Genomic DNA, 57,671 nt, shown 5'->3' with positions numbered 1-57,671 from the left:
CCGATGCAGCGGTGACCGACATCGCTGTGGATGTGATAGGCGAAGTCGAGCGGCGTAGAGCCGGCGGGCAGATCGACCACATCCCCCTTGGGCGTGAAGACATACACCCGGTCATCCAGCACCTGGCTACGCACCTCGTCGATCATCTCACCGCTGTCGGCCATCTCCTCCTGCCAAGCCAGCAACTTACGCAGCCAGGCGATGCGGTTCTCGTAACCGGCGCGTCCCCCCGCCTGCGGCCCCTCCTTGTACTTCCAGTGCGCCGCCACCCCCAGTTCGGCATCCTCATGCATCTGACGGGTGCGGATCTGGATCTCGAGGGTCTTGCCGTGCGGGCCCAGCACGACCGTGTGGATCGACTGGTAGCCGTTAGGCTTAGGATTCGCTACGTAGTCGTCGAACTCGCTGGGCAGATGGCGATAGTGAGTGTGTACTATCCCCAGTGCCGCGTAGCAGTCTTGTAGCCGTTCGACCACCACGCGCACCGCGCGTACATCGAACAGCTCGTCGAAGGCCAACGACTTCTTCTGCATCTTGCGCCAGATGCTGTAGATATGTTTGGGACGGCCATAGATCTCCGCCTTGATGCCCTCTTTCGCCATCGCCTTGCGCAGATCATGCACGAAGTCGTCGATAAACTGTTCGCGATCGATGCGCCGCTCGTGCAGCAGCTTGGCGATGCGCTTGTACTCCTCCGGGTGCAGATAGCGGAAGCAATAATCCTCCAGCTCCCACTTCAGCTGGCCGATGCCTAAGCGGTTGGCGAGCGGCGCATAGATGTTGAAGCTCTCCTTGGCCGCCAGCACGCGTTCCTCTTCCGGCGCATCCTTCACCTCGCGCAGGTGGGCGATGCGCTCCGCCAACTTGATCACCACGCAGCGGAAATCTTCCACGATGGCCAGCAGCATACGGCGGATGCTATCCACCTGCTCCGACCCGGCCGCCCCGCTCTGGGTCGCCTTCAACTCGCGGATGGCGTCCATCTCCATCACCCCACGCACCAGATCAGCGATGGCACCACCAAAGTCGTCGCGCACCTGCTGATCGTCGATTACGGCGCCATCCACCAGCGGGAACAGCAGCGCGGCGCGCAGACTGTCGTTATCCATGCTCAGGGTCGAGAGGATTTCGACCATCTCGACGCCGCGCCAGAGCAACAGCGGCGCCGACGCATTACCGGCGGTTTTCTCCTGACAATAGCGCCAGGTGGCGGTGAGACGCTCACACGACTCGGGGCTGGCTATATTTAAGCTTGCCACCCACTGCTCAGGGACAAATTCACCAGCCGTATTCAAATGAGCGCTTCTTACCGCGACCATGGTACTCTCCCTCTGACTGCTTAACCGCTAATCCACTGTCTATGGCGCCGTAGACTCAAACAGCGCCATCGACTCCAAATGCCCCGTATGGGGAAACATATCCAACAGGCACAATCGTGTCAGCTGATAACCGCCCTGTAACAACACCCGGCTATCCCGCGCCAGTGTGGCCGGGTTACAGGAGACATAGACCACCCGACGCGGTGCCAAATGGACGATATGCTGCATCACCCCGGGAGCGCCGGCACGAGCCGGATCGAGCAGGACTTTATCAAACCCCTGCGCCGCCCAAGGCTGACACGTCACGTCCTCTTCCAGATTCTGATGGAAGAATTCTACATTACTCAGCCCGTTGTGACGTGCATTATTCTGCGCTCGGGCCACCAGCTCGGGGACCCCTTCGACGCCCACGACCCACTGTGCCTGGCGGGCCAACGGTAGCGTAAAGTTCCCCATGCCGCAGAACAGATCCAACACACGCTCGTCGGCACGCGCATCGAGCCAATCGAGGGCGCGGGCGACCATCTGCTGGTTGACCTGGCCGTTAACCTGGATAAAGTCCTGCGGATCGAAGGCGAGGCGGACATCGGCCACCTGATAATAGGGGGCCTCGCCGAACAGGCGCCGCGGCGCCCCTTGGCCGTCGCTCAGATAGAGCGCCAAGCCATGTTGACGCGCGAACGCCTCCAGTGCCGCCTGATCGGCGGAGTGCAACGGGTCGAGATGGCGTAATACCATCAGCGGCCCGTTGTCGGCCAGCACCAACTCCAGATGGCCCAGACGACGGCGAGCGCGTAGCGCCGATAAGCAATCCCCCAGCGGCAGCAACAACGCCTCCAACGGTGGCGCCAATACCGGACAGGCGCGCAACGCCACCAGATCGTTCGAGGCCGCCTGGCGAAAGCCCAAAATCACCCGCTGACGCTTGGCGTCGAATTGCAGGCCGAAGCGGGCGCGCCGCCGATAACCATAAGCTTCGCCGGCGATCAGCGCCGACGGCGTGATGGTGACGCCCGTCTCACGCGCCATCAGACGCTGTAACATCTGCGACTTACTCTGCTGCTGCAACGCGATTGACGCATGTTGCTGCTGGCACCCGCCACATACGCCAGCGTGTGGACAACGCGGCGCCACCCGCTCGGGACTCTGGCTGAGCAGACGCTTAACGCGCCCACGGGCAAACTGGCGTTTATCCTCCGTCAGGATCACCTCGGCCTGTTCGCCGGGCAACAGGCCGCTGATAAACAGCGTCTTACCGTGATCGCGTGCCACCCCTTGGCCGAAGGCATCCAGATCGTTGGCGGTCACAATCAGGGTTTTCCGGGTCGCAGTACGGCGCCCCGGTGTGTAAAATTGAGCCATGTCGATTGCTTATCTGTGCGGTGGGTTAAGCTTAGGCTTAACCGAGTCTGTGTTTACCGCCAATTCTCCCACATCGGAACGCCATGACCAAATATAGCCTGCGGGCGCGCATGATGATCCTGACGCTGGCCCCGACGCTCCTGATCGGATTACTGCTCAGCACCTTCTTCGTGGTGCACCGCTATAACGAACTCCAGGATCAACTGGTCGATGCCGGCGCCAGCATCATCGAACCGCTGGCCGTCGCCAGCGAATATGGCATGACCTCGCGTAATCGTGAGGCGGTGCGTCAATTAATCGGCCTGCTACATCGCCGCCACTCCGACATCGTGCGCGCCATCGCCGTCTTCGATGGCCAGAACCAGCTGTTCGTCACCTCGAACTACCACCATAACTATGCCCCGCTACAGCTACCGGAGAACAGCCCGCCACCGACGGATCTGATGCTCAGCAAGCAGGGTGACGCGCTGATCCTGCGCACGCCGATCATCTCGGAGAATAGTCAGGCGCAGACGCCCAACGGTGCCGACTCGCTGGGTTACATCGCCATCGAGCTGGATCTGCGCTCGGTGCGATTACAGCAGTATAAAGAGGTGTTCGTCGCCACCCTGCTGTTGCTGATCAGCATGTGCATCGCCCTATTATTCTCCTACCGGCTGATGCGCGACGTCACCGGCCCGATCCGTAACATGGTCAACACCGTCGACCGCATCCGGCGCGGCCAACTCGACAGCCGCGTCGAGGGCCATATGCTGGGCGAGCTGGACATGCTGAAGAACGGAATTAACTCGATGGCCATGTCGCTCACCGCCTATCACGAGGAGATGCAGCAGAATATCGACCAGGCCACCTCGGATCTGCGCGAGACCCTCGAACAGATGGAGATCCAGAACGTCGAGCTAGATCTGGCCAAGAAGCGCGCCCAGGAGGCGGCGCGCATCAAGTCCGAGTTCTTGGCTAACATGTCTCATGAGCTGCGCACCCCGCTCAATGGGGTGATCGGCTTCACTCGCCAGGTGTTGAAGACGCCGCTGAGTGCCACCCAGATAGACTACCTGCATACCATTGAACGCTCGGCAAACAACCTGCTCAGTATCATCAACGACGTGTTGGATTTCTCCAAGCTGGAGGCGGGCAAGCTGGTGCTGGAGCATATTCCCTTCATGCTGCGCGAGACCATCGACGAGGTGGCGACCTTGTTGGCGCCTAGCGCCCACGATAAGGGGTTAGAGCTGACACTGAACGTGCGTAACGACGTCCCGGAGCACGTACTGGGTGACCCGATGCGCCTACAGCAAGTACTCACCAACTTGTTAGGCAATGCGATCAAGTTTACCGAGAAGGGCAACATCGACATCCGCATCGAACAGCGTAGCCTGAACACACAAGCCGTGGAGCTGGAGGTGCAGGTGCATGATACCGGCATCGGGATCTCCGAACGCCAACAGTCGCAGCTGTTCCAAGCCTTCCGCCAGGCGGACGCCAGCATCACCCGCCGTCACGGCGGCACCGGGCTGGGGCTGGTGATCACCCAGAAACTGATCAACGAGATGGGCGGCGATATCGCCTTCCACAGCCAGCCGCACAAGGGGTCGACCTTCTGGTTCCACATCCGTCTGGAGTTGAACCACAACGCGCCCCCGGCCTCACTGCCGTTGGAGCGGCTCGACGGCCAGACGCTGCTGTATATCGAGAGCAACCCCGTCGCCGCACAGTGTACCCTCGACATGCTGAAGGTCACCCCGCTGGAGGTCACCTACTGCCCGCAGTTTGCCCAGGTGATCCCGGACAGTCACTACGACATCCTGCTGTTCGGCCTGCCGGTACAGACCTCCCTCACGTCGGAGCACATGCAGGAGAAACTGAGCCGGGCGCTGCGTCTGGCCGATCGGGTGATCCTGGCCCTGCCCAGCCATACGCTGCACGACAGCGACACCCTGAAGGCGCGCGGCATCCGCCGCTGTCTGTTCAAGCCGCTCGCCAGCAGCCGCCTGTTACCCGCTCTGCTGGACAACGCCCTACCACCCCGCGCGCCGCAGGTGATCTCCCCATCGGGGGATCGTCTGCCCTTAACGGTGATGGCGGTGGATGACAACCCGGCCAACCTGAAGCTGATCGGCGCGCTACTCGGCGAACAAGTGCAACACACGCTCCTCTGCCACAGCGGCGAAGAGGCGCTGGCCGCCGCGCGCGATCGCCCGTTAGACATCATCCTGATGGATATCCAGATGCCGGAGATGGATGGGATTCGCACCACCGAACGCCTACGCCAACAGCCGATCCACGCCCATACGCCGATCATCGCCGTCACCGCACACGCGCTGAATGGTGAGCGTGAGCGTTTACTTCGCGCCGGGATGGATGATTATCTGGCGAAACCGATCGACGAGAATCGCCTGCGCCAACTGCTCACCCGCTACAGCGCCGGGGGAAGCACCAACACGGCGAGCGCGGCGTCGACGGCGGCGGCGGCCAGCGATCACTCCTTCGACTGGGCCTTGGCGCTGCGTCAGGCGGCGAACAAGGCCGATCTGGCGCGTGACATGCTACAGATGCTCATCGAGTTTCTGCCGCAAGTTCGCCAGCGCATCGAGCGCCAACTGGCCGGGGAGGCCGAGGAGACGGCGGGGGAATTGTGCGCGCTGATCCACAAGCTGCACGGAAGCAGTAGTTACAGTGGGGTACCGCGTCTACGGCGGCTGTGCCACTACCTGGAGCAGCAGCTCCGCGACGGCACGCCGGCCAGCGATCTGGAGCCGGAATGGTTGGAGTTGTTGGACGAGATCGATAATGTCATCCGCAGCGCCCAGCCCTATCTGAAGGCGACGCCGCCGCAGGCCTCAGCCGACAGCGGCGCGGCCCACGGGCCCAGCGAGACGACGCCTTAACGCCACCCGCACGGCCAGCAGGCGGCGTATGGTCTGGCGGAGGAGGATTACTCCCCCTCCGCAATCACCGTGGCACAGGCGTAGCGGCGCTCGTCGGCCAGCGAGACATGCAGCGTGCGGATCCCCAGCTCGGCGGCCAGTTCGGCGGCCCGGCCATGGAGTACCAGCCCCGGCTTGCCTAACGCATCATTGACCACTTCGAACTGGGCGAAGGCCAGCCCCTGGCGAATGCCAGTGCCCAGCGCCTTAGCCGCCGCCTCTTTGACGGCGAAGCGCTTAGCCAGATAGCGAACACGCTGAGCATGCGCCTGGTACTGCTGCCACTCCGCCGGCGCCAGGATGCGCCGCGCCAGTTGGTCGCCGCTGCGCTCCACCACCGCCGCGATACGAGCGATCTCGACGATATCGGTACCCAGCCCCCGTAGCGCCATCAGCGACGCGCCTCCAGCAGCAGCTGTTTCATGTCACGCACCGCCGTACTCAACCCATCGATCACCGCGCGACCGATGATGCTGTGGCCGATATTCAGCTCATGCATCTCCGGCAGGGCGGCGACCGCCTGGGCGTTGTGGTAAGTCAGGCCGTGACCGGCGTTGACCTTCAGCCCACGCCCGGCGGCGAAACGTGCCGCGACGGCGATCCGCGCCAACTCCGCCGCCTGAACCAACGCATTCTCGGCATCGGCATAGGCGCCGGTGTGGATCTCGATGTAGGGCGCGCCGACGGCGACCGCGGCCTCGATCTGGCGCTCATCGGGGTCGATAAACAGCGAAACCTGGATCCCCGCCGCACTCAGGCGCGCCACCGCCGCCGCCATCTTGTCGCGTTGACCGGCGACGTCCAGCCCCCCTTCGGTGGTCACCTCTTGGCGCTTCTCTGGCACCAGGCAACAGAAGTGCGGGCGCAGCTCACAGGCGATGTCGAGCATCTCATCGGTCACCGCCATCTCCAGGTTCATACGCGTCTGGATGGTCTGCCGCAGCAGGCGCACGTCGCGGTCGGTGATATGACGACGATCCTCACGTAGGTGAACGGTGATACCGTCGGCGCCGGCCTGCTCGGCGACGAAGGCCGCCTGTAGCGGATCGGGGTAGAGAGTCCCGCGCGCATTACGCAGTGTGGCGATGTGATCGATGTTAACGCCCAGCAGAATATCGGCCATGACAGCTCCTCAAGGATGATCGGTCGGGATAACCCGGTTATCAGACACCATATTACCCAGCCGTCGCGCGCAGACAAGCGGCGACCAGCCATCTGACTAGTCTACCCTCAGCGCAGCCACAACGAGTGGGACAGCCATGAGGCAAACAGGGGGACAGTGCGCTCGGCTCAGGCCGAGGAGGTCGCCGAGGGGCGACGCGGGACGAACTGGCGAAACAGCTCGCGACTCTTGAGCGGCTTACCGCCCAGATAGGGTTTCAATGCCATGCGGGTAAAGCGTTTGGCGGCGCGCAGGGTGGCGACATCGGGGAATTCACGACTGGCCAGCGCCTTGAGATCGCGCCCGGTAAAACTGTGCTGATCCACCACCAGGCTAGCGATAAAGCCCTTCTCTTCACGGTAGCGGTAGGTCATACCATCCGCCACCGGCTCGCCGCTGCCGGCGCAGTGCAGGAAGTCGATGCCGTAGCCCAACTGAGCCAACAGCGCCAACTCGAAACGCCGCAACACCGGCTCCGGCGAACCGCTGTGCCCGGCCAGTTGTTGGATGCAATGCAGGTAATCGAAGAACAGCGCGCTGTAGCAGGTCTCCTGCTCCAGCACTCGGGCCAAGAGCTCGTTGACATACAGCCCGCTGTAGAGGGTGATGCCACTCAGCGGCAGCGCCAGCGAAACCGCCTCGGCGCTGCGCAGGGTCTTCACCTCCCCCTTACCGCCCCAGCGGATCAGCAAGGGGGTGAAGGGTTGCAAGGCACCCTTCAGTTGAGAACGACGGCTCCGCGCGCCTTTCGCCAGCAGCCGCACCCGCCCCTGCCCCTCGGTGAAGGTGTCCAGCAGCAAGCTGGTTTCACTGTAGGGCCGCGCGTGCAGCACGAAGGCGCGTTGCCAGCCGTCCATCATCTGACTTACAGATCGTCGACGTAACCCAGGCTACGCAGCGCACGTTCGTCGTCCGCCCAGCCGGATTTCACCTTCACCCACAGCTCAAGATGCACCTTGGCGTCGAACATCGCCTCCATATCCTGGCGCGCTTCGATACCGATGGTCTTAATCTTGCTGCCTTTGTTACCGATCACCATCTTCTTCTGGCCATCGCGTTCCACCAGGATCAGGCCGTGAATATCGTAGCCGCCGCGCTCGTTAGGGGCGAAGCGTTCGATCTCCACGGTAACCGAATAGGGCAACTCCTCACCGAGGAAACGCATCAGCTTCTCGCGGATGATCTCCGAGGCCATGAAGCGCTGGGAACGGTCGGTGATGTACTCCTCGGGGAAGTGGTGTTCCGCCTGCGGCAGGCGCTGACGCACGATGCGCGCGATGGTATCCACATTGGTGCCCTTCTCCGCCGAGATCGGCACCACGTCCAAGAAGTTCATCTGCTGGCTGAGGAACTGAATGTGCGGCAACAACGCGGTCTTGTCGACCACGTTATCCACCTTGTTGATCGCCAGGATCACCGGACACTTCAGATCGCGCAGCTTGTTGACGACCATCTCGTCGTCCGGCGTCCAATGGGTGCCTTCAACCACGAAGATCACCAACTCGACATCGCCGATGGAGCTGCTGGCCGCACGGTTCATCAGGCGGTTGATCGCCCGCTTCTCCTCGATGTGCAGCCCCGGGGTATCCACATAGATAGCCTGGTAGGGGCCTTCCGTATGGATGCCCATGATGCGGTGACGGGTGGTCTGCGGCTTACGTGAGGTGATGGAGACTTTCTGCCCCAACAACTGGTTCAACAGCGTTGACTTACCGACATTGGGACGGCCAACGATGGCGATAAAGCCGCAGTAGTTTTTTTCTTCGCTCATTCAAGCTCCAACTGTTTTAACGCCTGCTCGGCGGCGGCCTGCTCGGCCTTACGTCGGCTCGAGCCGACGCCGACTACCGGCGCGGACAGCCCGCTGACCTGGCAGTGAATAGTAAATTCCTGATCATGCGCCTCGCCGCGCACCTGCACCACCAGGTAGGAAGGCAGTGGCAGATGACGCCCCTGCAAGAACTCCTGTAAGCGCGTCTTGGGATCTTTCTGCTTGTCCCCCGGGCTGATCTCCTCCAAACGGGAGTGATACCAGGCGAGGATCAGGCGTTCAATGGTCTGAATGTCGCTGTCGAGGAAGATGCCGCCGATCAGCGCCTCAACCGTATCCGCCAGGATCGACTCGCGGCGAAAACCGCCACTCTTCAGCTCGCCCGGCCCCAGGCGCAGACACTCGCCCAGATCGAACTCGCGCGCCATCTCCGCCAAGGTATTGCCGCGTACCAGCGTGGCACGCATGCGGCTCATGTCGCCCTCATCCACGCGCGGGAAGCGGTGATACAGGGCATTGGCGATGACGAAGCTCAGAATCGAGTCGCCCAAAAACTCAAGCCGTTCATTATGTTTGCTGCTGGCACTGCGATGAGTCAGCGCCTGCATCAGCAGATCCTGTTGTCTAAAAGTGTAGCCCAGCTTGCGTTGCAGCCGGTTAATTACGATGGGGTTCATGAGATACCAATAAATTCAGAATGCGTCAAAAACCGCAGCATACGGAACAGGCCTGCCTTGCCATTAGCCAATCCAAAGCTGTTTCGTTTGCAGTGGCCCCCACTAGAGGGGGCCAAACATGTCACGCGGAATATTCTACAACGACTGGAGGGAGAATGCTGCGTAAATAGGGGGGTTATTTAATGAATTCCCCCGATCCGCTCCAGGCGTACGCCGGTCGGCCACTGGCCTTCCTGCTTCTTGAAGCTCATCCAGATGGCAGTCGCCTTACCGACCAGGTTCTTCTCCGGCACAAAACCCCAATAGCGGCTGTCCGCGCTGTTGTCGCGGTTATCCCCCATCATGAAGTAGTGACCGGCCGGGACCACCCAGGTCCCCAGCGGTTGACCCGGCTGACGGTAGTAGCGCGAAACCATGTCCTGAGCCTGCGGCACCGTCAGGATGCTATGGGTCACCGTGCCCAGCGTCTCCTGACGCTGATCCATGCGATAACCGTTCGGCACGCTCTCGTCGATCGGATACTGGTGGAAGCCGCTGCTCGGCTCATTGCTACTCATCTGGTTAAAGGTCTGCACCCACTCGCTTGGACGCGACGGGCTATAGGTGATCGGCAGCAGGCGATCACAGCGCTCGCCCTGCTGGCAAGCGGGGTAGACCGTCAACTCCTTGCTATAGGGATCATACACCACCTTGTCGCCCGGCAGACCGATGGCGCGCTTGATATAATCCAGACGCGGATCGAGCGGATACTTAAACACCACGATGTCGCCGCGCTTGGGATGGCCGGTCGGGATCAGCGTCGTTTGCGTCACCGGATCCTTCAGGCCATAGGCGAATTTCTCCACCAGAATAAAGTCACCGATCAACAGGGTCGGCATCATCGATCCCGAAGGGATCTGGAACGGCTCATAGACAAAGGAACGGATCACCAATACCAGGGCCAACACCGGGAATACCGAGACACAGGTCTCGATCCAACCGGGTGCCTTGGTCGCCAGACGGGCATTTTCTACATCCAGCCCCTGTTCGGTCTGGCTATTGATCGCCGCCAGTTTGGCACGCCGCGCCGGCGCCAGTTTGAAACGGTCGATACACCACACGATACCGGTTACCAGTGTGGCGATAACCAGGATCAAGGCAAACATATTTGCCATGTCCATCACTCCTTACACTCAATACCTAACATGACTCAAGCAGGCAGAAACACAACGGGCGCGGAATCGACCGCGCCCGTCTGCATCGCTGTTAATCCTTGCCGACGTGCAGAATGGCCAGGAACGCTTCTTGCGGCAGCTCGACGTTGCCGATCTGCTTCATGCGTTTCTTACCTTCTTTCTGTTTCTGCAGCAATTTCTTCTTACGGCTGACGTCACCGCCGTAGCACTTCGCCAAGACGTTCTTACGCAGTTGCTTCACGGTCGAACGGGCGATGATCTGGGTACCGATCGCCGCCTGGATGGCGATGTCGAACTGCTGACGCGGGATCAGCTCTTTCATCTTCTCCACCAACTCACGACCACGCGTGTGCGAGTTCGCCCGGTGGGTGATCAGCGCCAGAGCATCCACCCGCTCACTATTCACCATCACATCGACACGCACCATGTCCGAGGCTTGGAAGCGCTTGAAGCTATAATCCAGCGAGGCATAGCCACGCGAGGTGGACTTCAGACGGTCGAAGAAGTCCAACACCACTTCGGCCATCGGGATGTCATAGGTCAGCGCCACCTGATTACCGTGGTAGACCATGTTGGTCTGCACGCCACGCTTCTCGACGCACAGGGTGATCACGTTGCCCAGAAACTCCTGCGGCAACAGCATGTGACACTCGGCGATCGGTTCGCGCAACTCTTGGATGTTGTTCACCGCCGGCAGCTTCGAGGGGCTATCGACGTAGATCACCTCATTGCGGGTGGTCACCACCTCATACACAACCGTCGGCGCGGTGGTGATCAGATCCAGATCGTACTCACGCTCCAGACGCTCCTGGATGATCTCCATGTGCAGCAGGCCGAGGAAGCCGCAGCGGAAGCCGAAGCCCAGCGCCGTCGAGGTTTCAGGCTCATAGAACAGCGAGGCATCGTTCAGGCTCAGCTTGCCCAACGCATCACGGAACGCATCATAGTCGTCGGAGCTTACCGGGAACAGACCGGCATATACCTGCGGTTTCACCTTCTTGAAGCCCGGCAACGCCGCGTCGGCGGGGTTACGCGCCAGGGTCAGGGTATCGCCCACCGGCGCACCGTGAATGTCCTTGATGGCGCACACCAACCAACCAACCTCGCCGCAATTCAGCACGTCGCGGTCAACCTGTTTCGGGGTGAAGATCCCCAGACGGTCGGCGTTATAGGTCTGCCCGGTGGTCATCACCTTGATCTTATCGCCCTTGCGCAGGCTACCGTTCTTGATACGGATCAGCGACACCACGCCCAGGTAGTTGTCGAACCAGGAGTCGATGATCAACGCCTGCAACGGCGCCTCTGGATCGCCTTCCGGCGGCGGAATGTCGCGCACCAGGCGCTCCAACACATCGCCCACGCCCACGCCGGTCTTCGCCGAGCAGCGTACCGCGTCGGTGGCATCAATGCCGACGATATCTTCGATTTCCTGGGAGACACGATCCGGATCGGCGGCTGGCAGGTCGATCTTGTTCAGTACCGGCACCACTTCGAGATCCATTTCGATGGCGGTATAGCAGTTGGCTAGCGTCTGCGCCTCAACCCCCTGCCCGGCATCCACCACCAGCAACGCCCCTTCACAGGCGGCTAGCGAGCGGGAGACTTCGTAGGAGAAGTCCACGTGCCCCGGGGTGTCGATAAAGTTCAGCTGATACACCTGGCCATCCTGCGCCTGGTAATCGAGCGTGACGCTCTGCGCCTTGATGGTGATGCCGCGCTCGCGCTCCAGATCCATGGAGTCCAATACCTGAGCCTCCATTTCGCGGTCGGACAAGCCACCGCAAAGCTGGATGATACGGTCAGACAGCGTCGACTTACCGTGGTCAATGTGCGCGATAATGGAGAAATTACGTATGTTCTTCATTATTAATATATTTGCCTGATGATTTCTGAATGACTCGCCTAAGGACACGCGGACGGGCTCAAAGCGATGATTTTGGGTTTGTGGCGCCAGGCGCCGAATCGCTGCATTTTACACAGCCCCTCGGTCAAAACCTAGCGCTCTTCACTCGCGATCGGATGGATTCGTTACGCTACGCAACTGACTGGACGGCAAGGCGACTTGCAACAGCACCGGTTGATAGTCGATACCCCGTGCCATGCTGCGGGCCTGACGACGCGCCAGCGCAAAACCGGCCACGCCCCCCAACAGGGCCCCCAACGCACTGGCGCCATCCGATGCCAGCCACAGCTGCCCGATGGCGCCACCGCCTAACAAGCCGGCCAATGGCGTCAGGTAGACCAACAGCGCCGAACGCAGCACACTCGCCTCCTGCAGGCCAATCTCGACTCGCTGACCGACTTGGAGAGGTTGTGATACCGCCAGGCGTAGCTGATGACGTGTCTGCGGCCCCAGCTCAGCCAAGGCCGCCGTGCCACAGCCCTGACGCGCCCGGCACCCCGTACAACCGGCATGCGCCTCGCACTGCAATAGCGCCTCGCCGGCGTGCCAGCTGATCACCGTCGCCCATTCACGCATCATGCCGGCATCACCGATTAAAGCGGACGGCTTCTGCCACCCGTTTGGCGGTCATCGGCGGTAACTCGCCGACGATGCTGATTTCGGCGTTATTACGCACCTCGGTATGGATGGTGCGCCGCCCTTGGCGCAGATATTGGCCGTCACCGCTACTCGCGCGGGCCGGACTCACATTGACCGAGAAGCTGAACAGGCCGTCGCTGTAGAGGCGGGACTCGACCGGCTCGGCCACCGAGGGCAGAGTACGGCGGCTGCGTGAAATCTCTTTGAAGCCATCCGGCACCCAACCGGCGCGCCAGTTGAAGCTAACACTGTCGTTCGGTGGCAGGCGCAGCAACGGCGGCAAGGTCAGACGCGAGAAACTGCGCATCTCATTGGCGACCTGTTGGCCGACATCGAAGGCGATTACGCGGAACTGCTCCAGGGTTTCACCGTCGCGATCCAGCAGATCGACGCGCAACGGCAACTTGGAGTCCTCATCGATCCAAACGATATAGCTGAAACGCATGCCATCGCGCGCCACCACGCGGATCACCTCGCAGGGGCGATCGGCCACCCGCGTGCGGCCCACGGAGATGAAGTTATAGTAGGGGGCGAGCAGTTTAACATCGGCGAAGATCACCGACGGCAAGGCATCGACGATATGATCGCCGTTGAGGGTGAACGGTTCCAGACCGGGTTCGAAGTAGCTGATCTCATTGCCGCGCAGCACCACCTCGCGGCGCGGACCGTCCATCTGCAACAGCTGGGCCAAGGTCTGTTGGTTCTCTAGCGCATGGCGATAGCGCAACGACTCAACGCCCTGCTTAGTGATATTGATGAAGGCCAGTTCGTAATCGAGTGAGCGGCTGGCCTGGTTCATCTGCTGCAACATCAGCCCCGGCGCAGTATCCTGGGCCAGGGCTGAGGTAGAGATAAACAGGCTGCCGGTCAACAGAGTCAGGGCAAACCAAAATTGCTTCATTACTGCTGCTGGGTTCCTAATGACAGCGTACCGGGCACCTGAATCGATGCCTGTGCATTGTTATCTTCGGCCTGCAATTGCTCGGCGTGAAGACGACGCTGCAACTCGTAGTCCTGCAGGATAGCATTAATGCGCTTACGCTGCTGCTGGATCTGCTGCTGGGCGTTGTTACCCTCGTTCGGTACACCGAAGCTGACCGGCGACGCTTGCCCGCCTAACGGCAGGGTGTTGAACACCGGTGATTCCGGCTCGGCCACCCCTTCCTGCGGCGCGTTGTAATGCTGCACACCGAGCAGAACCGCCAGCGAAACCCCGGCGGCGATGCCCATCTGTGAGAGTTGACCAACCCACGGGCGCACCTTGTGCCAGAAAGGCATGCGTTGCCATTGGGCGGGTTGGGGTTGAGACTCGGGGATCGCATTGGGAACCAGGCGCACCGGCTCCGCGTCCAACGCGGCGGCGATGCGATCGGTAAGGTCGATCTGTATCGTCTCGCCGACGTCACCACGCAGCGTGTCACGAACCAGGTGGTAGCGCTGCCAGGTCTGTTGCAACTCGGGATCCTTGACCAGCGAACCAATCAGCTCGCTATCCAGCAATTCGCCATCCATGAGAGCCGAAAGTTTTTCTTTCTGCATGCCTTATACCCTTTGCTGTGACCGCATGACTAACGCTGAATCAGCGGCTGAACTTTATTGTCGATCGCTTCCCTCGCCCGGAAGATGCGCGAACGCACCGTACCCACCGGACAATCCATGATGGCCGCTATCTCTTCATAGCTCAGCCCATCCAGCTCCCTGAGCGTGATTGCCATGCGTAAGTCCTCCGGCAACGACTCAATGGTGCGAAAAACGATCTGCTTTAGCTCATCTGACAACATTAAGTTCTCAGGGTTCGAAATTTCTTTCAGCGCGCTGGCACCTTCAAAATTTTCGGCCTCGCCGGCATCCACATCGCTGGATGGCGGACGGCGCCCCTGAGCAACCAGATAATTCTTTGCCGTATTCACGGCGATACGATAGAGCCAGGTATAAAACGCACTATCACCGCGGAAGGAATCCAGCGCGCGATAGGCTTTGATGAACGACTCCTGCGCCACATCCGGCACATCGCCCGACGGCACATAACGGGATACCAGACTCGCAACCTTATTCTGGTAGCGCGCTACCAGCAGATTAAACGCCTTCTTGTCCCCCTTCTGGACGCGTTCGACCAATACCTGATCCGTTAACTGCTCGCTCATCCGAGGTAATGTCTCCCCAAATCTGTCTCCACGTATGAAATAGATTGCCAGTCGTCACAAAAACTTGAGCAAGCATTAAGTTAGAGTTCATACGCGCCCAAAAGTTCCCTGCCCGTTATTTTTCCATACAGGCAGACAGTCCGGCGGCGGCAGCTCACACCCCGAGATGCCATCCCCAATACCGGCCATAGGCTAACACGATTTTTCTCATTCGGCTGCACTCAGACGGGCCTGCCCTAAAAAATCGGCAGGCATGGTGGAAGCGCGCCAGAAAAAACGGGCGCCCATAAGGACGCCCGCGATGAGGGGAGGATGCGTGCTCGGTTTTACGCCGCCTGCGGCGCCCCGGCATCACGCGCACCCGGCAGCATCAACGCCACCAGTAAGGCCAGTGCGGAAGGCAGAACCCAAGCCATGCCATCGGCGGCCAGCGGCATGGTGCGCATCTGCCAAGCCAGCAGTTCGCCCAACCAGCCGCTCTCGGCACCGGCGGCGCGGGCACCATCCATCAGGCTGCACAGCAGTGCCACCAACATCACCAGGCGATAACCCAGCACCGGATTACGTAACCAGCGGCGGATAAAGGTCAATACCACCAGGGCGATCGCCAGCGGGTAGAGCGCCATCAACACCGGCACCGACAGCGCGATCAGACGGCTCAGACCAACGTTAGCCACCACCGCACAGGTGATGCTCAGTACCACCACCCACTGACGGTAGCTCAGACGCGTCAGGGTCGAGAAATAATCGGAGCAGGCGCTCACCAGGCCGACCGCAGTGGTCAGACAGGCCAGCAGCACCACCAGCGACAGGATCCACTGCCCCGGTTGACCGAACAGCGCCTGAACATAGGCCGCCAACACCACCCCACCATTGTTCGCCCCAGCGGCGATGGTGGAAGAGGTCGCGCCCAACCAGAACAGCGAGACGTAAACAAAGGCCAGGCCGATAGCGGCGATCACCCCGGCGATGCTCAGGTAACGGAAGCAGGCACGCGGTGAGGTCACCCCCTTGCCACGCAGCACATCCACCAACAGCATGCCAAACATCAGCGCGGCGAAGGTATCCATGGTGTTGTAACCACCGATAAAGCCCTTGCTAAATGCCATCGTCTGATAGGCCTCGACCGGAGCGGCGATCTCGCCCTGCGGACGGAACAGTACGCCCAACGCCAACACCACCAGCAGCAGGAACAGCATCGGTGTCAACAGCTTACCCACGCTATCGATCAGCTTGCCACGGCTCCAGGCCAGCGCCAGGGTCAGCAGGAAGAACAGTGCCGTGACACCCATCTGTACGCCGTCCAGCGTCACACCCGCCAACTGGAACGGGCTTTCGCCCTGGCTGCCCAGCAACGGCTTGATCGCCATCTCAAAGGCCACCAAACCGGTACGCGGCGCGGCGAAGGCCGGGCCGATGATGATAAACAGCAGCACGGCGGCGAAGGTACCGGTGCCGCGCGGCAGGTCACGGGTCATCGCCGGCAGACCACCACCGGCACTGGCGACGGCAATAATGGAAACCAGTGGTAGGCCGACGGCGGTCAGCAGGAAGCCGCTCATGGCATACAGCACGTTCTCACCGGCCATCTGACCTTCTAACGGGGGGAAAATAATGTTGCCGGCGCCCAGGAAGAAGGCAAAGGTCATCAACCCTAATCCTAATGTATCCGCCATAGATAAACGTTGTTGCATATTCTGCCCTCTTATCTCTTTTTACCCGCCGCATACGCCGCAGAAACGCACGGGGGTACCGCATCGAAACGCTGTCTGTCCAAAGGTAAATTCAGGTGTCGCGCTCTCTCGTAGAGGTGCGTAGGGGATCACTCCCTGAATCCCTGAAATATCCCACCCTCCTGGTGGGATAGCAGGCAGGATCATCCCTGCCCTAAGGGGCATATTGGAATAACGTGCTGACTAAAGCAACAGCGTTAGAAGAAAAGGTAAAAATCTTTCGTGAGTGAGCGAAAAATACAGGAGTATTCACTACTATTATCGCGGATAACCAGTGTATCTGACTGAAAGGGCCCCGGAGTACGTCCCAGCAACAGTAAGGCACGGCGTACCGGCTTCTCCGCCCGGTCGCGTACCGCCGTCTGATGCAGCGGAAACCAACCACAGGCCTGAGCGTGGCGGATCACCGCCTCGGCGGCGTCAATCGGCAGTACCAACGCCAGTCGCCCTTGCGCGGAGCTCAAGGCCGCCGCCTGACGCAACAGCGTCTGATGATCGAGGGAGTCGGTATAGCGTGCCGTCGCGCGGGCGGCCGTGCGGCAGGCAACGCCAGGAGAGAAATAGGGCGGGTTACTCACGATCAGATCGTAGCGCCGCGTCGTGACTGCCGCGAACGCCTGTAAGGAGAGCGGGTGCATCGTCAGCCGATCCGGCCAGGGTGAGGCGAGAAAGTTCTCCGCCCCCTGCCCCGCCGCCAGCGGCTCGATCTCCACGCCATCGATCTGTGCACGACTCCGCTGCGCCATCATCAGGGCCAGGACCCCGCTACCGCTACCGATATCCAAGATATGGCGCTCGTCGCCCGATAGCGTTAGCCAGGCGCCGAGTAAAATGCTGTCGGTGCCTACTTTCATCTCACAACGATCGTGGGCGACAAAGAAACGCTTCAGGGTAAATCCATTACGTGGCAGGGGTTGGTCGGCTGGGGTCGGACACGGCACAGCGGGCTCCTTGGAACGAGTTCGATCACCGGCATACCATACCTGCCCGGCTATAAAAAGGAAATGCGCGAAAAGCGCGCCGTGACAGGCTGCGAATGGGGTATTGACCCGAGCGCAGATGACGATGAACGCGCGCCATGCGCTTTAATGGGTGAAGATCGCCGCCAACCCGTCTATAATCTGCGCCCCAAGCAGAGGTAGACCATGACAGCAACCAACTTTTCCGAACTCGAACTCGACGAGCGCCTGCTCGACGCCCTGCGCGATAAAGGCTATGAGCGCCCAACCGCCATCCAGATCGCCGCCATTCCGCCCGCCATGGACGGGAGGGACGTTTTGGGTTCCGCGCCGACGGGGACCGGCAAGACCGCCGCCTTCCTGCTGCCCGCGTTGCAGCACCTGCTCGACTTCCCACGTAAGAAGTCCGGCCCGCCGCGCATCCTGATCTTAACGCCGACGCGTGAGCTGGCCATGCAGGTGGCCGATCAGGCCCGAGAACTCGCGCGTCATACCACGCTGGATATCACCACCATCACCGGCGGCGTCTCCTATATCAACCACGCCGAGATCTTTAGCACCAACCAAGATATGGTGGTCGCCACCCCTGGCCGTCTGCTGCAATATATTAAAGAAGAGAACTTCGACTGCCGCTCGGTAGAGACCCTGATCCTGGATGAAGCCGATCGCATGCTCGACATGGGCTTCGCCAAAGACATCGAGACCGTCGCCGCCGAGACCCGCTGGCGTAAGCAGACCCTGCTGTTCTCCGCCACCCTGGAATCGGACGCGGTGCATGATTTCGCCGATCGTCTGCTCGAGGATCCGGTCGATGTCAGCGCCGAACCGCCGCGCCGCGAGCGCAAGAAGATCCAGCAGTGGTACTACCGTGCCGACAGCCTGAAGCATAAGACCGCCCTGCTGTGCCACCTGCTGCGCCAGCCGGACGTCACCAAGTCGGTAATCTTCGTCCGTAAACGCGAGCGCGTCCATGAGCTGGTCACCTGGCTGCACCAGGCCGGCATTCAGGCCTGCTTCCTGGAAGGCGAACTGGTACAGGCCAAGCGTAACGAAGCCATCAAACGGATGTTAGACGGGCGCGTCAACGTGCTGGTCGCCACCGACGTGGCCGCACGCGGGTTAGACATTCCCGACATCAGCCACGTGTTTAACTTCGACATGCCGCGCAGCGCCGACGTTTACTTACACCGCATCGGCCGTACCGCTCGCGCCGGGCGCAAGGGTACCGCCATCTCGCTGATCGAGGCGCACGACCAGCTGCTGCTCGGCAAGGTGAGCCGCTACGTGCAGGAGCCGATGAAGTCACGCGTCGTCGATGAGCTACGCCCCGAGACCAAGGCTCCCAGCCTGAAGAACAAGGGCAAGCCGTCGAAGAAGGTGCTGGCCAAGCGAGCCCAGAAGAAGCTCGATGAGCAGAAGAAGAAGGGCAAGACGAAGGTGCGCCATCGCGACAGTAAGAACGTCGGTAAGCGCCGTCAGCCTAGTACCGGCCACCAGCCGGCGACCGAGGGCGGCGAGGAGCAAGGCGCATAATCGCCCGCTCCCCTCAGCGCTGCACGCGCGCGTCCACGACAACAAGGAACCACCCGGCTCCTTTTTTATTACGCCGCAACCGGGCTCAGGCCAATGCCGGCGACGAAACGCAAAACGAACAAAGGAGCCTTTCGGCTCCTTTGTGTTCAACGCGTCCCACCGTGCGGCTTACGCCGCCGCCCTTACAGGCTTTCGGTAAAGGTACGGGCGATAACGTCGCGCTGCTGTTCCGGGGTCAGGGAGTTGAAACGCACCGCATAACCGGAGACACGGATAGTCAGCTGCGGGTACTTTTCCGGATGCTTCACGGCATCTTCCAGCGTCTCGCGACGCAGCACGTTCACGTTCAGATGCTGACCGCCTTCGACACGCACGGTCGGGGCGACGTCCAGCTCAACTTCACGGTACTCGAAGTTGCCCAGCTCGCTCTGTGCGACGACCTGATCGTCAGCGTAGCCCGCCTTGGCACACAGGCAACGGGCTTCGCCCTTTTCCGTGTCCAGCAGCCAGAATGAGTTCAGCAGATCGGCGTTGTCAGCTTGGGTGATCTGGATACCTTTAATCATTTGTTGCCTCCAATTGAGATAGAGCAAAAATCCACTAATTCGGTCAGGGTTGCGGCCCCATCATGGGCCATTTGGTAAAACCAATGTTGTCTTGATGTGTTATATACCAGTTAAAACAGCCGCATTCTTTGATCTAAATCAATTTTATTCGGTCTGTCATTTTTACCATATCAGCAATTTTATGTTTTACATCAATTTAGATAAAAACACGCATAATTAAAAAAGGGTAAATTTTTCGCCATCGGAGCGCCGGGCGGCGGCCACACGCCAAGAAGCGGCAGAGAAATGCGCGGCGCGGCGGTTTCCCTCCCTGCGGCGACAAGGTAAGCTAGCCACATGGCCTCTCCACGCCATACGCAGGCAATCAGCGTGGCGGGAATAAGTGGCAACTATTTGATAAGCTATGAATAAATGACAAAGGAAGCGCAGATGACCCCGTCACTCACCTGGCATGACGTAATCGGTGCCGAAAAAGAGCAACCCTATTTCCGCGACACCCTGGCCTTTGTCGCCGCCGAGCGGCAAAATGGTAAGACCATTTACCCACCGCAGCAGGATGTATTTAACGCCTTCCGCTTCACCGAGTTTAACGACGTCAAGGTGGTGATCCTCGGGCAAGACCCCTACCACGGTCCGAATCAGGCGCATGGCCTGTCGTTTTCGGTCCGCCCCGGTGTCGCGACGCCGCCCTCGCTGCAAAACATGTATAAAGAGCTCCAGAACGACATCCCCGGCTTCACCATCCCACCTCACGGCTATCTGAAGAGCTGGGCCGATCAGGGGGTGTTGCTGCTCAACACCGTATTGACCGTCGAACGCGGCCAGGCTCACTCCCATGCCCATCTCGGCTGGGAGCAGTTTACCGACCGTGTCGTGGCGGCGCTGAATAGCCAACGTGAGGGTATCGTCTTCCTGCTCTGGGGCGCGCATGCCCAGAAGAAGGGGCGCATCATCGATAGCCAGCGTCACCATGTCCTGAAGGCGCCGCACCCCTCCCCGTTGTCGGCGCATCGCGGCTTCCTCGGCTGCGGCCACTTCTCGGCCACCAACCGCCTGCTCCAAGAACAGGGCCTGGCACCCATCGATTGGCAACCCCAGCTGCCGCAAGCGGACGATGTACCGGCATAAAAAAACCAGCCCGAGGGCTGGTTAAGCGCGATACCTGTCCCCGATAGCGGCGGGACAGGCTGAATCGGAGGGCGGGATTAGCCCTTGGAGACGGCCACCATCGCCGGGCGGATCAGGCGACCGTTCAGGGTATAGCCCTTCTGCATCACCATCATCACCTGATTCGGCGCATGCTCCTCGGACGGCAGCATGGTCATCGCCTGGTGAACGTCTGGGTTAAACGGAACATTCACCTCGGCCACCTGTTCAACGCCGAACTTACGTACCACGTCCAGCAGGGACTTCAGGGTCAGCTCCACGCCTTCGATCATCGATACCAGCTCGCTATTGGACTTGTCGGCCACTTCCAGCGCGCGCTCCAGGTTATCGATCACCGGCAGCAGTTCACTGGAGAATTTCTCCAGGGCGAACTTGTGCGCCTTCTCCACGTCCTGCTCGGCACGACGACGGACGTTGTCCATCTCGGCACGGGCACGCAGCATGATGTCGCGCTCCTTGTCCCCCATGGCCTTCAACTGAGCTTCCAGCTCGGCGATGCGGGCATCACGCGCATCCGGCTCTGCCCCGGAAGCCTGAGTCTCAGCCTGAAGCTCTGCGTTTTCAACCTGTTCTGCGTTGGCCGGCTCTTGCGTCATGTTTTGTTGTTCACTGCTCATGGAATTCTCCGCGGTTTTTGGCATTTATCTCGCTACTTGGCTTATTATGGGGATGAAAGTTGGCGATTCAAGAGAGCCAGGCATAATGGGCGTCATTCTGTCGTCCGTACCAGGAAAACCGGAACATGAACAAACGCTTTGAATCCATCGGGCTGGTCGGGCACCCGCGCCATCCCGCCGCGCTGGCCACCCATGAGATGCTGTTTCACTGGCTGGTGGGTAAAGGCTACTCGGTGATCGTGGAGCAGCAGATCGCCCGCGATTTGAAGCTACAGAACGCACAGACCGGCACCCTGGCAGACATCGGCCAACGGGCCGATCTGGCGGTGGTGGTCGGCGGCGACGGCAACATGCTGGGGGCGGCTCGCATCCTGGCGCGTTACGACATCAACGTCATCGGCGTCAACCGTGGCAACCTGGGCTTTCTGACCGATCTCGATCCCGACAACGCCAAGCAACAGCTCTCCTGCGTGCTGGAGGGGGAGTACAACCACGAGCGCCGCTTCCTCCTGGAGGTCCAGGTGTGCCGCGAACAGCAGATGCATCGGCGCAGCACCGCCATCAACGAGGTGGTCTTACACCCCGGCAAGGTGGCGCATATGATCGAGTTCGAGGTGTATATCAATGACACCTTCGCTTTCTCGCAACGCTCCGATGGGCTCATCATCTCCACCCCCACCGGCTCTACCGCCTACTCACTCTCTGCCGGCGGGCCGATTCTGGCACCGACCCTGGATGCCATCGCCCTGGTGCCGATGTTCCCTCACACCCTCTCGGCGCGGCCGCTGGTGATCGACAGCAACAGCAAAATCCACCTGCGCTTCTCCCACTTTAGCAGTGAGCTGGAGATCAGCTGTGACAGCCAGATCGCCCTGCCGATCCAGCACGGCGAGGAGGTGCTCATCCAGCGCAGCCAATATCACCTCAACCTGATTCACCCTAAGAATTACAGCTACTTCAACACGCTGAGTAGCAAACTGGGTTGGTCGAAAAAGCTGTTTTAACCCCGCCGTCGCGTCACACCACGGCGCGGCAGGTAAAAATTTGCGTCGCTCACTTTACTGGATAAAAAACCAGTTTATACTGGCATTAAATACAGTAGTGTGATTCCGTACAGGGGAATAGCCATGCTGACGCAGCTCACCATATCCAACTTTGCCATCGTGCGGGAACTGGAGATCGACTTCCAGCGCGGGATGACCGCCATTACCGGGGAAACCGGCGCCGGTAAATCCATCGCCATCGACGCCCTCACCCTCTGCCTCGGGGGGCGCAGCGAGGCCGCCATGGTGCGGATGAATATGCCTCGGGCCGACATCTGTGCCCGCTTCTCGCTGGCGGACACCCCCTCGGCGCGCGCCTGGCTAGAGGAAAACCAACTGGACGACAGCAACGAGTGCCTGTTGCGTCGGGTGATCAGCGCCGATGGCCGCTCACGTGGCTTTATCAATGGCACCGCGGTGCCACTCTCCCAGCTGCGCGATCTCGGCCAGCTGTTGATCCAGATCCACGGCCAACATGCCCATCAGCTGCTGCTAAAACCGGAACATCAGCGTCACCTGCTGGATGCCTACGGTCAGCAACAGACGCTGCTGCAGGAGATGCGCGCGGCCTATCGCCAGTGGCACCACAGCGTGCGCCTGCTGGCCGACCACCGGCGTCAAGTCAGCGAGCGCGAGGCGCGCCGCGAACTGTTGCAGTACCAGCTGAAAGAACTGAACGAGTTCGCCCCGCAACCCGGCGAGTTCGAGCAGATCGATGAGGAGTACAAGCGCCAGGCCAACAGCGGCCAGCTACTGAGCCTGAGCCAGCAGATCCTGGCGGCGCTCGCCGACGGCGAGGATGGCAATGCCCTCAGCCTGTTGCACGGCGCGCGCCACAGCCTGAACGAACTCGTCAGCTACGATGCACGTTTCGCCCCGCTGCTGGAGATGCTGGAGGAGGCCGCCATTCAGATCGATGAGGCTAGCAACGAACTGCGCCACTATGGCGACAGTATCGAGATGGATCCCGCCCGCCTGCAACAGCTGGAGCAACGTCTGTCGCGCCAGATCACCCTGGCGCGCAAGCATCAGGTGGCGCCGGAAACCCTGCCGCATCTGCATCAACAGTTGCTGGATGAGCAGCAGGCGCTGGATCGCCAACAGGATGACGAGGCACTGCTGGAGGAGAATGTACGCCACTATCATCAGCAGGCCCTCAGCCTGGCGCAATCCCTGCACCAGCAGCGTAGCGCCTATGCGCAAGAGCTGTGCAGCCAGATCAGCGCCCGTATGCAGGAGCTGTCGATGCCCCATGGCCGCTTCGCCATCGATGTCACCTTTACCCCGGATGCGCTGAGTGCCGAGGGGGCCGATCGCATCGAGTTTCGCGTCACCACCAACCCCGGCCAGCCGCTACAACCGCTGGGTAAGGTCGCCTCCGGCGGCGAACTGTCTCGCATCGCACTGGCCATCCAGGTGATCACCGCGCAGAAGATGGATACCCCGGCGCTGATCTTCGATGAAGTCGACGTGGGGATCAGCGGCCCGACCGCCGCCATCGTCGGGCGTCTGCTACGCCAACTCGGTGAGTCGACCCAGGTGATGTGCGTCACCCACCTGCCCCAAGTGGCAGGCTGCGGCCACCAACACTACTTCGTCAGCAAGGAGACCGACGGTGCAGAGACGGAGACGCGCATGCAGCCGTTGAACAAGAAGGCGCGGCTGCAAGAGCTGGCGCGTCTGTTGGGCGGCAGCGCCGTCACCCGTAACACGCTGGCCAACGCACGCGAACTGCTGGCGGCCTAAGCGGTAGTGCTTGGCTCCCCCGGCCGGCGGCGCGTGGCTCTCGCCTGCCGGGAAGGCCGAGAATCAGGGAACCATCCCGCCGCGCCGTTGCCTATACTCCCGTCGGCGTGGTAATCTCGACGCCCAGAGAATCCTGCAGCGAGATGCAGGGTTGCGCCGCAGCTACCCTGGCTTCGTGTCCAAAAGGAATGAATGAACTATGCGTTGTAAAATGCTGACTGCCGCCGCCGTGGTTCTGGTGATGCTGACCGCCGGTTGTTCCACCGTGGAAAAAGTGGTGTATCGCCCCGATATCAATCAGGGCAACTATCTGACGGCAGCCGAAGTTGCCAAAATCCACCGTGGCATGACGCAGCAGCAGGTTGCCTATACCCTGGGTACGCCGCTGTTGCAGGATCCCTTCGGCAGCAGCACCTGGTATTACGTCTTCCGCCAAGAGCCGAGCCATGAGGGCATCAGCCAGCAGACGTTAACCCTGACCTTCAACGGTAACGGTATCCTGACCGGCATCGACAACAGCAAGAAACTGCCGGATGCGGACAGCGACAACGACTGATCGTTAGCCGTTTAAAAAATAATGAGAAAGGCGCCGATGGCGCCTTTTTTATACCGCTGAGGAGGGCCGCGTTACTTCTTGCTGGCGCGCTCGGCTCGCTGGCGGCGCAACTCGCGCGGATCGGCGATCAACGGGCGGTAAATCTCCACCCGATCGCCGTCATGCAACGGATCGTTGAGCTTCACCGGGCGGCTAAAGATCCCCACCTTATTCTTGCTCAGATCGATCTCGCTACGCAGATTCAGCAACCCAGAACGCTCGATGGCCTGCTCGACGTTACTGCCCTGCGGTAACGTCAAACGCTGTAGATACTGTTTTTCCGGCAGTGCGTACACCACCTCGATATTCATCTCAGACACGGTAAACCTCTTTGGCCCGCAGGGTAAACGCCTGCACCATACTGCCAGCCAACTCCTTAAACACCTTGCCGAAGGCCAGTTCGACCAGCTTGTTGGTAAACTCAAACTCCAAATGCAACTCGACCTTACAGGCCTCCTCGCTCAACGGGGTAAAACGCCAGTCCCCCATCAGGCGGCGGAAGGGCCCCTCGACCAGGCGCATCTGGATATTACGACTGTCGTCCAGGGTATTACAGGTGGTGAAGGTCTTGCTGATGCCCGCCTTACAGACATCCACCGAGGCGGTCATACGCTGCGGCGTGCTCTCCAGAATGCGGCTGCCGACGCAGCCCGGCAAAAAGTCCGGGTAGGCGGTAACATCATTGACCAACTGATACATCTGCTGGGCGCTGAACGGTACCAGCGCGGAACGGCTAATCTGGGGCATATCGATTCCTGGACGACGTAAACCTAGGCATAATACCATTTATTGCTAGACAGAGAGAATTGGCTTACGCACACTGGATGCCGACCATAAATCTGCGGCCCGCCGCGGCGAAGGGTATTCAGGCGCCGGTCGTAACAGTATAATGACGCTACTATGACAAAGAAAAAAGCACATAAACCGGGTTCGGCAACCATTGCCATGAACAAGCGCGCGCGCCACGAATACTTCATCGAGGATGAGTTCGAGGCCGGGCTGTCGCTGCAAGGCTGGGAGGTCAAATCCCTGCGGGCCGGTAAGGCCAACATCAGCGAAAGTTATATCTTGCTGCAAAACGGCGAGGCATTTCTGTTCGGCGCCACCTTTTCCCCGCTGAACGTCGCCTCCAGCCATGTGGTATGCGATCCGACGCGTACTCGTAAGCTGCTGCTCAAGGAGCGCGAGCTGGCGAGTCTGTTCGGTAGCGCCAACCGCGACGGTTACACCATCGTTCCCCTGTCGTTGTACTGGAAGAACGCCTGGGCCAAGCTGAAGATCGGTGTGGCTAAGGGTAAGAAAGAGCACGATAAACGCGATGACATCAAAGATCGCGAGTGGAAGCAGGACAAAGCGAGAATTATGAAACACGCCAACCGCTAAGGCTGGCACAACGGCGGTAAACTCTGGTATACTGCCGTCTACACACTTGGGCCTGATTCTGGATTCGACGGGATTTGCGAAACTCAAGGTGCATGCCGAGGGGCGGTTTGCCTCGTAAAAAGCCGCAAAAAAATAGTCGCAAACGACGAAAACTACGCACTCGCAGCTTAATAACCTGCGCAGAGCCCTCTCTCCCTAGCCTCCGCTCTTAGGACGGGGATCAAGAGAGGTCAAACCCAAAAGAGATCGCGTGGAGCTCCTGCCTGGGGGTGAAGCGTTAAAACTAATCAGGCTAGTTTGTTAGTGGCGTGTCTGTCCGCAGCTGGCAAGCGAATGTAAAGACCAGACTAAGCATGTAGTACCGACAGCGTAGTAATTTCGGACGCGGGTTCAACTCCCGCCAGGTCCACCAAATTTGGAAAGTGAAAAGCCCGCCCGGCGCAAGTCTGGCGGGCTTTTTTGTATCTATCGTTTGTCATCGCCCGAGGCGATCCGGCTGAATCCGATGATTATTGGTATATGTTTAGGTATACGCGATACTGTAGCCGATTAAGCGTATATCCATTATGGCCAGGCACCGGCAGGCATGGTATGCGTCACACGCCCCTCTTACGAACCCAATCTCGTCGGCAAACCAGCCAACAACCCCTGCTACCCTTAGCCGAGTCACTGGTGGAAGGCTCCCTTACCTGATGTCTTATCTCAAGCAGCGCTTAATTCATCGCTAGAAAAGAGTAAAAATGAATAATAAAAACGTGCTGGTAGTGAACCTATGCCAGACCGACCCAACGAGCCGCCTCGTTATTGATTGCGCGCTCTTCTTTGGCGCTTGATAGCGACAAAGCCTCATTTATTGATACCAGGGTCGGGGTATATCAAGACACGGTAAGGGTCGTTATCAAGGGCTGCACCTTAGTACCATCCACTCCCAATGTGGTTGGACAATATTGGGATGAAGGGTGTAAGGGCGTTGGTATGCGCTGGGAGGCGAGGCATATCACGAGAGACAGGTATTCACCGTGAAAGCAGTATGCCCCCAGATCTTGCAAACGCTAGTAAGCGTGCAGGGCATTCGCTACCTCACTTAGGAGCGGTGCGAACGCATACCGGAAGGCATTACGTTGAAGTAAAAACAGGTGTCAGCTCTTGTGATGAATTGCCTCATGTGATGCAACCACACCGTTTTGACGCCACCCCACCTAGCGTTTCATGCGGTTAATTGACCACCCACTTTTTCAAAATTGGCAATCAACAACAGACCCCATTAACCCACCGTCAGAAGCCTGCAACTGCATCAGGATCGGCAAGCGGCTTTACCCGTTCAGCCTAGCATTACCCTGCGCGCTTTACGTTTAGCATGCCTCCGGCAGACTCATTCTGCCATCAATGGCCATCTCTCGACGTAAAGCGCGACATGGCACGCTCCCGCCGATCACTGACGATTACCGATTCGCCGCATTAGCGCTAACTTTACTCAATGCAAAATAGACAAACGCGCCTAAGAATAGGCCAAAAACATACGATGAATCATACAGCCAAGCCAGAGCGTCTATATTTTTTGATAGCATTATCCCGCCCCAAACGCTCAGCAAGGCGATGACCGCATTTTTATTGACGCCCTGATACCTGCCACTATCCACTTTGTAGAGATCCACCATGTCGATTTTGGTCTTATTCTCGATCCAGTAGGAGACCAGATAGATCCCGGTAATCGGTCCCAGCAGCGCACCCAACATACCAAGAACCACAAAAATAAGATTGTCGGGATCCGCCAACACCTTCCAAGGCATGCCAAAAACGGAAAGTAAGGCAACCAGCACCACTGCATACCAATATTTAAAAGCTTTTACCTTGTTTGATATTAAGGTGTTGAACACATTAGCTGGCGGTATTAAGTTTGCCGGTACGTTTGTCGTCAGTGTAGCCAGTAGAATAAATGCTGAAGTGATAATAACCAAGGATGGACTTTCAAATCTTGATATTAAAACGACAGGATCCCAGATTACTTCGTTAAAGGCAATGGATGACCCGGCAGTCATGGCTACGCCAACAAACACGATATAGGCGGTAGCTAACGGCGCAAAAATTATTTGCCCTAAAAACTGAGAACGTTGATTTTTAGCATTCTTGGTAAAATCTGACATGTTAAAGGCAATGGTACTATCAAATGCAATAAATGATGATAAGGCAGGGAAAAATATTATCCAAAAATTTTCTAGATCCTCCTTCCCGGAGACGGCCGGTTGAGATAAAAGCTCGCTCACACTCCAACCTGACACCGATAACGCCCAAAGAATAACCAGTAAAGAAAGGAAAATCAAAATGACCGCTGATTTATCTGCCAACCATTTAACCCCAGCGTTTTCATTAAACGCCACGATAATATTGAGCAGTACAAACAAAAAGAAAGACAGAAACGCTGAAACAAAGCCTAGCGAGGAATACGCTGGGAAAAAGATAGAGATAATATTAGTAATGGCTTGACCGCCAATCCACGCCGTCACCCCAAACCAGAAACAACCCAAGATAGCCCTAACCAAGGTCGGTATGATACTTCCTTTTATGCCAAATACGGCCCGAGATAACAGAGGGAAATTAATGCCATATTTGGCGCCAGGATGACCCAGCAAAACAGCGGGGAGCATCACTATCGTATGCCCCAACACGACGGTGAAAAGTGCCTGCGACCATGACATACCAACCTGTATAATACCGGTACCTAACATCAAGGCAGGAATCGACACCATAATGCCAATCCACAGCGAGGCGAAACTCCCGATACCCCATGTTCGCTTTACCACGGGTTTGGTGTATTCATTGTAAATATTCTTACATCCTGATAAGGCTGAAGGAATGCTTCCCATTATTCCGCTCCTCACTATTATTTATAAATAAATTAAAGAGTGTCCTATGCATGGAAAGTTTTTACATCCAATTATCATGCCAGATGTTATTTATTTGGATGATAATATTAACAGATGGTTAATACCTGTGATGGTTATCCCAAATAAAAATAAATGCTGACGGGAAAAAATCAGCATAAGATAACTATCTCTAATCATTGAGCCTGAACCGACGCAATATATTCTCATAATGAGAGTTTCTATCATCCGCGATGATAAAATCAAAAGATATTGAGAATAGTGTCCCCGACAGGAGGACTAACGTTAAAAATGCCACGCAAGCCGGTTGTTCCACTGGGACGGCGCCCCACACGTATGCCTCCCGAAGCCCCGATAACGCTCATCGCGATTCGACGCTGCCGCGCTAACGTGCTAGCGTTTAACGACGGTGCCGCTGGTGCCGGGTAAGCCTGGCCTAACGGAGCACGCCACTATGCACCACCGTGGGCCGAGCAACACGTTGTCCTCTTTTCACGAGATCATCCGATGAGCGTTATTTACGTTGTAGTCCTTACCTATATCAAACCCCTATCCGAGATCGATGCGCACCTGGCGGCGCATATTGACTGGTTAAATCAAGGCTATGAGCAGGGGGTGTTCCTGAGCTCCGGGCGACGTATTCCGCGCAATGGCGGCGTGATCCTGGCGCGTAGCGAGTCGCTAGAGGCCTTACAGGCTCGGTTACAGCGCGATCCGTTCCAACAGCACGGCTTGGCCCGTTGTGACATCATCCCCTTCGAGGCCAGCCGTTGTGCCGCGACGATCCAGGGGCTGATCGACTAATCTCTCCCACCGCCCTGGCGCGTCCGCGATCCGCGCCTAGCGCGCAAGATGCACACGATGGAACAGAGCTCGCCACCTACCCGTCCCTCCTCACCCCCACGGCTGTCAGTGCGTGGCATGGCGGCCAAGCAGCGAGCTCATACGTCAGATCCATCCAAGTTACAAGTGGTGCTCCAACGCGCCCTGACATGGGACGAGTAACGGCTCAACGCACAGCAACAACGCCTGGCGGCGGTGATCCTCGATGAGATCGTGACGCTTCCTGCCACACCTCTGGCCCTGGCCTACCCTAGCGCTCCCCGCCTGCAACGCATCGCCTACGCCCTGACACAGACACCGGCAGATCCCCGCAGCGCCGAGGCGTGGGCCCATGTGGTCGGCCTCTCCCGCCGCACGCTCAGCCGCCGCTTCGTGCAGGAGACCGGGATGCACGTTACCGCCTGGCGGCAGCGACGGCGCCTATTACACGCCTTGCCGCTGTTAGCCCAGGGCGACGCGGTCAGCGCCGTCACGCTCCAACTCGGCTACGCCAATATCAGCGCCTTTATCACCCGTTTCCGCCAGTAGTTTGGCCTCACCCCTGGGCAATATCGGCAACAGCGTTAAGGGGACGCCCCCCATGCCCCCGTCACTAACAGAATGGGAATCGTGTTTACCAAGATGAACATGATGTAATACACGCGCTGCCCGGCCAAGGCGGCGCTAACCTCATCCTTAATCCTTTGCTCGTCAGAATTATCACCCGGGGTATTACCTCGCTAAACTAACGTTAAAAATAATATCTAACTTTATCTGAGAAATGATGAAGTTAAATTGTGGCGCGTGAATTCCATCACAATTAACTAATATAGCAATAGACAAATAAATTGGCTGTGTGCATTTTATACTTACAAAAGTCACTAAGGATGTTTGCATATCATGAAAAAGCTATGTGAAACATACATTCCTAGCAAGTGGTTTAATCTCGACACCATCCTGGTCGAATTCTTTTCTTAATATCTCATCCGCGACACTTACACCGTTGACAAACTCGCATAGGATAACGTATTGCGGGATTTGCTCTATAGACATGCGCTCTACGATATAACTATTTCGTTATATTCACGCGCATTCGCCCTATATTTTATTTATCTATAGCGTTCTTTATCGCCGGTAAAGAACCCCCTACCTGTATAGCTAAAAGGGTAAGCACCATGGATAACTTTAAACATTTACCAGAACCATTCCGTATTCGTGTTATTGAGCCAGTGAAAAGAACCACGCGTGAACATCGCGAGCTGGCGATCGTCAAATCGGGGATGAACCCTTTCCTGCTGGATAGCGAAGACGTATTTATCGATCTGCTCACCGACAGCGGCACCGGCGCCGTCACGCAGAGTATGCAGGCCGCCATGATGCGTGGCGACGAGGCCTATAGCGGTAGCCGTAGCTACTACGCGCTGGCCGATGCCGTTAACCAGATCTTTGGCTATCAATACACCATTCCAACCCACCAGGGACGCGGTGCCGAACAGATTTACATCCCGGTATTGATCAGGAAGCGTGAACAAGAGAAGGGGTTGGATAGAAACAAGATGGTGGCCTTCTCCAACTACTTCTTCGACACCACCCAGGGTCATAGCCAGATTAACGGCTGTACCATCCGTAACGTCTACATCGAAGAGGCCTTCGATACCGCCGCACGCCATGATTTTAAAGGCAACTTCGACATCGACAAGCTGGAGCAAGGTATCCGTGAGGTCGGGGCCAACAATGTGCCCTATATCGTGGCAACCATCACCTGTAACTCGGCGGGGGGCCAGCCGGTCTCCATCGCTAACTTGAAGGCGATGTATGCCGTCGCCCAGAAGTACGACATCCCGGTGGTGATGGACTCGGCCCGTTTTGCCGAAAACGCCTACTTCATCCAGCAACGCGAGGCGGAATATCGCGATTGGAGCATTGAGGCGATCACTCGCGAAACCTACAAGTTTGCCGATATGCTGGCCATGTCGGCGAAGAAAGATGCCATGGTGCCGATGGGCGGTCTGTTGTGCTTTAAGGATGAGCACTTCTTCGACGTCTACACCGAATGCCGCACGCTGTGCGTGGTGCAAGAGGGCTTCCCGACCTATGGCGGCCTGGAAGGCGGAGCCATGGAGCGTCTAGCCGTCGGGCTGCACGATGGCATGAACCAGGACTGGCTCGCCTACCGCATCGCCCAGGTGCAATACCTGGTCGATGGGCTGGAGGCGATCGGCATCACCTGCCAGCAGGCCGGGGGACATGCCGCCTTCGTCGATGCCGGTAAGCTGTTGCCGCATATCCCCGCCGAGCAATTCCCCGCCCAGGCATTGGCCTGCGAACTGTATAAAGTGGCCGGAATCCGCGCCGTCGAAATCGGCTCCTTCTTACTCGGCCGCGATCCGAAGACCGGTAAACAACTACCCTGCCCAGCCGAATTGCTGCGTCTGACCATTCCTCGCGCGACCTATACCCAGACGCATATGGATTTTATTATCGAGGCATTCCAACAGATCAAACAGAATGCCAAGAATATTAAGGGACTGGAGTTTATTTACGAGCCGAAGGTTCTCCGCCACTTCACCGCCAAATTAAAAGAAGTTTAACCCTAGAAAATAGGAGCCTGCGCCTCGCCGCAGGCTCCTCTCCGCCACAAGAAATCATCACGCTCTGAATAAGAGGAGAGTCTTATGGAGCCGGAGTTTAAAAATAAACATTCTGCGTTTTGGGGCATTATGGTTATCGCCGGTACCGTCATCGGTGGAGGAATGTTTGCGCTGCCCGTCGACCTGGCCGGTAGTTGGTTTTTCTGGGGTGCATTTATTTTAATTATCACCTGGTTTTCCATGCTGCATTCCGGGCTATTATTACTTGAGGCAAACTTAAATTACCCTATCGGCTCCAGTTTTAACACCATCACCAAAGATCTCCTGGGTAACACTTGGAATATCATTAACGGTATTACCGTCGCCTTCGTACTGTATATTCTGACCTACGCCTATATCTCCGCCAACGGCGCGATCCTCAGCGAAACCATCGCCATGCAGTTGGGCCATCAGGTTAATCCTCGCCTGGTCGGCATCGCCACGGCACTGTTCGTCGGCGCGGTATTATGGTTCAGTTCGTTAGCGGCCAGCCGGATCACCTCGCTGTTTCTCGGCATCAAGATCCTCGCCTTCGTTATCGTCTTCGGCTCATTTTTCTTCCGCGTCGACTACGCCACCCTGACCGACGCCAGCGCCGGGATGGGCCAGAGCAACCACTACTTCCCCTATATCTTTATGGCGCTGCCGGTCTGCCTCGCCTCGTTCGGTTTCCACGGCAACATTCCCAGCCTGATCATCTGCTATGGCAAGCGCAAGGATAAACTGATCAAGAGCCTGGTCTTCGGATCGCTCCTGGCATTGGTGGTTTACCTGTTCTGGTTGTATTGCACCATGGGTAACATTCCCCGCGAGGCGTTTAAGGGCATCATCGCCTCGGGCGGCAACGTCGACTCGCTAGTGAAATCCTTTATCGGTACGACACCGGGCCGGGTGATCGAATTCTTCCTGTTGGTGTTCTCTAACCTCGCCGTCGCCAGCTCCTTCTTTGGCGTCACCCTGGGGCTGTTTGACTACCTGGCCGACCTGTTTAACATCGATAACTCGCCTATCGGCCGCTTCAAGACGGTGCTGTTGACCTTCATCCCGCCGGCGTTGCTCTATCTGCTGTTCCCCAACGGCTTCATCTATGGGATCGGCGGCGCCGGACTATGCGCCACCATCTGGGCGGTCATCGTCCCGGCGATCCTCGGGCTGAAATCACGTCAGAAGTTCCCCCAGCAGCGCTTTACCGTCTGGGGCGGCAAGATCATCCCGATCTGGGTGATGGTGTTTGGCTTGTTGGTCATCGCCTGCTGGTTCGGTAAGGCGTTCAACCTGTTGCCGATATTCAGTTAACATCAGGTCAGTCGGCGAGAAGCGCATACCGGGCTAGCCAAGCCCGATTGCAGAGCGGCGCACGGAGGCGCCCTCGCGCCAGCCCACCTTACAGCGTCTTCAATTCACGATGTTTCAATCGGTTACGGCCACTATTCTTCGCCTGATACAGCATCTCATCGGCATGGTGTACCAAGGCATCGAAGTCGTTGGGGGTCACACTCTGCCGTGGCAGCAGCACACAGCCGATACTCACGGTGAGATGCCCCTGCAATGCCTTATCGCTGCCGTAATCCAGCGTCTCACGCAAGCTATCCAAGCGCGCCAACGCACCACAGGCATGCTCGGCACTGCACAAGACGATGAACTCCTCGCCACCGAAACGGCCAATCAGGCTCTCCGGCTCGCGAAAATGGTGGCGCAACGCGTCGGCAAAATAGACCAAGGCCTCGTCGCCCGCCTGATGGCCATAAGTGTCGTTGTAGTGTTTGAAGTAATCCAGATCGAACAACGCCAGCGCCACCAAGGAGCCCGACTGCGCTAACATCGCCGCGAACTGTTGTATCAGGCTGCGCCGGTTACGGATGCCCGTCAGGTAGTCGATATTCGCCTGGAGGGTCAACGCCTGATTCAGGCGCTCCAACTGTTCGCGCTGTGCCGCCAGCTCACGCAATGCCGTACGCTCGGCTTGAATATCCTGGATCTGCGAGATGTAAAACAGCACCGCCTCCTCGTCGTAGATGGCCGAGACGCTCAGGCGCACCCAGAGGTAGGTCCCCGCCTTCATCAGGTAGCGCTTCTCCACGGTATAGAAGTCGATGTGCCGCTGCGCCAACGCCTCCAGGTTCTGCAAGTCCAACGCCAAATCGTCCGGGTGCGTGATGCTCTGAAAACAGATACTACGCATCTCCGTCTCGCTGTAACCCAGCATCTTACAGAAGGTACGATTCGCGCGACGGAAATAGCCGCCCGGTGCCACCAGCGCCATACCGATCGCCGCATATTTAAATGCCTTATCGATGACCGTATTGATGCGTTGATTCTCGCGTATCAGTTGCTGGTTCGCTTGGCGTAGTTGCGCCTGATGCAGCAGGTAACCGATGCTACGCGCTAACAGCGCGACATCGGCCAGTTGCGCCTCACTGAACGGCGCCATCGGCGCCTGGGTGGAGAGTAACTCCAGTAGGCCGTAGCGCTCCGCCCCCAGCCACAACGGTACCCCGATATAACATCCCAACGGCTGCGCCCGATAGGCCGCGGGCAGCGGCTGAACGGCCTCGGCGGGCGGATCGACATACACAACCAGACGATCCTCATCCATCACCCGTCGACTAAAATCGGCGCTGAGGCTCAATCGACTACCGGGAGGAAAGGCCGCCGACACGGGATAGCAATAGAGGACGCTGGCGATGTTGTTACTGACCCGGCTGATCACCCCTAACTGCATATGCAAATTCGCTAGCCCCATCCGCAGGATGGCGCGGTATACCTCATCATCGCCCGCGGGAGATGCGGTCGACACGGGCGGGATGGCATGGGTCGGCGACGGATCGGGGTCGTTCACGGCGTCTCTCCTTCTCGGGCTAGGGCATCAAGCGGCGACAACGCAAGCAGCCTGACGTTATTACTATAGAACAGTGGAGGCGGGATGCAGGGTGCGGGGTGGGAGAAATAAAAAACCCCCGGCCGACGGGCCGGGGAAAGCGATACAACGATTACAGAGTCATTACATCTTTAGAGAAACAGGGCCCATACGCTACACACGACGAACAGCAATACGGCCAGTAACGGTGCAACAGAGACGGCGCGACTATTCATTAACATCACTCTCCATCAAGCCATCGGTTTACATGAGGTGTCATGCTTATTGCTCAGACGCAATCCCGGCAGCCAGTAGTTGTGGGCATAACGCAGGGCGACGTAAGCGATAATCACCGTGGCAATCGCCACCTCGACCGTCGCCATCAGGTGCAGTTGAGCGGCATACTCTTCCGCCCCCGGATACTGCGCGACCAGATGAGACATCTTGTACAGCGCGGTAGCACCGATTGCCATCGGGAAGGTGAAGGCCGCATAACCCGGGCTGAACGGCAACTGCAACAGACGGAAGAAGGAGCAGTAAATCACCACCGTCATCAGTAACGCGATACCCAACAGGATGGCGCAGATCAGCAGAGAGGGTTGCTCTACCACGGTCAGATAACCCGCCAGAGAGAGGCTTGCCGGTGCCGCCATGATGGCGATGGTCGGCTTCGCCGCATCCGGTACTTCGTTACAGAACATGAAGCGGTAGATCATCAGCGGCAGCATGATCAGGTAGCTCACCATCCCGATCACCAGCAGCCACTGGGCAAAACCGACAAACGGCGCTCCCGGACAGCAGACATCGGCGACGATGATACCCACCGGCGGCACGAACCAACTCGGTACCATATGGTGCATACGCGGTTCACGGGCACGATGGAAGAAAAACAGCGCCAGCGCAATCAGGTGTACCGCCACCGCGCCCAGCCACAAGGCCATGCCGACTCGTGGCAGATAATGCCCAACGGCAACGGAGACAACCATCGTCGCCATGGCGAAGGTCGGCACGATACTGCCCACCACCGGATGTTTGATGTCTTGCATCAGCGTGTCTGGGTGAAAAATAAAGCGCACGGTTAATGCCAGCAGGATCGCGCCGGCGATCAGTGCCCCAATGTTCTGCCCGATACCATTCAGCGGCAGCGCATTCTCCAAACACCAACCGATACTCGCGATACCCAGAGCCAGCCCGGCTGCCGGGGTGGGCATGCTACGAACTTTGCGATGAATTAATCTCAACACCTGAACACCTCATATGTTTTTCATTGTTTCTATGGCTCATACTATAGCCACAGGATATTATTTAAAAAATCAATAAATATCTTACCATTGGTTTAGAGAAACTAAACAATGAACATCACCTTCAAACAGCTACGCGTCTTCGTCGCCATCGCGCGCGGCGGCACGCTGACGCAGGCCGCCGCCCAACTGTTTATGACCAAGGGCGCCCTCTCCCAGACCCTGAGTGAACTGGAGAGCCAACTCGGGGTACGGCTGTTCGAGCGTCAGCACGCCCGCCTCCTGTTAAACCACGAGGGGCAGCGCCTACTGCCGGTCGCCGACGAATTATTGACGCGTATGCAGGGCGTGGAGGCCCTGTTCGACAACGGTAACGGCGACACACGCCTGCTGGTCGGCTGCACCAAGACCATCGGCAGCTACCTATTACCCGATCTGCTCTGTGCCTTTCAGCAGCGCTATGGCTGGCTGCCTCTGCCGATCATCGCCAATACCCAAGCCATCGCCGGTATGGTGGCCGGCTTCGAGTTGGATGTCGCGCTCCTTGAGGGGCCGGTCACCGATCCCGCCTTGCTCTGCCATCCTTGGATCGAAGATGAGATGGTGGTCGTCGCCAGTCTGGCACACCCACTCGCGGGGAGCGGGCCGCTGACCTTTGAGCAACTCAGTCGGGAACGCTGGTTACTGCGCGAGGCGGGCTCCGCCAGCCGCGCCTTCTTCGATCACCAGTTAGCGCCATGCTTGGATAATCCACAGGTGGTGTTGTCGCTGGACGCCTTCGACGCCATCCTGGCCTGTGTCAAAAACAATCTGGGCATCACCTTTATCTCACGCCGCATGTTGGAGCAGCCGCTGTACGCCGGCCAATTCTGTACCCTGCCTTGCGAGCAGCGTTTTAGCCGCCACTTCTCGCTCTGTCTGCAACGCAGTAAGTATCTCTCTCCCACCCTCAACCTATGGCTGGATTTTTGTCGTAATTGGCGCACATAACACCGAGCTGTAACGATTACTGGCCGCATCTGTTTGAAACGCTATGTATTATAAATAAACCCCTACTAACGAAGGATGATCTATACTGCTTGGGTACTGAGCACTACTGCTGCTTTGATTATCTAATTCTAAGGAGATCAAGATGAGCACGGTTAAGAAAAGCGACGTCCAAGCACGCCAACGTCTCCCCCTGTCTACCCCGACCGATCTGGGTCATGAGGCAACCAAAGCAATCAGCGCAGCAATGAATGCACTGTTGGCCGACATTTTTGCCCTTTACCTGAAAACCAAGAATTTCCACTGGCACATGAGTGGGGCACATTTCCGTGACTACCACCTGCTGCTAGACGAGCAAAGCGCACAACTGTTTGCCATGACCGATGACCTTGCCGAACGCGTACGTAAAGTGGGCGGCACTACCCTGCACTCCATCGGTGAAATCGCCCGCATCCAACGCATCAAAGATAATGATGCTGAATATGTCGATCCGCTCGATATGCTGGCCGAGCTGTGCGAAGACAACAAACAGATTGCCGCCGAACTGCGTGCCGCCCATGCAGTCTGCGACGAATACCACGATATCTCCAGCGCTAGCCTGATTGAGAACTGGATCGACGAAACTGAACGTCGTGTCTGGTTCCTGTTCGAGGCTTGCCGTCGCTCATAATCGTGACTCACGGCGCCCTAGGGGCGCCGTTTTCTTTCTCCCGCGCCAATCTCCCCACTCATCCCCTTCCTATTCCGTGCTGCCGACGGCGAGATCGCGCCGCCACGCTGGCCGATCGCGCGCTTTGCCCGTATGATGTCCCCTCTGTTACTTGCGGAGAGCGGCATGATCTGGTTAATGCTCGCCACGCTGGCATTGGTGTTTATCGCCGGCTTTCGTGTGCTTAATACCCCCACCCGACGGGCGTGCCAACGCTTAACTCAGCGTCTCAACATCGAGCCGGTACATGTCGAGTCCTTACTCAGTCAGATGGGGAAACAGCAAGGTGAGGCCTTTGTGCGTTATCTGCTCAATGGCACGGAATCGCATCTCAATAATGCGGCGATGGTGTTATTGATCTATCAGACTTTCATCGTTAATGGGTCTGATGACAATCTGAATTATTGGCGTTCGCTAATACGTAAGGCCGGGTTAAATGCCGATATCAGCCCACAACAAGTAAGATTGGCTCTCGATTTTCTATGCGAGTTAGAGCCTGATCCCGCAGAGATGCTCGCTTTTCGCCTACGTTACCAGCAGCTTTTTGCCCCAGCGAGCGAAGAAATAGGCGAAAAGGGTGATAATATCTATATCCTTGACCATTTCAGATAACTATAATAAGCACCGTTAACGTTTCTTGTAGTGTATGTCACAAATCTGACATGTGATTTATTGCATATTAGTATGCATAACTTTTTATTCTCACTCTAATTAGTTAACGAAATGGTTCAATCCATGCGCTTCGTCCACCATCCGCCTCAGCAGATCGTCCCTGCGGCATCATGTGAGTGGGTCGCGCGGGTCCCTTGAACCCCGCCACGTCCAGCGCCATCGACGGGCGGTATAAGCAGGTGTCCACGGCGGAGACCTGTGCCGGATCGGAATCCCGGCGCCATCGAGTAAGGACATTTTTTATAAAAATAAAGAGTTACTGGCCTAACTCGATAATAGTGAAAAAATGTATAGCCCACACCTGCACGCTTCAGTAAGCATCGCCAGTCGCTGCCCGTTGGTTCACTGCGACTGTCCGCCATATCTCCGTTGCGACGATCTCGTCTCTCGACCCACTATAAATAATTCATTAAAAACAATAAATTACTCCATTATAATTTCCTCAGTAAATTTATTACCACACCGGTTAGCGCTTTCTCAGAAACATCGTTTACAAAACTGATAACCGAAGTTACTATAATCAATGAAACTAATGAGGTCATTACTCAATGCCACGTTCTATCACTCAAATCGAAGAAATGCTGAAGCAACGCGCAAAGCGACAGAGCGATTTTCCTTACCAGGAGATCCTGCTGACCCGCCTGTGCATGCATATGCAGAATAAGTTGCTGGAAAACCGCAACAAGATGCTGAAAGAACAAGGAATTAATGAGACGCTGTTTATGGCGTTGATCACGCTGGATGCGCAAGAGGACTATAGTATTCAACCTTCCGAACTCAGCGCGGCATTAGGGTCATCGCGTACCAATGCGACTCGCATTGCCGATGAGTTGGAAAAACGTGGCTGGATTGAGCGGCGCGAAAGCGACAATGATCGTCGTTGCCTCCATCTGCATCTGACGGAAGCGGGGAAGGCATTTTTAGCCGAAATCATCCCGCCACAGCATAAGTGTCTACACTTCTTATGGTCTACGTTAACACAGGAAGAGCAACAACAATTGGAAGTATTGACACGTAAGCTGTTATCGCGCATTGAAGAGATGGAGCAGTCAGGATTGACACAGTAAGCCGGTGAGCCGATAGCACCCCTTATTTATGTAGACGATCGCGCGTCCGCCCCTTTGCCCTGACTCGCTGGTTCCCGAGCGTTACGGTGGCGGGGTTCCTTTGCGCGCGATCCGAATCCTGTCCCGATTGCCGAATTTCTCCGCATCCGACGATATAGCGCACGTATCCGCCAGACGATGGGTATGACGGTCTGTTTCAATGCGCGTCTAAGACTCTTTACCGTTTGACTCCCTCCGCGACTCTTCTCCTGCGCCTATTTCAGGCTGCGGGAATCGCTGGGCGTTGGCCCATGGCGGGAGGAATACATGCAGCATAAAAAAACCAATTAAACTCTATAGAATCAAGAAGAAACTCGGAGATACACCATGAGTGACAATGTGGCGAAACAGGTTCAGCAAGCCCCCGCCCCGAATAAGAAGAGACAGCGTAAAACCTGGATGTTGGCGATGACCTGTGTGTTCATTCTGATCGCCCTCGCCTATCTAGCCTACTGGTTCATCGTGCTACGTCACCACCAGGATACCGACGACGCCTATGTCACCGGCAACCTGGTGCAGATTAACGCCCAAGTCTCCGGCAGCGTAACGCAAGTCAATTTCGAAGGGACCGATCTGGTGAAGGCTGGCGACGTGCTGGTCACCCTGGATAAGACCGATGCCCAACAAGCCTACGAGCGTGCCAAGACGGCCTTAGCCAATAGCGTACGCCAGACCCACCAGCTGATGGTCAACGCCAAGCAGTACCAGGCCAACATAGTCGTGAATCAGGTCGCCTTGAGTAAGGCCAGCAGCGACTATCAACGCCGTCTGGCGCTGAGCCGTTCCGGTGCCATCGGCCGTGAGGAGTTACAACACGCCCAGGACGCCATGGAGAGCGCCCGCGCCGCGCTGGATGTCGCCATCCAACAATACAACGCCAACCAGGCGCTAATCCTGAATACCCCGCTAGAGAAGCAACCGGCCGTCTTGCAGGCGGCGGCACAGGTACGCGATGCCTGGCTGGCGCTGGAGCGGACCCAGATCCGCAGCCCGGTGACCGGCTATGTCTCACAGCGTAGCGTTCAGGTCGGCGCGCAGATCTCGCCGAATACCCCATTGATGGCCGTCGTCCCCGCCAATCAGATGTGGGTAGATGCCAACTTTAAAGAGACGCAACTGGCCAATATGCGCATCGGCCAACCCGCCACCGTCGTCAGCGACATGTACGGCGACAAGGTGGTGTACCAGGGTAAGGTCGTCGGCCTGGATATGGGGACCGGCAGCGCCTTCTCCCTGCTGCCCGCACAGAACGCCACCGGTAACTGGATCAAGGTGGTACAACGTCTGCCGGTGCGCATTGAGCTGAACGCCCAGCAACTGGCTCAGTACCCACTGCGTATCGGCCTCTCCACGCTGGTCACGGTTAACACCGCCGATACACATGGTGCGGTGCTGGCCCAACAGGTGCGTAAGACCCCGGCCTATCAGAGCAACGTGCTGACGCTGGATCTGGCGCCGGTGAACCGCGTGATCGCCGAGATCATCCAGGCGAATGCCGCTTAATCCGCGCCGAGGTGCCCGTGCAACAAAAACCGCTTGAAGGAGCCAAGCTTGCCTGGATGACCATCGCCCTATCGATGGCGACCTTCATGCAGGTGCTGGACTCCACCATTGCCAACGTGGCCATCCCGACCATCTCGGGTAACTTGGGGGCCTCCAACTCCCAGGGGACCTGGGTGATCACCTCGTTCGGGGTGGCGAACGCCATCTCGATCCCCATCACCGGCTGGCTGGCGAAGCGTTTCGGCGAGGTCCGGCTATTCCTGTGGTCGACCGGCCTGTTCGCCCTCACCTCTTGGCTATGCGGGATCTCGCAAAGCCTGGAGATGCTGATCCTGTTCCGTGTGCTGCAAGGCCTGGTGGCCGGTCCGTTGATCCCGCTCTCTCAGAGTCTGCTGCTTGGCAACTATCCTCCCGCCAAGCGCAACATGGCCTTGGCCCTCTGGTCGATGACGGTGATCGTCGCCCCGATCTGTGGGCCCATACTCGGCGGCTACATCAGCGACAACTACCACTGGGGCTGGATCTTCTTTATCAACGTACCGCTCGGTATCGGGGTGGTGCTGGTGAGTATGTCGACCCTGAAGGGACGCGAGACCCGCATCGAACAGAAGCCGATCGATACCGTCGGCCTGGTGCTGTTGGCGTTGGGCGTCGGTTGCCTACAGGTGATGCTGGACAAGGGGAAGGAGCTGGACTGGTTCAACTCACCGGAAATCATCCTGTTGACGGTGGTGGCGGTGGTCGCGCTGGTCTTCCTGCTCATCTGGGAGCTGACGGACGAGCATCCGGTGGTGGATCTGTCGCTGTTCAAGATCCGCAACTTTACCATCGGCGTGCTGTGCATCAGCCTGGCCTATATGCTCTACTTCGGCGCGATCGTACTGTTGCCGCAGCTGCTCCAGGAGGTGTATGGCTACACCGCCACCTGGGCCGGGTTGGCCTCGGCGCCGGTCGGCTTCATTCCGGTCTTGCTGTCGCCGATCATCGGCCGCTTCGGCGCGCGTCTCGACATGCGCCGCCTGGTTACCTTTAGCTTTATCATGTATGCCATCGGCTTCTACTGGCGCGCCTACAGCTTCGAACCGGGCATGGACTTCGGTGCCTCGGCCTGGCCGCAGTTTGTGCAGGGCTTCGCCGTGGCCTGTTTCTTTATGCCGCTGACCACCATTAGCCTGTCGGGTCTGCCGCCGGATCGCATCGCCGCCGCCTCCAGCCTGAGCAACTTCTGCCGCACCCTCGCCGGTTCGATCGGGGTCTCGATCACCACCACGCTGTGGACGCGGCGCGAGGCGCTACACCACACGCACCTGGCCGAATCGATCACGCCCTACAACCCCGTCGCCCAGCAGGCCTATGGCGAGATGGAGAAACTGGGGTTGAGCAGTCACCAGGCCTCCGCCCTGATCGCCCAGGACATCACCGCCCAGGGTCTGATCATCTCGGCCAACGAGATCTTCTGGGCCTCGGCTGGCGTCTTCCTGGTGCTGTTGGTGCTGATTTGGTTCGCTAAGCCCCCCTTCTCCAGTGCCGGTGACAGCGGCGGCGCCCACTAATCCCGCGCCACGCCGAAGCATCTGCCGCGTCCTCCTCTCCAGGGGGACGCGGCCTCTCCCCGCCTCGCGCCAAACGCCCCCTCCATTATTATGCTGGCTCGTCACAGCGGCGACTCAGCGGCCTGCTGATCTGTCGCGGGCATCGGCTGTAGTAAAAAGAATTAAATTGAAATTAAAAGTCATTATCATTTACAATTCAATTCACTTGGAACGGCGCCGCCGGTCGCGCGCCGCCCCCCGTTGATCTGGAGAATAATTGATGATGCGCACTCTATCCTCTCGTATAAACACCTGGCTACGACTGGGTGCAGCCAGCCTGCTGTTCGGCCTGAGCGCCCTGCCTGCCGGCGCAGCCAGCGAATCGCTCACGCTGTATACCACCCGCGAGCCAGGGCTGATCAAGCCGCTGCTCGAAGGATGGAGCCAACAGAGTGGGGTCCAGGTCAACACGGTCTATATCAAAGATGGCATGTTGGAGCGTCTGAAGGCCGAAGGGGCTAACTCCCCCGCCGATCTGCTGATGACCGTCGATGCTGGCAACCTGCTGGATCTGGTCGAGGCTGGGGTGACGCAGCCCGTCAACTCCGCGACGTTGATCCAGGCCATTCCGGCCAACCTGCGTGGCAGCGATAACCAGTGGTTCGCGCTGTCGATGCGCGCTCGCGTGCTGTATATCGCCAAGGATCTTCCCAACGGCGCGATCCAGTATGAGGATCTGGCCAAGCCGGAGTGGAGCAAGCGGATCTGTATGCGTTCCGGTCAGCATCCCTATAACACCGCGCTGGTGGCGGCGATGATCGCCCACCAGGGTGAGGCGAAGACCGAGCAGTGGCTGCGCGCGATCAAGGCCAACCTGGCGCGTAAACCGACCGGCGGCGATCGCGACGTGGCGCGCGATATCCTCGGTGGCATCTGCGACATCGGCATCGCCAACTCCTACTACGTCGGTCACTTGAAGAATGCCAAACCGGGTAGCGACGCACGCCAATGGGGCGAGGCGATCAACGTGATCAAACCGACCTTCGCCACGGGTGGCACCCACGTTAACATCAGCGGCGCCGCCGTCGCCCGCCATGCCCCCAACCGCCAGGCGGCGGTACAACTGATGGAGTATCTGGTTTCGCCCGAGGCGCAACAGCGCTATGCCCGTGCCAACTATGAGTACCCGGTACGCCAGGGGGTGGATCTGGATCCGGTCATCGCCCAAACTATCGGTACCATCACGCCCGACCCGTTGCCGTTGACCGAAATCGTTAAACAGCGTAAACAGGCCAGCCTGTTGGTGGATAAAGTTGGCTTCGATCAGTAAATCCCTTCCCCGCCGGTTTATACCGGCGGGCGGCCCGCTCCGCTCTCCCTTGGCGCCCGGCGCCATCTTGGTGGCATTGCTGGCCGTCACCCCGTTGCTCTCGCTGTTGTGGTTGGCACTGGACGGCGGCGTGGCCCACTGGACTAATCTGCTGCGCTATGTCCTACCGCAGGCCACGCTCAACACCCTACTGCTGTTGCTCGGCGTCGCGCTGCTGGCCGGTGCCATCGGCGTCGGCTGCGCCTGGGCGGTCAGCGCCTTCCAGTTTCCCGGTCGACGCTTATTAACCTGGGGCCTGCTGCTCCCGTTGGCGATGCCGACCTACATCGTCGCCTTCTCCTGGCTGGATCTGCTGCATCCCATCGGCCCGCTACAGAGCGCATTGCGCCTGCTACTCGGCTACGACAGCCCGCGCCAGTTCCGTCTGCCGGACATCCGATCCGTTGGCGGGGCCATCGTATTGTTCAGCCTGGTGCTCTATCCCTACGTCTACCTGACGATGCGGGCGATGTTCATCAGCCAGCCGGCCCATCTGCTGGAGGCGGCGCGCACCTTGGGCGAGAATGGACGCACGACCTTCTGGCGCGTGGTCCTGCCCCTCGCCCGCCCGGCGTTAGCCGTCGGCATTAGCCTGGCGCTGCTGGAGACCCTGAACGATCTCGGTGCCTCGGAGTTTCTCGGTGTCCAGACGCTGACCGTCGCCGTCTACACCACCTGGATCACCCGTTCCGATATCGCCGCCGCCGCCCAGATCGCCTGCATGATGTTAGGCTTTATCTTCCTGCTGCTCACGCTGGAGATGTATGGCCGCCGCCGCCAGCGCTACGCGGGGCGTGGTCTGCGCACCCTCCAGCCTCAACCGTTGCATGGCGCGCGCGCCTGGCTGCTGACGGCCGTGACTGCCCTGCCGCTGCTGTTGGGCTTCGTCGTCCCGCTGCTGCATCTGATCGGGCAAAGCATAAAACGCCTAGAGAGCCAAACCTTGCCATCGGGCGAACTGTTGTCCGCGTTGAGCAACACCCTGATCCTGGCGCTAAGCGTGACTCTGCTTGCCGTGGCGATCAGTCTGGCTCTCGCCTGGTACGCCCGCATTCGCGCGCTGGCGCCGGCTAGCTCACCGCTGCGCCGTCTGAGCCTGCGCCTGGCCTCGCTGGGGTATGCCGTACCGGGGACGATCCTCGCCATCGGCTTTATGCCGCCGGCGCTGTACGCCGATCGCTGGCTGGCTGGCGTGCTGGAGATACGCGGCCTGCCGCTGTTCTCCTGCGGCCTGCTGCTGGTGCTCTGCTGTACCCTGCGCTTCCAGACCATCACCCTGGGGGCATTAGACGCCGGACTGGCGCGTATCCCGCCCAGTCTGGAGCAGGCCGCCCGCTCCCTCGGTGCCAACGAGCGCGCGACCTTCTGGCGCGTACACCTGCCGCTGCTGCGTCCGGCGCTGATCGGGAGCGCCCTGCTGGTCTTCGCCGACACCATGAAGGAGCTGCCGATCACCCTGCTGCTGCGTCCAGTGAATGTCGAAACCTTGGCGACCCTACTGTACGCCGAGGCGGCGCGCGGCAGTTATGAAGACGGCGCCATCGCCGCGCTGTTGATCGTGTTGGCCGGCACGTTACCCATGGCCTTGTTAGTTCGTAATCAGTTGAAACAGGTGGGAGAATGATGATGCATAGCCTGGCCCTCAGCCTCGATAATCTACACGTCAGCTATGGCGAAGGACGCCATGCCCAGGCGGTACTTAACGGCTTCGATCTACGCCTACAGCAGGGCGAACTGGCTAGCCTCCTCGGCGCCTCCGGCAGCGGAAAGACCACCGTGCTGCGGGCCATCGCCGGCTTTGAACGCCTCAGCCAAGGCAGCATCCACATCGCCGGACGCTGTGTCGCCTCGCCACAGCACCATCTGCCACCAGAGCAGCGCCGCGTCGGCATGGTCTTCCAAGATTATGCGTTGTTTCCGCACCTGAACGTGGCGCAGAACATCGCCTTCGGCCTTCGACGTCAGTCGCGCCAGCAACAGCAGGCTCGGGTGCACGAACTGCTGACGCTGATCGAGCTGGAGGGGATCGGCGAGCGTTATCCCCATGCGCTCTCCGGCGGCCAGCAACAGCGCGTCGCCCTGGCGCGCGCCCTGGCTCCGCAACCCGATATCCTGCTGCTGGACGAGCCCTTCTCTAGCCTGGATGAGGCGACACGCGAGCGGCTCGGTCAGGAGGTGCGTGCCATCCTCGCCGCCGCCGGTCAGACCGCGTTACTGGTGACCCATAGCGTCCACGAGGCGCGCACGATGGGCGGGCCGATCCTGCACATCGCCCAGGGACGCGCCATCGGCTGTGCCGAGGCGGCGTAAGCCAGACGACCACGGCGCTCAACGTCGCCCCAGACAATAAATATCCTCCGGCATAGCCGGAGGTTTTTCGGATGCGCCTATAAGGCTCTGTTACCAGCCACGCCCTAACAGGTGCATACGATCTGACATTTGCATCAGACTTCGTTACTTACAGCCCGTAAACGGGCTACCCGGATAAGGGATCGATAACTGCTCTCCCATTTTATCCTCCACAAGCTGGTGCTTTATGTATTCCTGTATCTTCGCCGTGTTCTTACCCACCGTATCTACGTAGTATCCACGACACCAGAACTCCCTGTTCCTGTATTTAAACTTCATATCCCCAAACTGCTCATACAACATCAGACTGCTTTTCCCTTTCAGATAACCCATAAAGCCAGATACGCTCATTTTGGGCGGGATTTCCACGAGCATATGGATATGATCTGCGCAACATTCCGCTTCCAAGATCCGTACGTTTTTCCACTCACACAGTTTTCTTAAGATGCTGCCTATTGCCCTGCGTTTCTCTCCGTAGAACGCCTGCCTTCGGTATTTTGGCGCAAAAACTATGTGATATTTACAGTTCCATCGAGTGTGCGCTAAGCTCTTCTCGTCCCCCATTGGGACCCCCTTTTGATTTCTTGTTGAACGCTTGCAGTTGCCAGACCGCAAGACGTTTTAACAAATCAAAAGGGGTTTTAATAACTGGCTCAAAGCTGAAAGCTTTCCGGAACCCCCAGCCTAGCTGGGGGTTTTCCATAGACAAAAAAATCGCCCGGCCTAAGCCGGGCGATTGACGTTGGATAAGACGAACTCGCCGAGTTACTGCATCAACAGATACAGGGTGTTGTCGCCACGCTGAATGTTCAGCGCCAGAACCGGCGGTTTTGCATCCAGGATCTTACGCAGCTCGCCGATATTGGCGATCGCCTGCTGGTTAACCCCGAGGATCACATCCCCTTTCTGCAACCCGATGCGCGCGGCGGTGGAGCCTTTCTTCACGTTATCCACCTTCACACCCTTGCCACCGGCGGCATTGCTCAGCTCGGCCCCTTCGATACCGCTGAAGATATTATCGGACGCGACCTGGCTCTGGCTGCTCTGCTCCAGCGTCGCCTCAACCGTCATCGGCTTGCCGTCACGGATGATCCCCAGCGACAACTTACTCCCGACCGGCATGGTGCCGATTTCTGCCCGGAAGGAGGCGAAGCTGGAGATGCTCTTGCCATTCAGCGAGACGATGACGTCACCGGCCTTCAGGCCCGCCTTCGCCGCCGCCGACTTCGGCAGCACCTGGCTGATGAAGGCACCACGCTGGGCATCGATCTTCATCGCCTTGGCCAGCTCGGAGTTCAACTCGGTCCCCATGATGCCCAACTCGCCGCGTTTCACCTGGCCATACTCGACCATCTGACCCGTCAGGTTTTTCACCATGTTGCTCGGGATAGCGAAGCCGATACCGATGTTACCGCCATCCGGCGCCAGGATCGCGGTGTTGATCCCGATCAGATCCCCGTTCAGGTTCACCAGCGCGCCACCGGAGTTACCCCGGTTGATCGCCGCGTCGGTCTGAATAAAGTTTTCGTAGTTCTCGACATTCAAGCCACTACGCCCCAACGCAGAGACGATCCCCGAGGTTACCGTCTCACCCAGACCATACGGGTTACCGATCGCCACCGCATAGTCGCCGACGCGCAGCTTGTCGGAGTCGGCCATCTTGATGGCGGTCAGGTTCTTAGCGTCTTTCAGTTGGATCAGCGCGATATCGGTACGCGGATCGGTGCCGATCACCTTGGCATCGAAGCGACGACCATCGCTCAGCTGCACCTTGATGCTGTCGGCATTCGCGACAACGTGATTATTGGTCACCACGTAGCCCTTGGCCGCATCGATGATCACCCCAGAGCCCAGCGCCTTAAAGCGCTCTTTAGACGGTGCATTGCCGCCGCCCTGACACATCGGGGAACCGCCGAAAGGGGAGCCCGGTTGGCACAGCGGGGAGTCTTCACCGAAAAATTGTTGGAACTGTGACGGGACGTTGTTATTCACCGTCGCACTGCCTTCAACGTTGATGCTGACCACGGACGGCATCACTTTCTCCAGCATTGGCGCCAGGCTCGGCAACGCCTGAGCGGTGGTGGCGGAAGAAGTCTCTGCCGCGCTGGCAGACATCGGGCTCAGCGCCATACCCAGGCTCAATGCGACGGCACTCAATACTAAAGTGGTTTTTTTCATAGCACGATTTTCTCTCGTATTTAGCAACGATAAAACGGATTCATTCAGTAGTCTTACTTTTCGTAGAGCTACTATCACCGCGATACATCGACAGTGATATTATGTTTACTAAGAGTAGGAAACGGAAATGAAGTTCACCACAATAAGGTCAAGGAAGCGTAAATATTTATACACCCACATTTACAAAACCCCCACCCTGCACACCTACGCTAATAGGTGATTATTCTGCCGCCATCAGCCTGCGATACTCATCGTAGGCATATAAATCGGTCATGCCACTGATATAGTCCTGAATCAGGCGGGCGCGGTAATAATATTCCTGTACCCTCAGCGCCGCCTCCCCCAATGGCGCCAGGCCATCCACCGCCTCACGGTAGGCCAGACGATGCTTGACCGAGAGCTTATGAAACAACCGCGTTTCAATCAGATAGTCACCGTGGCGGTCATCACGGACCAGCCGTTGGAAGTCCTCTAACGGCATCGCCAGCAGCGGGCTATAAATATCCAGCAGCCCCTTAATCACCCGATACCCCTGCAACTCCAATTGCTCCACCTCGAAATGATTAAATACATGCTTCAACGCCACCTGCTTAAATATATTCAACAGGCGGTACTCTTCCGATCCGGCTGCGAGTAACGGACCATTAAATGCGCCAATAAAAATCTGTTGCAAATTATTTAAAAAGCACGCCGCGGCATGGGGCACCAACAGCTTCATGACATTCACCCGCAGATACATAAAAAAGAGATCGTCTGCACCGCGCCGCCCATATTTCTTATTGCAGCGATCGAAGGCGTCCTGCACCGCGATGCTAAACAGATCGCCGTCGTTCACCGTCCCCCACTCATCCTTCAGGTAGCCATACAGCTGCTCGACGCTCAGCAGATGCTTCTCCACCGTGTCCTCGAGATCCGCCACGCAGTAAGAGATATCATCCGCCGCCTCCATGATGTAGGTCAGCGGAAAACGCTGGTACAAGGGCATCGCCACCTGCTCGCGTAGCTGCGTGACAAAACGCTCCTCCGCCCAGTAGTAGCCGGGTTTCTTCATCAAATAGTCGAAGCCCTGCGGCAGCGACCCCTGCCAGTAGGCCGGGCGGGTGTACTTCAACACACAAGCCGTCTGACCATAGGTCAGATTCAGTTTCAGCAGGGTATGGATCAGGCGAATGGATTGGGCGTTCCCCTCGAAATTGCTCAGATCGATGCGCAACTGCGCGCGTAGGCGATCCAACGCCGCATCGCGCCCATCAGGACGCAGGAAGGGCACCTGGCAGGCCTCGTCATCCAGCTGATTATGGCCGTCGGCGCTCACCCCCAACTCGCGGCCAAACCACGACTTGATCGCCGCCTCACCGAAGTGACCAAATGGCGGATTGCCCATATCGTGCATCAGGCAGGCCATCTCGACGCAGCTCTCGAAGGCGTCGGTATAGTGCGTTAGACCCAGCGCATCGATACGCCCCTCTTGGGCCAGGCAATGCAGGATCTCGCGCGCGATGTGGCGCCCGACCTGCTGGACCTCCATCGAGTGCGTCAGACGCGAACGCACCGCCGCATTACGCTCCAACGGGAATACCTGGGTCTTCTGTTGCAGGCGACGGATGGCCGCCGAATTGATGATACGCCCACGATCGCTTTCGAACTGACGGCTGATGTCATAGGCATCGTGCAGGAGCGGCGCCTCGCCCGCCGAACGTGAAGGACGCTGGTAACTGAGTTTGGCGGCGAAATCGATACGCATGGCTAACCTCCTATCATCGTGGGCGCGGCAGGTGACGCGACGCGTCACCGTTTTTTCACAGCCTAACAGATATTTACCCATCTTGCCGCCCCGCCCCCTGCCGCGGGGATATCCTGCCGCGCCGCGCGCCTCAGCAGCCGCCACGCGGCTATGGTAGACTGCCGAGACGATCCCTCGTTTTTCCATCCAAGATAGGTATTGATATGAAAGTAGGCATCATTGGCGCCATGGAGCAGGAAGTCACCCTGCTGCGCGAACGCATCGAAAACTGCCAGACCCTCACCCTGGCCGGCTGCGAGATCTACACCGGCCGCCTGCACGGTGTCGAGGTGGCGCTGTTGAAGTCCGGCATCGGCAAGGTCGCAGCCGCGATGGGCACGACCCTGTTGCTGGATCACTGCCAGCCTGACCTGGTGATCAACACCGGCTCCGCCGGTGGCCTGGCCAGCACCCTACGCGTCGGCGACATCGTGGTCTCCGACGAAGTCCGTTACCACGACGCCGATGTCACCGCCTTTGGCTACCAACCGGGTCAGATGGCGGGTTGCCCGGCGGCCTTCAGCGCCGATGCGGCACTGATCGCCCTGGCTGAACGCTGCATCGGCGCACTGCAACTGAACGCGGTACGCGGCTTGATCTGTAGCGGTGACGCCTTCATCAACGGCGCCGAGCCGCTGGCCCGCATCCGTCACACCTTCCCACAGGTGGCGGCCGTCGAGATGGAAGCCGCCGCCATCGGCCACGTCTGCCATGCCTTCGCCACCCCCTTCGTGGTCGTTCGCGCCATCTCCGATGTGGCCGATCACGTCTCACACCTCAGCTTCGATGAGTTCCTCAAAGTCGCCGCCGAGCATTCCACCCTGATGGTGGAAGCGATGCTGCGCGAACTGGCCCAGCAGTAAGCCATGTTCGCCCTACGTCGGCTAGGCCGTCGCGGCAGACGCAGACAAGGTGCCATCGCCCTGGCCGCCCTGCTGCTCGGCACCAGTCTGTGCGCTCCGCTGCAGGCGGCGGCGCTGCGGGTCATCAGCCTCTCGCCGCATACCACCGAGCTGGCCTATGCCGCCGGGCTGGGCGATCGCATGGTGGCCGTCAGCGCCTATTCCGATTATCCCCCGGCCGCCGCCAAGCTGGAGAAGGTGGCGTCGTGGAACGGGATCAATCTGGAGCGGATCCTGGCATTGAAGCCCGATCTGATCCTGGCCTGGCATGGCGGTAACCCGCGCCGGGCGATCGATCAGCTCACCGCCTTCGGCATTCCGATCTTCTACGCCGATCCGCAGCGGGTCGAGCAGATCGCCGACGATCTCGACCGGCTCGCCGCCTACAGCCCCCACCCGGAGCAGGCGCACCGCGCCGCGAGCGCGTTTCGCCAGCGTTTGGCTGAGCTGCGCCAGCGCTATGCGCAAGGGGCGCCGTTGCGGGTGATGATGCAGTTTGGCAGCCAACCCCTGTTCTCCACCTCCGGCCAGACGTTACAAAGCGATCTGCTGGCGCTGTGTGGCGCGCAGAATATCTTCGCCCAGAGCCCGGTACCCTGGCCACAGGTGAGTCGTGAGCAGGTGATCGCGCGCCATCCCCAGGCGATCGTCATCGGCGGCGACGCCAAGCAGGCAGCCAGCGTCGCCGACTTCTGGCGCCCGCAACTGACGGTGCCGGTGATCGCCGTCGAGCGCGACTGGCTCAATCGCAGCGGGCCACGCATCCTGCTGGCTGCCGAGTCGCTCTGCAGCCAGCTACAGGCCTTATCCCGCGCGCACCCCGCCACTTGAGTGCCTCGGGGCGCGCCGCCGCGCGCCCCATTTTTCCCCCTCCGCCCATCTCCCCTTGTCAGACAAAAGGCCGCCAGATTCGGTGGGATCGGCCATCGGCGCGAGCCACCGCACAGAATAGCGAAAAGCCCGCGACCACTCGCCTCGTCGACATAGCAACGCCACGATTTTCACGCTATCTTATGCGCCGCCTCTGGAAGGTGATTCCTAACAAAAACAATAAGATCACAAATCATTATCGACATAAGCAATTCTGCCGGGGGTCGGCGGCATTAACGAGGTAAAGGTTATGCTGGTTTATTGGTTGGATATTTTGGGTACCGCCGTCTTTGCCATCTCCGGCGTCCTGCTGGCGGGGAAGTTGCGTATGGACCCCTTCGGTGTCTTGGTGCTGGGGGTCGTGACCGCCGTGGGGGGCGGTACCATTCGTGACATGGCGCTGGATAATGGCCCCGCGTTTTGGGTTCGCGATCCGACGGATCTGGTGGTGGCGATGGTCACCTGCCTGTTAACCATCGTCTTAATACGCCAGCCCCGCCGCCTACCGGGCTGGGTCCTGCCGGTGCTGGATGCCGTCGGCCTGGCGGTCTTCGTCGGCATCGGTGTCAATAAGGCCTTCGCCGCTGGCGCGGGGCCGATGATTGCCGTCTGTATGGGGGTGATCACCGGCGTCGGTGGCGGCATCATCCGCGATGTACTGGCACGAGAAATCCCGATGATCCTGCGCACCGAAATCTACGCCACCGCCTGTATCATCGGCGGTATCGTTCATGTGACCGGTTACGTGATCTTCGCGATGCCGCTGCAACAAGCGATGATGTTAGGCATGATCATCACCCTGGGGATCCGTCTGGCCGCCATCCGCTGGCACCTGAAACTCCCCACGTTTAGCCTCGACTGACGCCTGCTTTCTCTACCGCAGGCACGAATAGGCAGACGCCTGGCACCTGACGTGCATGCAGGATACACGCTACCGCCACGGGCACACGCGGTGATACGCATAAAAAAATGGCGCGCTCCGAGGGAGGCGCCATTTTTATTTGCCGTTAACCCAATGATTCAGATGCTGAACGACGATCCACAACCACAGGTGGTCTTGGCGTTCGGGTTATTCACGATGAAGCGTGACCCTTCCAGCCCCTCGGTATAGTCCACCGAGCCGCCGACCAGGTATTGCAGACTCATCGCATCGACCACCAGCGCAACCCCCTGGTTTTCGATGGTCATGTCGCCATCATTGATCTTATCGTCAAAGGTAAAACCGTACTGAAAGCCGCTACAACCGCCGCCGGTAATGTACACACGCAGCTTCAGGTTCGGGTTATCCTCATCCGCGACCAGCGATTTCACCTTGTTTGCCGCCGCATCGGTAAATTGCAACGGCACTGCCATTTCGTCACTCATTGATTGCTCCAGCCAGTGTACATATCAGAATGCCGCTTGGCGTCGGGCATACTGACTCATCGGGCGATTATCCGATACCCGACTAATCCATTCAAGTATTGTGCGCTTATTGCCCACTCTGCTCCGCCCGTTTCTGTGCGTCCTGCTGCTCCTGCATCTGGCGGTGTAACGTCCGCTCCAAGATACGGGAGTACAACGGTTTGCCGCCCAAAAACTGCGCCAGTAGTGTAGCGCCAAGACAGGTAATGATCATCGGCAAAATAAGCTGATAGTTATCGGTCATCTCCAGCACCAACACAATACCGGTCAACGGCGCACGCACCGTGGCGGCGAACAGCGCCCCCATGCCGGCGATGGCGAAAGTGCCCGGATCGATGCCGTAATGGGGAAACAGATAGGCCGCCGCCATACCGAAGGCGGTCCCGAGCAGCGTACCGAGCGCCAGCATCGGGGCGAAGATACCGCCCGGCGCACCGGAGCTGAAGCACAGCAGCGTGGTCACCACTCGGGCGATAAAGATAAACAGCAGCATGCCAACGGTGTAGTTCCCCTCCGCAGCGATGGGGATCAGGGCAAAGCCGCCGCCGGCCGCCTCTTGCTGGATCAGTCCCAACGCGCCGCACAGACCGCCCAGCGCCGCGCCGATCCACATCAGCTTACGCCAGTCACCGCCATGCATCCGCATGAACATATCCTGGGTGCGAAAGACCCCTTGGTTAAACAGCACGCCGACGATGCCGAACACCATGCCCAACACCAGGTAGAGCCACAGGGTGTTGATCTCCGCCACGCCCAGACGCCCCACCTCGATCACCGAGTGTTCGCCATTGAAGAAGCGGAACACCACACACGACATGATCACGCCGATAAACACCGCCTTGATCGACACCAGGCTATAGTGGAACTGCGGGCGCATCTCTTCGATGATAAACAGGATGCCAGCCAGCGGGGCGTTAAACGCCGCGGTCAGACCCGCCGCCGCCCCGGTGGCCAACAGGGTATGGCGCGTCTCGTTGTCGCGCTTAGGCAGGCGGAACAGGTCATACACCATCTGCCCAAGGTTACCGCCCATCTGCACCGTCGGCCCCTCACGCCCCAACACCATGCCGGCACCGAGCGTGCCCATGCCACCGAGGAACTTCACCGGGATCACGCGCCACCAGCGCGCCGGGCGCAGATCTTCCAATGCCCCCTCGATCTCCGGGATCCCCGAGCCCCCCGCCTCTGGCGCGAAACGGCGCACCAGATAGTAGCCAAACATCGCCAACACCGCCGATCCCAAGATCGCCGCCGGCCAGACGATATACCAGTAGTTGGCAACTTCGGCCAGACTGGCCAGGCGCTGTTGCTGCACCCAGTCCACGCTGCGCTCAAAGGCGACGCCCATCAGCCCGGCCAAGGTTCCGACGATCGCCGCCAGCACCAAGGTGGCGAGCGGTGTCTTATCCCGGTGTATTACGCGTCTCAGCACGTTACTGCGCCGTAGATGGGGCGTCGTCGGCTGAGAGATCGAGTCTTGTTGCGTAGTCATAGTTAATTCAGTCAGTGAAGTTGGTCAAGGAATAGATAAATAGTACAAATAGGTTGAGCATTTTACTCTCTCTGAAGGGCGCCGTCTCCGCAAACTATTCGACAATGTTTCTCTCGGCCAAAATCGACACGCCATGCCATGGCGCATCACGATGCATTTCATCTCGCGGCAGACTTCTTTAGAATAGCATAGGGTTATTTCTCTATTTTTTATCAGCCTGGAGCCGAGAATGAATAAGTCCGAACGACTGTATGAGCAGGCCAAAACGCTAATCCCCGGCGGAGTGAACTCCCCGGTTCGCGCCTTCACCGGCGTTGGCGGTACGCCGCTGTTTATCGAACGGGCCGACGGCGCCTACCTGTATGATGCCGATGGTAAGGCCTACATCGACTACGTAGGCTCCTGGGGACCGATGATCTTGGGGCACAACCATCCGGCGATCCGCGACGCGGTGATCGCCGCCGTCGAACACGGGCTGAGTTTTGGTGCCCCGACCGAGATGGAAGTGCGCATGGCCGAACTGGTGACTTCGCTGATCGACAGCATGGACATGGTGCGCATGGTGAACTCCGGTACCGAAGCCACCATGAGCGCCATCCGCCTGGCGCGTGGCTTCACCGGGCGCGATAAGATCATCAAGTTCGAAGGCTGCTACCATGGCCACGCCGACCACCTGCTGGTCAAGGCCGGTTCCGGCGCACTGACCCTCGGTCAGCCGAACTCGCCGGGCGTTCCGGCCGACTTCGCCAAACATACCCTGACCTGCCAGTACAACGATCTGGCGTCGGTACGCGCCGCCTTCGCCCAATATCCGCAGGAGATCGCCTGTATCATCGTCGAACCGGTGGCCGGCAACATGAACTGCATTCCGCCTCAGCCGGGCTTCCTGCAAGGCTTACGCGAACTGTGCGATCAGTATGGCGCGCTATTGATCATCGACGAGGTGATGACCGGCTTCCGCGTCGCCCTGGGTGGCGCGCAGGAGTACTACGACGTGACCCCGGATCTGACCTGCCTGGGTAAGATCATCGGTGGCGGCATGCCGGTAGGCGCCTTCGGCGGACGCCGTGAGGTGATGGAAGCGCTGGCACCGACCGGCCCGGTCTACCAGGCCGGTACCCTGTCTGGTAACCCAGTCGCCATGGCCGCCGGCTACGCCTGCCTGAACGAGATCAACCAGCCGGGCGTCTACCCGCAGCTGAGCGAGCTGACCGACAACCTGGCCGCGGGCCTGTTGGCCGCCGCGCGCGAGGAGAGCATTCCGTTGGTGGTGAACCATGTCGGCGGCATGTTCGGCATCTTCTTCACCGATCAGCCCAGTGTAACCGGCTATCAAGACGTGCTGCGCTGCGACGCCGAGCGCTTCAAGCGCTTCTTCCACCTGATGCTGGAAGAGGGCATCTACCTGGCGCCGTCCGCCTTCGAGGCGGGCTTCATGTCCCTGGCCCACAGCCAGGAAGACATCCAGAAGACCATCGATGCCGCCCGCCGCAGCTTCGCTAAGATGAAGTAAGCGCGCACGTCGCGGCTCCACGCAGAAAGGCGGGACGCGTTCCCGCCTTTCTCTTTTCCTACTTTCAGCGCCTATTCCGCCCTGACACGCGGCTCACGACGCCCCAAGCTTCATATTGATCCTCTTCACCCCGCGCCGCCGATCTAACCACGCCGACACCCGATGGCGCCTTATCCTAGGGCTAACGACGGGATATAAGCGCCCGGCCCTCATTCCACAGGATACCAATCAGGCGAGGCGCGAGGCCACGCAGCATCAAGCACGCGCCGATGGTCAGCGGCCAACGGGCCACATCCCCCCCGGCAAGAGAGACGCCGCCAGCCCTCGCCGCCACGCGATGACTCGCGCGAATGGGCGATAATCAGACCGAAAAAAAGTAAAAATCCACCTCTTGAAGAGGTGGCTTTAAATGGGGCCCCCTAAAAGGGGGCCTTGTTCGTTTTAATCCT

51 protein-coding genes and 1 other RNA gene (1 of these 52 running past the window's edge) are annotated in these 57,671 nt (G+C 58.6%); 25 read left to right on the top strand and 27 right to left on the bottom strand.

The genetic code is table 11. From position 1 onward, the window contains the following. Nucleotides 1-1,319 carry the 5' portion of a GTP diphosphokinase gene (relA, locus tag ACEQFP_RS08025; RefSeq protein WP_109579281.1) on the bottom strand. It extends 928 nt beyond the left edge of the window, so only the first 1,319 of its 2,247 coding nucleotides appear in the window; its start codon is at nt 1,317-1,319; the stop codon falls past the left edge of the window. Between the two features lie 39 nt (nt 1,320-1,358). Beyond that, nucleotides 1,359-2,681, bottom strand: coding sequence for a 23S rRNA (uracil(1939)-C(5))-methyltransferase RlmD (gene rlmD, locus ACEQFP_RS08020; protein ID WP_370547236.1), 1,323 nt, complete (start codon nt 2,679-2,681; stop codon nt 1,359-1,361). 83 nt (nt 2,682-2,764) lie between these two features. On the opposite strand from rlmD, the gene barA reads away from it, so the two are divergent. Beyond that, nucleotides 2,765-5,569: a two-component sensor histidine kinase BarA gene (barA, locus tag ACEQFP_RS08015; RefSeq protein ID WP_097364417.1), complete on the top strand. Its 2,805-nt coding sequence runs from the start codon at nt 2,765-2,767 to the stop codon at nt 5,567-5,569. Nucleotides 5,570-5,616: 47 nt separating this feature from the next. Here the strand turns inward: barA and acpS are convergent, their stop codons facing one another. From acpS to ACEQFP_RS07950, 13 genes are all read right to left on the bottom strand, one after another. After that, entirely contained in the window at nt 5,617-6,000 is a 384-nt protein-coding gene (gene acpS / locus ACEQFP_RS08010; protein ID WP_005289386.1) for a holo-ACP synthase, read from the bottom strand. Beyond that, entirely contained in the window at nt 6,000-6,731 is a 732-nt protein-coding gene (gene pdxJ / locus ACEQFP_RS08005; protein WP_005289388.1) for a pyridoxine 5'-phosphate synthase, read from the bottom strand. The genes acpS and pdxJ overlap by 1 nt, the downstream gene beginning before the upstream one ends. A 167-nt stretch (nt 6,732-6,898) precedes the next feature. Then, nucleotides 6,899-7,627: a DNA repair protein RecO gene (recO, locus tag ACEQFP_RS08000; protein WP_035595167.1), complete on the bottom strand. Its 729-nt coding sequence runs from the start codon at nt 7,625-7,627 to the stop codon at nt 6,899-6,901. An 8-nt stretch (nt 7,628-7,635) separates the two neighbouring features. Next, the gene (era, locus tag ACEQFP_RS07995; protein WP_005295160.1) at nt 7,636-8,541 is read right to left on the bottom strand and encodes a GTPase Era; all 906 of its coding nucleotides are present in this window, start codon (nt 8,539-8,541) and stop codon (nt 7,636-7,638) included. Continuing rightward, entirely contained in the window at nt 8,538-9,218 is a 681-nt protein-coding gene (gene rnc, locus ACEQFP_RS07990; RefSeq protein WP_005295156.1) for a ribonuclease III, read from the bottom strand. The genes era and rnc overlap by 4 nt, the downstream gene beginning before the upstream one ends. Before the next feature lie 179 nt (nt 9,219-9,397). After that, nucleotides 9,398-10,372, bottom strand: a complete 975-nt coding sequence (lepB, locus tag ACEQFP_RS07985) for a signal peptidase I (RefSeq protein WP_005295154.1) — start codon at nt 10,370-10,372, stop codon at nt 9,398-9,400. A 91-nt stretch (nt 10,373-10,463) separates the two neighbouring features. Continuing rightward, nucleotides 10,464-12,257 (bottom strand): translation elongation factor 4, encoded by a 1,794-nt coding sequence (lepA, locus tag ACEQFP_RS07980; RefSeq protein ID WP_005289398.1) that lies wholly within the window; start codon nt 12,255-12,257, stop codon nt 10,464-10,466. 141 nt (nt 12,258-12,398) lie between these two features. After that, nucleotides 12,399-12,875: a SoxR-reducing system protein RseC gene (gene rseC / locus ACEQFP_RS07975; protein ID WP_370547235.1), complete on the bottom strand. Its 477-nt coding sequence runs from the start codon at nt 12,873-12,875 to the stop codon at nt 12,399-12,401. A 7-nt stretch (nt 12,876-12,882) separates the two neighbouring features. After that, the gene (gene rseB / locus ACEQFP_RS07970; protein WP_005289403.1) at nt 12,883-13,836 is read right to left on the bottom strand and encodes a sigma-E factor regulatory protein RseB; all 954 of its coding nucleotides are present in this window, start codon (nt 13,834-13,836) and stop codon (nt 12,883-12,885) included. Then, nucleotides 13,836-14,474, bottom strand: coding sequence for an anti-sigma-E factor RseA (rseA, locus tag ACEQFP_RS07965; RefSeq protein ID WP_005289405.1), 639 nt, complete (start codon nt 14,472-14,474; stop codon nt 13,836-13,838). The genes rseB and rseA overlap by 1 nt, the downstream gene beginning before the upstream one ends. 29 nt (nt 14,475-14,503) lie before the next feature. Next, a complete protein-coding gene (gene rpoE, locus ACEQFP_RS07960; protein ID WP_005289407.1) occupies nt 14,504-15,079 on the bottom strand; it encodes an RNA polymerase sigma factor RpoE in 576 nt (191 codons plus the stop codon). Nucleotides 15,080-15,405: 326 nt separating this feature from the next. Continuing rightward, the gene (gene brnQ, locus ACEQFP_RS07955; protein ID WP_005295150.1) at nt 15,406-16,773 is read right to left on the bottom strand and encodes a branched-chain amino acid transport system II carrier protein; all 1,368 of its coding nucleotides are present in this window, start codon (nt 16,771-16,773) and stop codon (nt 15,406-15,408) included. A gap of 236 nt (nt 16,774-17,009) precedes the next feature. After that, nucleotides 17,010-17,753 carry a tRNA1(Val) (adenine(37)-N6)-methyltransferase gene (locus tag ACEQFP_RS07950; RefSeq protein WP_035605236.1) on the bottom strand — a complete coding sequence of 248 codons (744 nt, stop codon included), beginning with the start codon at nt 17,751-17,753 and terminating at the stop codon, nt 17,010-17,012. 204 nt (nt 17,754-17,957) lie between these two features. On the opposite strand from ACEQFP_RS07950, the gene srmB reads away from it, so the two are divergent. After that, nucleotides 17,958-19,304 carry an ATP-dependent RNA helicase SrmB gene (srmB, locus tag ACEQFP_RS07945; RefSeq protein WP_005289415.1) on the top strand — a complete coding sequence of 449 codons (1,347 nt, stop codon included), beginning with the start codon at nt 17,958-17,960 and terminating at the stop codon, nt 19,302-19,304. Between the two features lie 182 nt (nt 19,305-19,486). Here the strand turns inward: srmB and grcA are convergent, their stop codons facing one another. Next, nucleotides 19,487-19,870 (bottom strand): autonomous glycyl radical cofactor GrcA, encoded by a 384-nt coding sequence (gene grcA, locus ACEQFP_RS07940; protein WP_005289419.1) that lies wholly within the window; start codon nt 19,868-19,870, stop codon nt 19,487-19,489. A gap of 429 nt (nt 19,871-20,299) precedes the next feature. Between grcA and ung the strand changes: the two genes are divergently transcribed. Further along, nucleotides 20,300-20,998 carry a uracil-DNA glycosylase gene (gene ung, locus ACEQFP_RS07935; RefSeq protein ID WP_005295143.1) on the top strand — a complete coding sequence of 233 codons (699 nt, stop codon included), beginning with the start codon at nt 20,300-20,302 and terminating at the stop codon, nt 20,996-20,998. Between the two features lie 77 nt (nt 20,999-21,075). On the opposite strand, the gene grpE is transcribed toward ung, so the two are convergent. Continuing rightward, the gene (gene grpE / locus ACEQFP_RS07930; protein WP_035594747.1) at nt 21,076-21,654 is read right to left on the bottom strand and encodes a nucleotide exchange factor GrpE; all 579 of its coding nucleotides are present in this window, start codon (nt 21,652-21,654) and stop codon (nt 21,076-21,078) included. A 125-nt stretch (nt 21,655-21,779) separates the two neighbouring features. On the opposite strand from grpE, the gene nadK reads away from it, so the two are divergent. The 3 genes from nadK (at nt 21,780) to bamE (ending at nt 24,999) form a co-directional block, all read left to right on the top strand. Further along, complete coding sequence (nadK, locus tag ACEQFP_RS07925; RefSeq protein ID WP_005289429.1) at nt 21,780-22,658, top strand: NAD(+) kinase; 879 nt, start codon at nt 21,780-21,782, stop codon at nt 22,656-22,658. 123 nt (nt 22,659-22,781) lie between these two features. Further along, nucleotides 22,782-24,443: a DNA repair protein RecN gene (gene recN / locus ACEQFP_RS07920; protein ID WP_109728697.1), complete on the top strand. Its 1,662-nt coding sequence runs from the start codon at nt 22,782-22,784 to the stop codon at nt 24,441-24,443. Nucleotides 24,444-24,642: 199 nt separating this feature from the next. Beyond that, entirely contained in the window at nt 24,643-24,999 is a 357-nt protein-coding gene (gene bamE, locus ACEQFP_RS07915) for an outer membrane protein assembly factor BamE (protein ID WP_005295138.1), read from the top strand. A gap of 71 nt (nt 25,000-25,070) precedes the next feature. Here bamE and ACEQFP_RS07910 read toward each other — a convergent pair whose 3' ends face one another. Beyond that, a complete protein-coding gene (locus ACEQFP_RS07910) occupies nt 25,071-25,349 on the bottom strand; it encodes an RnfH family protein (protein WP_005289435.1) in 279 nt (92 codons plus the stop codon). Between the two features lies 1 nt (nt 25,350). Continuing rightward, nucleotides 25,351-25,785 (bottom strand): type II toxin-antitoxin system RatA family toxin, encoded by a 435-nt coding sequence (locus ACEQFP_RS07905; protein ID WP_005289436.1) that lies wholly within the window; start codon nt 25,783-25,785, stop codon nt 25,351-25,353. Nucleotides 25,786-25,938: 153 nt separating this feature from the next. Between ACEQFP_RS07905 and smpB the strand changes: the two genes are divergently transcribed. Together smpB and ssrA are read left to right on the top strand one after the other, a co-directional pair. After that, on the top strand, nt 25,939-26,421 hold the full coding sequence (gene smpB, locus ACEQFP_RS07900; protein ID WP_005289441.1) for an SsrA-binding protein SmpB: 483 nt from the start codon (nt 25,939-25,941) through the stop codon (nt 26,419-26,421). A gap of 48 nt (nt 26,422-26,469) precedes the next feature. Further along, nucleotides 26,470-26,833: a transfer-messenger RNA gene (gene ssrA, locus ACEQFP_RS07895) on the top strand. A 1,030-nt stretch (nt 26,834-27,863) separates the two neighbouring features. Here the strand turns inward: ssrA and ACEQFP_RS07890 are convergent. Further along, nucleotides 27,864-29,285: an NCS1 family nucleobase:cation symporter-1 gene (locus tag ACEQFP_RS07890; protein WP_370547234.1), complete on the bottom strand. Its 1,422-nt coding sequence runs from the start codon at nt 29,283-29,285 to the stop codon at nt 27,864-27,866. Between the two features lie 525 nt (nt 29,286-29,810). Between ACEQFP_RS07890 and ACEQFP_RS07885 the strand changes: the two genes are divergently transcribed. The 4 genes from ACEQFP_RS07885 (at nt 29,811) to tnaB (ending at nt 34,051) form a co-directional block, all read left to right on the top strand. Continuing rightward, entirely contained in the window at nt 29,811-30,107 is a 297-nt protein-coding gene (locus ACEQFP_RS07885; RefSeq protein ID WP_005289448.1) for a YciI family protein, read from the top strand. 252 nt (nt 30,108-30,359) lie between these two features. Beyond that, the gene (locus ACEQFP_RS07880) at nt 30,360-30,674 is read left to right on the top strand and encodes a helix-turn-helix transcriptional regulator (protein ID WP_226085991.1); all 315 of its coding nucleotides are present in this window, start codon (nt 30,360-30,362) and stop codon (nt 30,672-30,674) included. 626 nt (nt 30,675-31,300) lie between these two features. Beyond that, nucleotides 31,301-32,716, top strand: coding sequence for a tryptophanase (tnaA, locus tag ACEQFP_RS07875; protein WP_005289460.1), 1,416 nt, complete (start codon nt 31,301-31,303; stop codon nt 32,714-32,716). Between the two features lie 84 nt (nt 32,717-32,800). Continuing rightward, entirely contained in the window at nt 32,801-34,051 is a 1,251-nt protein-coding gene (gene tnaB, locus ACEQFP_RS07870) for a low affinity tryptophan permease TnaB (RefSeq protein ID WP_068871716.1), read from the top strand. An 88-nt stretch (nt 34,052-34,139) separates the two neighbouring features. Here the strand turns inward: tnaB and ACEQFP_RS07865 are convergent, their stop codons facing one another. Next, on the bottom strand, nt 34,140-35,594 hold the full coding sequence (locus ACEQFP_RS07865) for a diguanylate cyclase (protein ID WP_097364402.1): 1,455 nt from the start codon (nt 35,592-35,594) through the stop codon (nt 34,140-34,142). Nucleotides 35,595-35,863: 269 nt separating this feature from the next. Next, nucleotides 35,864-36,823: a TDT family transporter gene (locus ACEQFP_RS07860; RefSeq protein WP_005289467.1), complete on the bottom strand. Its 960-nt coding sequence runs from the start codon at nt 36,821-36,823 to the stop codon at nt 35,864-35,866. A 141-nt stretch (nt 36,824-36,964) separates the two neighbouring features. Between ACEQFP_RS07860 and ACEQFP_RS07855 the strand changes: the two genes are divergently transcribed. The 9 genes from ACEQFP_RS07855 to ACEQFP_RS07815 all read left to right on the top strand — a co-directional run bounded on the left by ACEQFP_RS07855 (nt 36,965) and on the right by ACEQFP_RS07815 (nt 47,041). After that, a complete protein-coding gene (locus tag ACEQFP_RS07855) occupies nt 36,965-37,843 on the top strand; it encodes a LysR substrate-binding domain-containing protein (protein ID WP_005289469.1) in 879 nt (292 codons plus the stop codon). Nucleotides 37,844-37,985: 142 nt separating this feature from the next. Next, entirely contained in the window at nt 37,986-38,510 is a 525-nt protein-coding gene (locus ACEQFP_RS07850) for a Dps family protein (protein WP_005289471.1), read from the top strand. A 165-nt stretch (nt 38,511-38,675) separates the two neighbouring features. After that, nucleotides 38,676-39,161: a DUF1198 family protein gene (locus tag ACEQFP_RS07845; RefSeq protein ID WP_005295105.1), complete on the top strand. Its 486-nt coding sequence runs from the start codon at nt 38,676-38,678 to the stop codon at nt 39,159-39,161. Between the two features lie 608 nt (nt 39,162-39,769). Continuing rightward, nucleotides 39,770-40,288 carry a transcriptional repressor MprA gene (gene mprA, locus ACEQFP_RS07840; RefSeq protein ID WP_005289478.1) on the top strand — a complete coding sequence of 173 codons (519 nt, stop codon included), beginning with the start codon at nt 39,770-39,772 and terminating at the stop codon, nt 40,286-40,288. Between the two features lie 366 nt (nt 40,289-40,654). Beyond that, nucleotides 40,655-41,830, top strand: coding sequence for a multidrug efflux MFS transporter periplasmic adaptor subunit EmrA (emrA, locus tag ACEQFP_RS07835; RefSeq protein WP_205437647.1), 1,176 nt, complete (start codon nt 40,655-40,657; stop codon nt 41,828-41,830). Between the two features lie 17 nt (nt 41,831-41,847). Then, nucleotides 41,848-43,383, top strand: coding sequence for a multidrug efflux MFS transporter permease subunit EmrB (gene emrB, locus ACEQFP_RS07830; protein ID WP_396464122.1), 1,536 nt, complete (start codon nt 41,848-41,850; stop codon nt 43,381-43,383). Nucleotides 43,384-43,642: 259 nt separating this feature from the next. Further along, nucleotides 43,643-44,692 carry an extracellular solute-binding protein gene (locus ACEQFP_RS07825; RefSeq protein ID WP_370547233.1) on the top strand — a complete coding sequence of 350 codons (1,050 nt, stop codon included), beginning with the start codon at nt 43,643-43,645 and terminating at the stop codon, nt 44,690-44,692. Beyond that, entirely contained in the window at nt 44,676-46,355 is a 1,680-nt protein-coding gene (locus ACEQFP_RS07820) for an ABC transporter permease (RefSeq protein ID WP_370547232.1), read from the top strand. Before ACEQFP_RS07825 ends, ACEQFP_RS07820 begins: the two co-directional genes overlap by 17 nt. Before the next feature lie 2 nt (nt 46,356-46,357). Then, nucleotides 46,358-47,041 (top strand): ABC transporter ATP-binding protein, encoded by a 684-nt coding sequence (locus ACEQFP_RS07815; protein WP_035605314.1) that lies wholly within the window; start codon nt 46,358-46,360, stop codon nt 47,039-47,041. A gap of 144 nt (nt 47,042-47,185) precedes the next feature. Here ACEQFP_RS07815 and tnpA read toward each other — a convergent pair whose 3' ends face one another. The 3 genes from tnpA to dgt form a co-directional block, all read right to left on the bottom strand. After that, nucleotides 47,186-47,644 (bottom strand): IS200/IS605 family transposase, encoded by a 459-nt coding sequence (gene tnpA, locus ACEQFP_RS07810; protein WP_370547542.1) that lies wholly within the window; start codon nt 47,642-47,644, stop codon nt 47,186-47,188. 201 nt (nt 47,645-47,845) lie between these two features. Continuing rightward, nucleotides 47,846-49,258, bottom strand: coding sequence for a serine endoprotease DegP (gene degP, locus ACEQFP_RS07805; RefSeq protein WP_005289490.1), 1,413 nt, complete (start codon nt 49,256-49,258; stop codon nt 47,846-47,848). A 220-nt stretch (nt 49,259-49,478) separates the two neighbouring features. After that, nucleotides 49,479-51,002 (bottom strand): dGTPase, encoded by a 1,524-nt coding sequence (gene dgt, locus ACEQFP_RS07800; RefSeq protein WP_370547541.1) that lies wholly within the window; start codon nt 51,000-51,002, stop codon nt 49,479-49,481. Nucleotides 51,003-51,205: 203 nt separating this feature from the next. Here dgt and mtnN point away from each other — a divergent pair, with 203 nt between their 5' ends. The 3 genes from mtnN to ACEQFP_RS07785 all read left to right on the top strand — a co-directional run bounded on the left by mtnN (nt 51,206) and on the right by ACEQFP_RS07785 (nt 53,675). After that, nucleotides 51,206-51,904, top strand: coding sequence for a 5'-methylthioadenosine/S-adenosylhomocysteine nucleosidase (mtnN, locus tag ACEQFP_RS07795; RefSeq protein ID WP_370547231.1), 699 nt, complete (start codon nt 51,206-51,208; stop codon nt 51,902-51,904). A 3-nt stretch (nt 51,905-51,907) separates the two neighbouring features. After that, the gene (btuF, locus tag ACEQFP_RS07790) at nt 51,908-52,774 is read left to right on the top strand and encodes a vitamin B12 ABC transporter substrate-binding protein BtuF (protein ID WP_370547230.1); all 867 of its coding nucleotides are present in this window, start codon (nt 51,908-51,910) and stop codon (nt 52,772-52,774) included. A gap of 289 nt (nt 52,775-53,063) precedes the next feature. Beyond that, nucleotides 53,064-53,675, top strand: a complete 612-nt coding sequence (locus ACEQFP_RS07785; protein WP_005289499.1) for a TRIC cation channel family protein — start codon at nt 53,064-53,066, stop codon at nt 53,673-53,675. A 158-nt stretch (nt 53,676-53,833) separates the two neighbouring features. Here the strand turns inward: ACEQFP_RS07785 and erpA are convergent, their stop codons facing one another. Then, nucleotides 53,834-54,178: an iron-sulfur cluster insertion protein ErpA gene (gene erpA, locus ACEQFP_RS07780; RefSeq protein ID WP_005289503.1), complete on the bottom strand. Its 345-nt coding sequence runs from the start codon at nt 54,176-54,178 to the stop codon at nt 53,834-53,836. A gap of 106 nt (nt 54,179-54,284) precedes the next feature. Then, on the bottom strand, nt 54,285-55,709 hold the full coding sequence (clcA, locus tag ACEQFP_RS07775) for a H(+)/Cl(-) exchange transporter ClcA (RefSeq protein WP_047059287.1): 1,425 nt from the start codon (nt 55,707-55,709) through the stop codon (nt 54,285-54,287). A gap of 229 nt (nt 55,710-55,938) precedes the next feature. On the opposite strand from clcA, the gene hemL reads away from it, so the two are divergent. Beyond that, complete coding sequence (hemL, locus tag ACEQFP_RS07770; RefSeq protein WP_109579273.1) at nt 55,939-57,222, top strand: glutamate-1-semialdehyde 2,1-aminomutase; 1,284 nt, start codon at nt 55,939-55,941, stop codon at nt 57,220-57,222. Nucleotides 57,223-57,671 lie beyond the last annotated feature (449 nt).

This window comes from Edwardsiella sp. A.80236, assembly GCF_044540725.1.
Classification (GTDB): Bacteria; Pseudomonadota; Gammaproteobacteria; order Enterobacterales; family Enterobacteriaceae; genus Edwardsiella; species Edwardsiella tarda.
Note: the sequence above shows the minus strand (reverse complement) of the source record. Positions and strands in the feature narration are given on the sequence as shown.

What these genes read in the sequence shown, in the direction of transcription:
- ACEQFP_RS07860 (WP_005289467.1), bottom strand. Translation starts at nt 36,823, where the DNA reads ATGCCCACCCCGGCAGCCGGGCTGGCTCTGGGTATCGCGAGTATCGGT.
- ACEQFP_RS07885 (WP_005289448.1), top strand. Translation starts at nt 29,811, where the DNA reads ATGAGCGTTATTTACGTTGTAGTCCTTACCTATATCAAACCCCTATCC.
- ACEQFP_RS07815 (WP_035605314.1), top strand. Translation starts at nt 46,358, where the DNA reads ATGCATAGCCTGGCCCTCAGCCTCGATAATCTACACGTCAGCTATGGC.
- ACEQFP_RS07785 (WP_005289499.1), top strand. Translation starts at nt 53,064, where the DNA reads ATGCTGGTTTATTGGTTGGATATTTTGGGTACCGCCGTCTTTGCCATC.
- rlmD (WP_370547236.1), bottom strand. Translation starts at nt 2,681, where the DNA reads ATGGCTCAATTTTACACACCGGGGCGCCGTACTGCGACCCGGAAAACC.
- tnpA (WP_370547542.1), bottom strand. Translation starts at nt 47,644, where the DNA reads ATGGGGGACGAGAAGAGCTTAGCGCACACTCGATGGAACTGTAAATAT.
- brnQ (WP_005295150.1), bottom strand. Translation starts at nt 16,773, where the DNA reads ATGCAACAACGTTTATCTATGGCGGATACATTAGGATTAGGGTTGATG.
- tnaA (WP_005289460.1), top strand. Translation starts at nt 31,301, where the DNA reads ATGGATAACTTTAAACATTTACCAGAACCATTCCGTATTCGTGTTATT.
- ACEQFP_RS07855 (WP_005289469.1), top strand. Translation starts at nt 36,965, where the DNA reads ATGAACATCACCTTCAAACAGCTACGCGTCTTCGTCGCCATCGCGCGC.
- rseA (WP_005289405.1), bottom strand. Translation starts at nt 14,474, where the DNA reads ATGCAGAAAGAAAAACTTTCGGCTCTCATGGATGGCGAATTGCTGGAT.
- rpoE (WP_005289407.1), bottom strand. Translation starts at nt 15,079, where the DNA reads ATGAGCGAGCAGTTAACGGATCAGGTATTGGTCGAACGCGTCCAGAAG.
- bamE (WP_005295138.1), top strand. Translation starts at nt 24,643, where the DNA reads ATGCGTTGTAAAATGCTGACTGCCGCCGCCGTGGTTCTGGTGATGCTG.
- recN (WP_109728697.1), top strand. Translation starts at nt 22,782, where the DNA reads ATGCTGACGCAGCTCACCATATCCAACTTTGCCATCGTGCGGGAACTG.
- era (WP_005295160.1), bottom strand. Translation starts at nt 8,541, where the DNA reads ATGAGCGAAGAAAAAAACTACTGCGGCTTTATCGCCATCGTTGGCCGT.
- tnaB (WP_068871716.1), top strand. Translation starts at nt 32,801, where the DNA reads ATGGAGCCGGAGTTTAAAAATAAACATTCTGCGTTTTGGGGCATTATG.
- recO (WP_035595167.1), bottom strand. Translation starts at nt 7,627, where the DNA reads ATGGACGGCTGGCAACGCGCCTTCGTGCTGCACGCGCGGCCCTACAGT.
- emrA (WP_205437647.1), top strand. Translation starts at nt 40,655, where the DNA reads ATGAGTGACAATGTGGCGAAACAGGTTCAGCAAGCCCCCGCCCCGAAT.
- mtnN (WP_370547231.1), top strand. Translation starts at nt 51,206, where the DNA reads ATGAAAGTAGGCATCATTGGCGCCATGGAGCAGGAAGTCACCCTGCTG.
- rnc (WP_005295156.1), bottom strand. Translation starts at nt 9,218, where the DNA reads ATGAACCCCATCGTAATTAACCGGCTGCAACGCAAGCTGGGCTACACT.
- rseB (WP_005289403.1), bottom strand. Translation starts at nt 13,836, where the DNA reads ATGAAGCAATTTTGGTTTGCCCTGACTCTGTTGACCGGCAGCCTGTTT.
- ACEQFP_RS07825 (WP_370547233.1), top strand. Translation starts at nt 43,643, where the DNA reads ATGATGCGCACTCTATCCTCTCGTATAAACACCTGGCTACGACTGGGT.
- grcA (WP_005289419.1), bottom strand. Translation starts at nt 19,870, where the DNA reads ATGATTAAAGGTATCCAGATCACCCAAGCTGACAACGCCGATCTGCTG.
- lepB (WP_005295154.1), bottom strand. Translation starts at nt 10,372, where the DNA reads ATGGCAAATATGTTTGCCTTGATCCTGGTTATCGCCACACTGGTAACC.
- pdxJ (WP_005289388.1), bottom strand. Translation starts at nt 6,731, where the DNA reads ATGGCCGATATTCTGCTGGGCGTTAACATCGATCACATCGCCACACTG.
- rseC (WP_370547235.1), bottom strand. Translation starts at nt 12,875, where the DNA reads ATGATGCGTGAATGGGCGACGGTGATCAGCTGGCACGCCGGCGAGGCG.
- nadK (WP_005289429.1), top strand. Translation starts at nt 21,780, where the DNA reads ATGAACAAACGCTTTGAATCCATCGGGCTGGTCGGGCACCCGCGCCAT.
- hemL (WP_109579273.1), top strand. Translation starts at nt 55,939, where the DNA reads ATGAATAAGTCCGAACGACTGTATGAGCAGGCCAAAACGCTAATCCCC.
- btuF (WP_370547230.1), top strand. Translation starts at nt 51,908, where the DNA reads ATGTTCGCCCTACGTCGGCTAGGCCGTCGCGGCAGACGCAGACAAGGT.
- ung (WP_005295143.1), top strand. Translation starts at nt 20,300, where the DNA reads ATGACCCCGTCACTCACCTGGCATGACGTAATCGGTGCCGAAAAAGAG.
- clcA (WP_047059287.1), bottom strand. Translation starts at nt 55,709, where the DNA reads ATGACTACGCAACAAGACTCGATCTCTCAGCCGACGACGCCCCATCTA.
- mprA (WP_005289478.1), top strand. Translation starts at nt 39,770, where the DNA reads ATGCCACGTTCTATCACTCAAATCGAAGAAATGCTGAAGCAACGCGCA.
- dgt (WP_370547541.1), bottom strand. Translation starts at nt 51,002, where the DNA reads ATGCGTATCGATTTCGCCGCCAAACTCAGTTACCAGCGTCCTTCACGT.
- erpA (WP_005289503.1), bottom strand. Translation starts at nt 54,178, where the DNA reads ATGAGTGACGAAATGGCAGTGCCGTTGCAATTTACCGATGCGGCGGCA.
- ACEQFP_RS07910 (WP_005289435.1), bottom strand. Translation starts at nt 25,349, where the DNA reads ATGAATATCGAGGTGGTGTACGCACTGCCGGAAAAACAGTATCTACAG.
- ACEQFP_RS07890 (WP_370547234.1), bottom strand. Translation starts at nt 29,285, where the DNA reads ATGGGAAGCATTCCTTCAGCCTTATCAGGATGTAAGAATATTTACAAT.
- srmB (WP_005289415.1), top strand. Translation starts at nt 17,958, where the DNA reads ATGACAGCAACCAACTTTTCCGAACTCGAACTCGACGAGCGCCTGCTC.
- ACEQFP_RS07845 (WP_005295105.1), top strand. Translation starts at nt 38,676, where the DNA reads ATGATCTGGTTAATGCTCGCCACGCTGGCATTGGTGTTTATCGCCGGC.
- acpS (WP_005289386.1), bottom strand. Translation starts at nt 6,000, where the DNA reads ATGGCGCTACGGGGGCTGGGTACCGATATCGTCGAGATCGCTCGTATC.
- barA (WP_097364417.1), top strand. Translation starts at nt 2,765, where the DNA reads ATGACCAAATATAGCCTGCGGGCGCGCATGATGATCCTGACGCTGGCC.
- lepA (WP_005289398.1), bottom strand. Translation starts at nt 12,257, where the DNA reads ATGAAGAACATACGTAATTTCTCCATTATCGCGCACATTGACCACGGT.
- ACEQFP_RS07905 (WP_005289436.1), bottom strand. Translation starts at nt 25,785, where the DNA reads ATGCCCCAGATTAGCCGTTCCGCGCTGGTACCGTTCAGCGCCCAGCAG.
- grpE (WP_035594747.1), bottom strand. Translation starts at nt 21,654, where the DNA reads ATGAGCAGTGAACAACAAAACATGACGCAAGAGCCGGCCAACGCAGAA.
- ACEQFP_RS07850 (WP_005289471.1), top strand. Translation starts at nt 37,986, where the DNA reads ATGAGCACGGTTAAGAAAAGCGACGTCCAAGCACGCCAACGTCTCCCC.
- smpB (WP_005289441.1), top strand. Translation starts at nt 25,939, where the DNA reads ATGACAAAGAAAAAAGCACATAAACCGGGTTCGGCAACCATTGCCATG.
- degP (WP_005289490.1), bottom strand. Translation starts at nt 49,258, where the DNA reads ATGAAAAAAACCACTTTAGTATTGAGTGCCGTCGCATTGAGCCTGGGT.